Below are 53,222 nucleotides of genomic sequence, written 5' to 3' on the forward strand. Positions count from 1 at the left end.
GGGCAGCGGCAGGCGAGCACCCGCCGCTCCTCCCCCCCGACAGGCAGGTTGACCAGATAGCGGCGCACCCCGCAAAAGCGGAGGAACTCCTCTGCCTGGGGCCACTGCCCGGCGTCCGCCAGACAGACCGTCGCCTGTTCCCCCAGGGTGCAGAGGGCCCCCCCGCCCGAAAAACGGTAAAATCGCGCCCCCAGGGCCGGTTCCCACACCCGGTAGAGGGCGGCCAGCTTGACGGCGGTCAACGCGCCCTCCCGCCCCTTTAGGGGGAGGGTGCCGCCGGGGGTTAGGGGGTCAATCGACGGCATCGATGAGCCCCTTGGCCAGTTCGTAGACGGCGTGGATGTCGGCGGCGCTGGCCACGCAGCTGGCGGTGTGCAGGTTGCGGCAGGGGACCGAGAGGGCCAGGGTCTTGACCCCGCCCCGGCTGCGGTGGATCTGCCCGGCGTCGTTGCCGCCGAACACCCCCTGCTTTTGCTGGATCGGGATCGCGCGCTCCTCTGCGATCCGGCGGGCCAGCTGCAGGAGTTCCCGGTCGTAGATGGTCCCCCGGTCCATGGGGCCCACCACCGCGCCCCCGCCCAGGGCGCAGACCCGCTGCCCCTCGGGCAGGCCCAGGTTGTCGGCCGCAGTAGTGGCCTCCAGCACCAGGGCCAGGTCGGGGGCCACGGTGTAGGCCGCCGCCTGGGCGCCCCGACAGCCCACCTCCTCCTGGGTGGTAAAGACAAAGGTGCAGTCGTTTTGCAGGGGCTGTTTGAGCAGCGCCAGCAGGATGGCGACCCCCGCCCGGTCGTCAATGGCCTTGGCGGCGATCCGCCCCTCGCCCAGGGGGGTAAAGGGGGTGTCGAAATAGGCGATGTCCCCCAGCTGCACCCGCTGGGCCGCCTCCTCGCGGCTGGCGGCGCCGATGTCGATGCGCAGCTGGCGCAGGGGGATCTCCCCCTCCCGCTCCTCCGCCTTTTGCAGGTGGATGGGCACCGCGCCGATGACCCCGGCGAGGCCGTTCACCCGCACCGCCTTGCCGGGCAGCACCTTCTCGTCGATCCCGCCGACGCAGTCAAAGCGGAGATAGCCCTCCTCGTCGACGTCGGTGACGATCAGCGCCACCTCGTCCATGTGGGCGCAGACCATCCGCTTTTGCGCGGGGGTACGGGCCCCCTTCTTCTCGACGATCACACTGCCCAGGGCGTCCACCTGGTAGGAAAGCCCCATCTCGCTCAAGCGGTCGGTGACGAAATAGCGCACCTGCTCTTCACTGCCGGACGCGCCGTCCAGGGCGCAGAGCTGTTTGAGGGTGTTCAGCACGACCACTCGCCCCCTTTCACATAGGCCGCCAGCAGGGCGGCGGTGTTCTCAATGTCCGCCAGGTCGCAGACCTCGGCCGGGGTGTGCATGTACCGCTGGGGGATGGAGAGGGTGACGCAGCGCACCCCGCCCCCGGCAACCGACACCCCGTCGGCATTGGTGCCGGTGCGCCCGGCCATGATCTCCCGCTGGAAGGGGATGCCCTCCCCCTCCGCCGTGCGGCAGAGGGCCCGGTACATCCCCCTGTCCAGGGTGGGGGCATAGCCGATCATCGGCCCCGCCCCCAGCTCGCCGCAGTCGGCGGCGTCACAGCCGGGGGAGAGGGCGAAGGAGACATCCACTGCCACGCAGTGGGTGGGGGCGGCGAGGAAGGCCGCCGTGGCCGCCCCCTGGCCGCCCACCTCCTCCCGGGTGGAGAGGAGGGCGGTGACCCCGCAGCCGGCAAAGCCCGCCTCCTTGATGGCCTTGGCCGCCAGGCAGACGGCGGCGCAACCAGCCCGGTCGTCCAGCGCCTTGCCGGTGACCCGGCCGCCCAGCAGCCGCCGCAGGGGGGCCCGGTAGCAGACCCGGTCGCCGGGGGCGACCAGCCGCTCCAGCTCCTCCTTCCCAAAGCCGGTGTCCAGGTAGAGCTTGTCCACAGGGGGGGCCTTTTTGAACCCCTCCATCGCGGAGAGGTGGGGCGCCAGGCAGCTGACCACCGCCGGCACCTCCTCCCGTCCCAGGATGCTCAGCCGCGCCGAGAGGAGGAGCCGGTGGTCGATCCCCCCCACCGGCGCGATCTTGACAAAGCCGTCCTCGTCGATGTGGGTGACGATGAAGCCCACCTCGTCGAGATGGGCGTCCAGCAGCAGGTGGGGCCTGCCCTCCTGCGGGGGCACGACAGTGCAGCATACGCTGCCCAGGGGGCTGCGCTCCACCGGGCCGCAGCAGTCGGCCAGCCAGCCCGCCGCCCAGTCGGCCGCCCGCACCTCGTCCCCGGCGGGGCCGTCGGCGTCGCAGAGGGCCTTTAGCAGTTCAAACGTGTCCATCTTCTCTCTCCCTTCCGGTGCCCTAGAGGGCGTTGACGATGTCCTTGTAGTGGTTGCCCCGCACCTCGAAATTCTTGTAGAGGTCAAAGCTGGCCGAGGCCGGGCTGAGGCTGACGATGTCCCCCGGCTGGGCGGCTGCCCGCGCCTTGGCCACCGCCTCCGCCATGTCGGCGGCGTGCAGGATCTGCAGTTTTTGGGGGTCGTATGCGGAGCAGCCGGTGACCGCCGCCTCGATTTTTTCGGCGGTGGCGCCCATCAGCACCAGCACCTTGACCCGCTCGGCCACCACCGGCCCCAGGGGCTCGTAGGGGATCTTCTTGTCGTACCCCCCGGCGATCATGATGATCCGCCGATCAAAGGAGCGCAGCCCGGCGATGGAGCGGGTGGGGCTGCTGGCGATAGAGTCGTTGTAGTAGCGGACCCCGTCCAGCTCCCGCACAAATTCGATGCGGTGCTCCACCCCGCCGAAGGCCGCGGCCACCTTCCGCATCGCCTCGGGGGAGACAAGGCCCCAGGCGGCGGCGATGGCCCCCAGGTAGTTTTCCACGTTGTGCTCCCCGGGGATGCGGATCTCCGACTTGTGGAAGAGGGGGTGCACCCCCGCCCCGTCGGCCATGCAGAGCACGCCCTCTTCGTTTAAAAAGGCCCCCCGCGCCACCGGGGCAAAGCGGTCAAACCAGTAGAGGTCCCCCCGCACCCCCTCGGCGAAGGAGCGGGTGATGTCGTTGTGAAAATTGAGCACCGTCTTGGAGAAGGCCCCCTGGTGGAGGTAGAGGTTGCGCTTGGCGTCCACGTACTCGGCCATGTCCTTGTGCATATCCAGGTGGTTGGGAGCCACATTGGTAATGAGGGCGATGTCCGGGCTCTGGCGCATGGAGATCAGCTGGAAGCTGGAGAGCTCCACCACCGCGAAGTCCTCGGGGGCGATCTCCTCGACGATGGGCAGCAGGGCCCGGCCGATGTTCCCCCCCAGGTGGACGGTCTTCCCCTCGGCCTTCAAAAACTCCGAGAGGATGGTGGTGCTGGTGGTCTTGCCGTCGCTGCCGGTGACCCCGATGATCGTGCAGGGGCAGAGGGCGAAGAACACCTCCATCTCAGAGGTGACCGCCACCCCGCGGGCCCGGGCCTCGGTGAGTTCGGGGGTGTAAAACTTCATGCCGGGGGTGCGAAAGAGAACGTCCTCGCGGATGTCTTTCAGATAGTCCTCCCCCAAAATCAGGGAGACCCCCATGGCCTCGAGCCGGTCGGCGGTCTCCCCCATCTTTTCGCGGTCGGCGCGGTCGCGCACCAGCACCCGGATCCCCTTCTCGCGAAACAGGCGGATGCAGTCAAAATGGCTGACCCCGGCCCCCACGAAGGAGACGGTCTTCCCCTTCATCTCTTCAAAAAAAAGCGCTGCTTTGCTCTTCATCGGCAAATCCCCCCTGCATTATTCTGGCCCGTCCGGGCGCACGGCAATCGCCGGGGCGGGCGATCCGCCCCGGCTCCCGGCCCCTTTGCGCGCGATTTTCGGCAGCCGGCGGGGCCAGACCCGCGGCGCGCTGCCCACAGATATTTTCATTATACGTTTTCCCCCTGCCAAAGGCAACCAAATCCCCCGAAAAAGGGCAAAAGAGAGCCGGTTGCGGTTGAAATCGACGGGTGGGGATGGTATGATGATTTCATCCATAAATGTCACAAATATCAAGGGCTGTTCCTGTGCAACTTGTTTGCCGGATAGCCGCCCTCTGTCCCTATAAAAAGGAGAATGCCCATGTCTGTACAAGCCCTCATCTTTCCCGAGGGGTACCGCGCCCCCCTCTCGGTGATGGAGACCCAGGTGGCCATCAAGCTGATCAAAGACACTTTCGAGCGGGAGCTGGCGCAAAATCTCAACCTGACCCGGGTCTCGGCCCCCCTCTTCGTCACCCAGGACAGCGGCCTCAACGACAACCTGAACGGGGTGGAGCGCCCCGTCTCCTTTGACATCCGCGACACCGGGTCGGACGTGGAGATCGTCCACTCCCTGGCCAAGTGGAAGCGGGTGGCCCTCAAAAAATACGGCTTTGGGCCGGACGCCGGCCTCTACACCGACATGAACGCCATCCGCCGGGACGAGGTGCTGGACAACCTGCACTCGGTCTACGTCGACCAGTGGGACTGGGAGAAGGTCATCACCCGCCAGACCCGCAACGAGTACACCCTCCGGGAGACGGTCAACCAAATCGTGGACGCCCTCTACACCACCCAGCAAAAACTCTGCGAGGCCTTTCCCCAGGTGGAGCCGGTGATCGCCAGTGAAATCGCCTTTGTCACCACCCAGGAGCTGGAGGACCGCTGGCCCGATCGCACCCCCAAGGAGCGGGAGGACCTGATCTGCCGGGAGAAGAAGCTGGTCTTTTTGCAGCAGATCGGCGGCAAGCTGCGGGGGGGCGAGCCCCACGACGGCCGCGCCCCCGACTACGACGACTGGTCCCTCAACGGGGACATCCTGGTCTGGTACCCGCTGTTGGAGCGGGCGCTGGAGATCTCCTCCATGGGCATTCGGGTGGACAGGGAGGCCCTCCTCTACCAGCTGGCCGAGCGAAAGGCCACCGACCGGGTGAAGTTCCCCTTCCACCGGATGCTCATCGACGAGACCCTGCCCCTGACCATCGGCGGGGGGATCGGCCAGTCCCGCATCTGCATGCTGCTTCTGCAAAAGGCCCACATCGGCGAGGTGCAGGCCAGCGTCTGGCCTGAGGAGGACGTGACCGCCTGCGCGCGCCACGGCATCCACCTGCTGTGAGGGCGCTCAAAAAGGGGCTGCAGCGGTGGACGGCCATCCTGCTGGCCGCCGCCCTCTGTCTGTCGCTGACAGCCTGCGGCAACCGGGGCGGGGGGAAAAAGATCGTCTACGACCTGGAGCAAAACCCCGAAAATCTCGACCCCCAGCTGGCCAGCGACAGCGCCTCCCTCACGGTGGTGGGGAACATCTTCGAGGGGCTGTTGGTCAAGACCTCCAGCGGGGAGATCGTGCCCGGGGTGGCCGAGTCCTACACCACCGAAAACAGCGAAAAGCGCTACCGGTTCACCCTGCGCGCCGACGCCACCTGGTCCGACGGCACCCCGGTGACCGCCTACGACTTCGCCTTTGCCTTCCAGCGCCTCTTCGACAAGGCCACCCGCTCGCCCTACGCGGGGGATTTTTTCTCCATCTCCGGCAGCCGCGCCTACTACGAGGGCACCGGTCCGCTGGAGGGGCTGGGGGTCAAGGCGGTGGACGAGCGCACCCTGGTCATCGACCTCTGGCACAGCGACCCCTTTTTCACCGACCTGCTCACCACCCCGGCGGCCTTCCCCTGCAACCAGGCCTTTTTCGAGGGGACCAAGGGCGGCTACGGCCTCAGCAGCAAAGATCTGCTCTCCAACGGGCCCTTCCTGCTGGACACCTGGATCGACAACGAGGACGCCAACTACCTCTTCCTAAAGGCCAACAGCACCTACAAGTCCGACTCGCCGGTGGTGGCGGGGAGCGTGCTGCTCTCGGTGGAGGGGGGCTACAGCGAGCGCAAGGCCCGCTTTGAGAGCGGCAAGAGCGACTGCTTCCTGTACCGGGAACACCCGGGCGGCAAGCTGGCCGAGCGGGCCCTCACCTACGACAACACCACCTGGTGTCTGGTGCTCAACACCCAGCGGGGGATGCTGCAAAACCAGTCCGTCCGCCGCGGGCTGATGCTGGCCACCGACACCAGCGCCATCAAGGACCTGCTGCCCGACTACCTGAAGATCGCCGGCGGCCTGGTGCCCCCCAGTGTCACCATGATGGGCCAGTCCTTCCGGGAGTACGCCGGGGCCACCGTCATCGAGGCCCCCAACGCGGCGACGGCCAAGCAGCTCTTCTCCCAGGGGCTGGCGGCCCTGGGGAAAGACCGCCCCGAGTCCCTCACCGTCCTCTGCCCCGAGGGGAGCGAGGGCTATCTCAGCGAGCTGATGCAGCTCTGGCAGCGGGATTTGAACTTCTTCCCCGTCCAGGCCGCAGCCCAGCCCCTGTCGGAGGTGGAGGCCCTGGTGGACGCCGGCAACTTCGACATCGCCCTGATGCCGGTGACCTCCACCCAGAACAGCGTCGAGGCCTACCTGGGCGACTTTGCCACCGGCAGCGAGTGGAACCTGCCCCGCCTCTCCGACCCAGCGGTGGACAATCTGCTGGAGCAGATCAACAACGCCACCTCCACCGCCGAGAAGGAGGCCCTCTGCAAGCAGCTGGAGGAGTTCGTCCTCCACACCGGCTGCATCATCCCCCTCTACTACCAGGCGCAGTTCTTTGTGCAGGGGGAAAAGGCCGAACACATCGAGTACAACCCCTTCTTCGGCTACGTCAAATTCAAAGAGGCCCGCAAGGGCTGATTTTCCAAGACCGCCCGCACCTGCTGGGCGGTTTTTTTGCGCCGATCGGTCCGCTCCCCTCATAAATTGCCCCCCGGCGGCCTATCCTGGAATGGGGGGATGTCTGTCTCTCCCCTCTTTTTTGCAAAACCCCTTGCATTTCTTGGATAAACATAGTATAGTTAATACCAGAAACAGGAATGATTCCTATTATTAAAAATACGGAGGCGCAGGTATGGACTTAAAAGCATTTTACAAACTCACCTATGGGCTCTACATCCTCTCCAGCGAGTTTGAGGGAAAGGCGGCCGGCTGCGTCGTCAACACCCTCACCCAGGTGACGGCCGAGCCCGTCAAGGTGGCGGTGGCGGTGAGCAAGGACAACTTCACCACCCAGATCATCGCCAAGTCAGGGCGGTTTGCCGCCACCTCGCTGTTGCAGGAGGCCAGCATGGACCTCATCGGGCGCTTTGGCTTTCGCTCCAGCGCCGACGAGGACAAGTTTGCCGCCACCCCCCACGCCCGGGACAGGGCGGGCATCCCCTACGTGACCGAGAGCGCCGCCGCCTTTGTCAGCTGCAAGGTCATCGACCAGCTGGACCTGGGCACCCACATCCTCTTCATCGGCGAGGCGGAGGAGGCCGAGACCCTGAGCCAGGACGAGGTGCTCACCTATACCTATTACCAGACCGTCAAAAAGGGCGGCACCCCCAAAAACGCCCCCTCCTACAAGGGAGAGGCAGCCGCCCAGCCCGCCGTCAAGGGCTGGCGCTGCACCGTATGCGGCTACATCCTCGAGTCGGAGACCCTTCCCCCCGACTTTGTCTGCCCCATCTGCCACCAGGGGGCCGACAAGTTCGTCAAGCTGTGACCCCTTTCGCCCCCTCTCCCCCGCCCTTCCGGGCGGGGGATTTTTTTGTCTGCCACCCCCCGACCAAAATTTCAGGAAGAAAACGGTTGACAAAGGGAGCGCAAAGTTATATAGTTAGTTATACAAGTAATGAACCAAATAACGAGAGGGAGGGATCGCCGTGCACCTGGACTTTGGCAGCGACCTGCCCATCTATCAGCAGATCACCCGCTCCATCGAGGACGACATCGTCCTGGGGGTGTTGCCGGAAGAGGGACAGATCCCCTCCACCACCGAGATCTCGGTGGGCTACAAGGTCAATCCCGCCACCGTGGCCAAGGGGTATAACCTCCTTGTGGAACAGGGAATTTTGTACAAGAGAAGAGGCGTGGGAATGTTTGTCAAAGAGGGGGCCAGGGAGATCCTCCTGGCCAAGAGGAGAGAGGACTTTTACGGCACCTATGTGAGCGCCCTGCTCAAGGAGGCCGAAAAGCTGCAAATCAGCGTGGACGACGTCATCGCCCTGTTGCAGCGCGCCAAAGCCGACCGCGGCTGAAAGAGAGAGGAGAGAGTCTGATTATGGCAACCATTGCAATTCGCAGCCTCTGCAAGAGCTACGGCAAGACCGAGGTGCTCAGAGACATCGATCTGACCTTTGAGGAGGGCCGCATCTACGGCCTGCTGGGGCGCAACGGGGTGGGCAAATCCACCCTGCTCAACCTGATCACCCGGCGCATCTTCCCCGACCGGGGGGAGATCGCGGTGGACGGGGTCCCCGTGGGCGGACCCGGGGACCCCCTGCGCAAAATCTACTGCATGAGCGAGGCCGTCCTCTACCCCGAGAACATGCGGGTGGCCGAGCTCTACCGCTGGACGGCCGACTTCTACCCCCACTTCGACCGGGCCCGGGCCGACCGGCTCACCGCCGCCTTCGGCCTCGACCCCAAAAAGCGGATCAAGTCCCTCTCCACCGGCTACGCCTCCATCGTCAAGCTGATCGTCACCCTCTCCTCCGGCGCCGAGGTGCTCATCTTCGACGAGCCGGTGCTGGGGCTGGACGCGGGACACCGCAGCCTGTTTTACAAAGAGGTGCTCTCCCTCTACGGGGAGAAGGGCTGCACGGTGGTCCTCTCCACCCACATCATCGAGGAGATCTCCGACCTGCTGGAGTCGGTGATCATTCTGGAGGACTGCCGGGTGCTGGCAAGCGAGAGCGTGGACGGACTGCTGGAGCGCTACCACTGCGTCTCCGGCGCCGAGGGCGAGGTGCTGGGCTACCTCTCCGGGCGAGAAGTCGTCCACACCGAGCGGATGGGCCCCTACCTCTCGGCCACGGTGGCCGGCCCGGCCGACCGGGAACAGGCCGACCGGCTGAACCTGACCCTGATGCGGCCCAAACTGCAAGATCTCTTCATCCACCTGACCCAGGGCAAAGGAGGTACACTGTAATGAAACACACCCTCACCGTCATGCGGTACAATCTGTCCGACTCCCTGCGGCCCACGGCCATCTTTTTCTCCATCTATACCGCCTTCGTCCTCCTCAACGCCCTGCTCTCCTACCTGATCCCCGGGGGGAACACTGTCGGCAGCGACCTGGCCATCCTCATCTTCCTCTTTGTCTGCGGGGTGGTGGGCTTTCGCTACAACTTCTTCTTCGCCATGGCCAACAACATCTCCCGCCGGGATTTCTTCCTGGGCACCGCCCTCAGCGGGCTGCTGCCGTCCATCGGTTCGGCGGCGGTGATGATCGTCATCAACCGCCTCATCAGCCTCTTCTACCCCATGCCCACCCTGTACACCCTCTGCTTTGAGCGGGAGCGGCTGGTGTTTGGCCCGGATGGCGTCGCCATCGTTGCCCAGAGCGCGGGCAAAGAGGCCCTCACCCTGTTGATGAGTTTCCTCTTCCTGGCGGTGCTGGGCTTCTCCATCTACCTGGTCGGCTTTTTCATCAGCACCCTCTTCTACCGGATGAACAAACTCCTGCGGATGACCCTCTGGATCATCCCCTGGCTGCTGGTGGTCCTCATCACCCTTCTGTGGCCGACCCTGCCCCAGTCCTTTACTGGCGGCCTGACCCGCTTCTTTGCTGCCATTCTGGGGATCACCTCCCACAGCGCCTGGCCCCCCATGGGCACCGCCATGGCGGTGGCGCTGCTCCTCACCCTCTGCGGCTGGCTGTTGACCCGGCGGGCCGTCCTCAAGAAATAGCCGCCTGGGCGGCAGAAAGGGGGGATCGTCATGGGACACCTGGGCTTTTCCTACATCGGCCTGCTCTGGCTGGCAATGCTCTTTGTCCCCAACTTGTACTGGGTCAAACGCCAGCCCACCGGCTACACCTCCGCCGAGGAGAGCCGGCTGCTGGCTGCCCTGGAGCGGATAGGGGAGGTCGGCGTCACCTGCTGCGCCCTGGTCTTTTCCGACTTCAACCTGCGCCCCCTCTCCCCCCGCAGCCTCTGGCTGGTCCTCTCCCTCGCCCTGATGATGGCCTACGAGTGCTGGTGGGTGCGCTACTTTCGCAGCGGGCGCACCCTGCGGGACTTCTACCGCCCGCTGCTGGGCGTCCCGGTGGCCGGGGCGACCCTGCCGGTGCTGGCCTTCCTCACCCTGGGCATCTACGGCCGGGTGATCTGGATGGTGCTGGCCGCCCTGGTCTTGGGGGTGGGGCACATCGGCATCCACCTGCAACACCGCCGGGAGATCGAGGGGTGAATCCCCCTCCCCGACTTTTCAAAAGGCCGTCTCTAAAAAGGGGCGGCTTTTTTCTGTCCTTCCTTTGGGCGCCCATTGCCGTTAAAGTGCTGCCAGCAAGGGCGCCCCCCTTGGCAGTCCGGCTGCCGCCCCCTCTGCAGGTGACTTCCCGCCAAGGGGCAGCCCATCCTTCCCCCTGCCAAAAGAGGGGGGCCCTCCCCTTCCCCCCTTTGATTCCCCGCGCAGATGGGGTATACTGAAATGGCGGGACCTCCTCCTAAAAAACCGCGCCGCCATGCGGTTGCAACCAGCGGTTGTCAAAATTGTCTCCCCCAGTTGGTGGAAGGAGAGGGGGTTTTCCCCTATGGTGGAGACAGCCGCGGCGGCAGCGCCCGGCAAAACAATGAACAAGGTGGATGAAATCGATGGACATATCTGAAAAGCTGTACTCCCTGCGCAGGGCCCGCCAGCTCTCCCAGGAGGAGCCGGCCGAGATCCTGGGGGTCTCCCGCCAGGCGGTGCAGAAGTGGGAATCCGGCGCTTCCACTCCCGACGTGGGCAATCTGGTCGCCTTAAGCGACTACTTCGGCGTCAGCCTGGACGAACTGGTCAAGGGGGGAAAACAGCCCCAGCCGTCGCCCCCTCCGGCCGACGATGTGGGCCCCTTCCCCCGCCGCTTCCAGTGGGAGTACAAGAGCAAGCGGACCCTCTTCGGGTTGCCCCTAGTGCACATCCACCTGGGGTGGGGGCTCTGTCGGGCCAAGGGGATACTGGCCATCGGCAATCTGGCCACCGGCCTCTTCACCTTAGGTGCCCTCTCGGCGGGTCTCTTCTCCCTCGGCGGGCTCTCCCTGGGGCTGTTGGCCCTCGGTGGGCTCGCTCTGGGCGGGGTGGCCCTGGGCGGCGTCGCGATAGGGCTGCTGGCCATCGGCGGACTGGCGATGGGGGTGGTCTCCCTGGGCGGCCTCTCCATCGGCGTCTACGCGGTGGGAGGCGCAGCCCTGGCCGACCGGGTGGCCATCGGCGGGTTTGCCTCCGGCCACATCGCCCTCGGTGAACGGGCGCGGGGAAGCTTGGCGTACTGCCGCGCGACCTGTACCCCTGATTTGCTGCGCCGAATGATTATAGACGAGTACCCTCACACCTGGAAGCCCCTCGTCGACTTTCTCGCCCTCTTTTTGGAATAGCGTCTATTGAGAAAAGCAGCGCCCCGACGGAAAACGATCCGCCGGGGCGCTGCCCCTTTTTGTACTATTTCCCTCGCGCCCTGAAAAATTGCCAGACCAGCGCCCCCGCACCGACGATGGCCAGGGTGCCGCCGGCCCCCTCCCAAAAGCCCTTGGCAAAACTCCCGGGCGATGCCAGAAGCGACCCGCCGATCAGGCAGCAGAGCCCGGCCGCTACGGCGGCCAGAGCCATCACTCTTTCTCCTTTTTTCACGCTGTTTCTCTCCCTTCTCTCTGTGTGCAAATCCGCTCGCCGCAGGCGGAAGACCCCCGCTGCTAAACAGAGGAGGGGGGATGACAGGCAAAGGGCATACAGCCTGTGCCCCCATTTCTCGCTGGGCAGATGTGCATTTATCACAGGCCCCTTTTCTCCCGCCGCATAGGAGGGCGACGCGCCCTTAAAAATGGGATTTTGTGCCGGGGAGAAGTGGGCTCGCCTCTTCTCGCACCAACAAGACAGATGAGCGAGCAGCCCCGCAAATAGGCCCCGGCGGTGTCCTCTACCTCGGCTTGGGGACTTTCCCCTCTCTTGGAGCTTTTCATCCTCTGAGGCCCTCTATCTACACTGCAAGAGGAGGACGGCACGCCCTCAAAAGGGGATTTTGCACCAGAAGAAATAGGCCCGCCTCTTCTCGCACCAGCAAGACAGATGGGTGGGCAGTCGTACCCGAACCGAGCAGCCCCGCAAATAGGCCCCAGCGGTGGCCTCCACCCCCGCTCAGGACTTTCCCCTCTCTTGGAGCTTCTCATTCTCTGAGGCCCTCCATCTACACTGCAAGAGGAGGACGGTCGCGCCCTCAAAAGAGAATTTTGCACCAGAAGAAATAGGCCCGCCTCTTCTCGCACCAGCAAGACAGATGAGCGAGCAGCCCCGCAAATAGGCCCCGGCGGTGGCCTCTACCTCGGCTTGGGGACTTTCCTCTCTCTTGGAACTTCTCACCCCTCTAGGGTCCTCCATCTCCACTGCAAGAGGAGGACGGCACGCCCTCAAAAGGGAATTTTGCTCCAGAAGAAATAGGCCCGCATCTTCTCGCACCAGCAAGACAGATGGGTGGGCAGTCGTACCCGAACCGAGCAGCCCCGCAAATAGGCCCCAGCGGTGGCCTCCACCCCCGCTCAGGACTTTCCCCTCTCTTGGAGCTTTTCATCCTCTGAGGCCCTCCATCTACACTGCAAGAGGAGGACGGGCGCGCCCTCAAAAGGGGATTTTGCACCAGAAGAAATAGGCCCGCCTCTTCTCACATCAGCAAGACAGATAGGCGTGCAGCCCCGCAAAAGCCTCCGGCAGCTGTCTTCGTCCCTAATGGGAGTCTTCTCTCTCTCTGGGATTCTTCCGCTCCCGCTGCATGGGAAGGCAGTGTGCCCACAAAAGGGATATCCTGTGCTGGGAAGAAGCAGACCCGCCCCCTCTCACCTCAACAGGGCAGATAGGCGGGCAATCGCACGCGAACCGAGCAGCCCCGCAAAAGGTCCCGGCGGCTGTTGCCCCCACTTAAGGACTTCTCTCTCTGGGACTCCTTCATCTCCATCACAAGAAGAGGACAGCGCGCCCCCAAAGGAGATTTCTCGTCAAGAGAGACAGGCCTCCCCCCTCTCGTCCCGACGGGGCAGATGAGCGGGCAGCCAGCCCCACAAAAGGCCCCGGCGACTGTCTTCCCCCGGCTCGGGACTTTCCCCCCAGAGACTCCTCCACCCCCGCAAAGGGCCCTGACGGCGACCTTTTTTATGCGCCGAGAGCCCTCGCCCCATTTGGGGAAAGGGCTCTCAGCAACGCTTTAACGGGGGCAATCCCCTACAGAATGCCCAGGGCGATCTCCATCATATTGGTGAGGGCCAGCTCCCGGTCAGCCGAGGAGATGGACTGTTTCTCCCCCTTCAGGGTGTCGGAGATGGTCAGCAGGGTCGCTGCCCTCTTGCCGTTGAGGGCGGCGTTGTGAAAGAGGGCAAAGCTCTCCATATCGATGCAGATGCAGCCGTGCTCTCGGTTGAGTTTTTCAATGTAGGCGGCCTTGTCGACGCCATGGTAGTAGAAGACGTCGCTGGAGTGAACGACCCCCTCCACCAGCTCCTTCCCCAGGCGCTGGGCGCTCTCTTTGAGCTGGGCGTTGAGCTGGGTGCTGGGATAGGTGAGGTCCTTGTCGTACCCGCTCTGCGCCAGGGCATAGGTGGAGGCGCTCCAGGCGGCGGTGGCCATCACCACGTCGAAGAGGTTGAGCCCCTCCACATAGGAGCCGGAAGAGCCCAGGCGGATGATATTGTCCACCCCGTAGTGGTGAAACAGCTCGTAGGAGTAGATGCCGATGGAGGGGATCCCCATCCCGCTGCCCATCACCGAGACCGGCTTGCCCTGGTAGGTGCCGGTAAAGCCCAGCATCCCCCGCACGTGGTTGAACTCGCTCACATTGTCCAGGTAGGTCTCCGCAATGTACTTGGCGCGCAGGGGGTCCCCCGGCATGAGAACAGTGCTGGCGATCTGCCCCTTTTCAGCTGTGTTGTGTGGCGTTGACATGATTCATATCCTCCTCTGTTCTGCCGCCGGCACAGCGGGCTGCTGCCCGATCGGCGTGACCATATTGAAAACAAATGATATTTTATATATAACATTTGTTATTTACAACATAACATGGTAAAATACAATCGTCAACAAAAGGGAAACGGTTTGACAAAGAGTTGTGAAAGCCACACAAAAAGCTGACCCACTTTCTATTTACATAGCGCGGCAGACATGATAAATTGAGAGAAGATCGGAAACAAATGGGGTGTTTTTATGACAAAAAAGGAACAGCGGCAGAGCCTTCTGCTGCAGATGATATCCGCCCAGGGGATGCTGCCCATCCGCACCCTGGCCTCCCGGTTGGCGGTATCGGAGATGACAGTGCGCCGAGATTTGGCCGAGCTGGAGCTGGGCCACCCCTCCGACGGGGAGGAAGGGGGCTACTCCCTGCTGCAGGAACTGGAAAAGGCCAACGCCCAGAAGGAGCAGATCGGCCGGGCCGCCGCCGCCCTCATTGAGCCGCGGGACGTCATCGCCATCGACACCGGCAGCACCACCGCCAAGATCCTGCCCCACATCCCCACCAACTACGACCTGACCGTCCTCTGCTACAACGCCAACGTCCTCTTCGCCCTGCGCAACCGGCCGGGCATCCGCCTGTTGATGTGCGGCGGGGTTTACCATCCCAACACCGAGATGCTGGAGTCCGCCGAAGGGGTTTCCTTCATCCGCCGCATCCGGGTCAACAAGGCCTTTCTCTCAGCTGCCGGGATCCACCAGACCCTGGGGGTCACCTGCGCCAACCCCTACGAGGTGGCGGTGAAGGAGGCGGTCCTCCAGTCCTCCTCCCAAAAAATCCTGGTGGCGGACTCGGGCAAGTTCGGCCAGGTGCGCTCCTCCCACTTCTGCGACCTCTCCCAGCTGGACACCATCGTCACCGACACCCAGCTCTCCCCCCAGTGGCAAGCCGACTTGGTGGAGGCGGGGGTCTCCCTCCGTCTGGCCTGACACCCTCTTTTTGCTCCCACCACAAGAAAATCGCTCCCAGCCGAACTTCCGGCTGGGAGCGATTTTTTGCCTTTTCAGGGCCTCATTTTTCAAACCGCCCCGGGAACCTTGCGGTTGAAGATACAGCGGGCCTGACCGGGCTTACTGCCCTTGCTGCTGCACTGGCCACAGCTGACGCAGGCGGCCCCCTCCCCTGCCTGCAGGCGGGGGATCAGGTCGGCCTGGCGGATAAAGGGGCGGCAGAGGGAGACCATCTCAATGCCCCGGTCGAGTACCGCCGCCATGTCCTCCAGGGTGCGCACGCCCCCCACCAGCATCACCGGCTGATCGGCGACCTTTCGCAGCTGGGCGGCCCGCTCCAGGTAGTAGTTGTGCTGCCCCTTGCGCTGGTAGAAATCACAGCCGCTGAACTCCACCGCCTCCACCTTCCAGGCGGCAAACCGCTCCATCATGTAGGGCAGGTCGGCGGCGTACTCCTCGTCCCCCTCGGGGGCATTGCTGTTGATCTTGACAAAGATCGGGTAGTCCTCTCCGCAGCGGGCCCGCACGGCAGCCAATACCTCCTCCACGATGCGAAAGCGGTTCTCCGGGCTGCCGCCGTACTCGTCGCTGCGGTGGTTGCAGCAGGGGGTGATGAACTGGCTGAGCAGGTAGAGATGGGCGCAGTGGATCTGTACCCCGTCGCAGCCGGCCGCCTGGGCCCGCCCTGCGGCAGCGGCAAAGGCCGCGACCGCCTGGTCGATCTCCTCTTTGGTCATGGCGCGGGCCGGCGCCCCCGGCTCCAGGGTGAGGGCGGAGGGGGCCAGCGGCACCTCCGGCGTGGCCTTGGCCCCGGCATGGCTGAGCTGGGCCACCACTTTACAGCCGTGGCGCTGCACCCGTTTGACCGCGCTCGCCAGCGCTGGGATGTAGCGGTCGTGGTCCAGGGCGTTCTGGCTGGCTGACGCCTGGCCCAGAACATCCACATAGAGGTGGCCGGTGATGAAGAGGCCCAGGTCGTTCTGGGCCAGCTCCTCCCAGATGTCGGCCTGCAAGTCGCTCACATAGCCGGTCTCGTTGCCGACATAGTCGTGGGTGGCGGAACGGACGATCCGGTTTTTCACCGTCATGGTCCGCAGGGTCACCGGGGTAAAAACGGGGTGCATGGTCACAGCTCCTTTTTCTCGTACTCTCTGACCAGTATAGCACAGTTTCTTCCCCGCAGATGCCCAATTGGTCAAAAATTCATCCACTCTTTGGGCCATATCCCGCAGTGTGAATAGGGGGAATCGTATTTTTCATTTTTCTGTGTCTGCGAGGGGGCCCGGCTGATCTCGCCGACCAACTCAGAGGTCTGCACCTCTAAATTTCCAATTGTCTTTCCCCGGTAGTCAGGGCAGTCCAGCCCCAACTCTGATGCGCGATGGCGGATATAGGCCAACCTGGCGTAGGACAGGATCTTGGTCTGGTCTTTTGCCGAAAGGGACAATTGGGTGTAGACCCAGTCCCGATCCAGTGTTGCCCGTTCCCAAAATGCTGGTGTATTATCCCCTAGGTTCGATTGCTGAAGGAGGGATCGGACATCTGCCTCTACACTCTCCCAGCCCAATTCTTGAATTTCTTTTTGATAGTATTCGCCCTGTTCCTGATAGCCCTCCTCCACCATCTCCCTGCAGAAACGCTGTCGGTACATCCAGTGGTAGCTTGCAACCGTATAATCTGCATAGGGTTGCTTTTCCAAAATACTGGGCGCTCCGACACACAGCACCTGACGATTCTGTTCCAGCAGACTTTCCGCCTCTTGCTGCGGAGCAAATCGCTGCCACATCTGGTCAAAATAGTAGAAGCAGAGATAGGAATCTGCCGATCCGGCTTCGGCGGAGCTCTCAACAGAATCGTCCTTCTCCATCATAGGAGCAAGTCCCGCGGCGCACCGTTCGGCAAAATAAAGATAGGGCGTCGTTCCCGCGGGAATTTCAGCCTGAAAATGTTTTAGCAGGGAGGCAACCAACGCTTCGCCCTCATAGACTTTGTGCCCCGTTTTATCGGGCTTGAATGTCTGGTAAACTAACACCCCCCCGCCAACTGCCAGCACTGCCATCCCAGCGAAAAAGAACGCTTTGTACTTTCCATATCTCAACTTTTTTACCTGTGGGGCAACTGTTCGATCCAAGGTTTTCCTGTTTTGGTCAAGCTGCGCAACGCCAATGCCCACCGCCAACGACAGGAAAAAAAGCGGCAGATATTTGGTGAGCAGGATTTTGCTGTCCAAAGGTTGATTTCCGAGAAACAAAAGATTTTCTTCTCCTCCAATGGAAGTCAGCAGATGGAAAATGACTGGAACCACCGCCGCCAACAGGACTGAGCGAAAAAACGTCATAATGGCAAAAAATGCCGTGCAGTAGACAAACATGATCGTCGCATATTGCAGCGAATAGAGCAACAGATCCGTAAAGTGCAGCCATATCTTTAAAAGAAGGGTAAAGGGGAGCAGCAAAAAGACCGCATGCCCCCAGATCAACAGCACGTCAAATGACTTGGCATAGGGTATTCGACGGTAGGCCAGCAACAATTCTGCCGCCCCCGGCTCAAACTGCCCCCTAAAGTAAAATGTCAAATACCAGATGGGGATCAGGGAAATGTAGGCAGAAAATGAGTGCAGCATGTCTTTTGAAATGAGCGGAATAAATTTGTCGCTGAATTGCGCCACCGCCACCGGTTGATAGGCAATATAGGGGAGAAAAAGAAACAGCAGCAAATACGGGGCCCAGTACACCTTTCCCATATTGCGAAACCCCGAATAGAGAATCCGCAGCCGGTCTCTCATTTTCTCTCCCCTCCGATCCCCTTGATACAGCAAAAGTATCCGTCCTCCACATGGGGTTGCGCCGGCTCACTTTCAACCAATTTTTCGTCGGACAACACCCGCATCCACTCCTGTCCGTCTTGCTCGTAAACGTTGATCAGGTGCCAGTGTCCGTCTTCGTTTTTCCCCCTGGCCTCCGCCGGCACCACCCACACCTTTCCACGGGCGATCTCTTCAATCTCTTTTCTGGTGCCTGCGGCCACCAGCCGGCCGCTATTGAGGATGAGGATGTGATCGCAGATTCCCTCCACATCGGATACAATGTGCGTGGAGATCAACACCGTCGCTCGCTTTTTGATCTCCGCAATGCACATTTTAAAGTTCATTCTCTCCTCTGGGTCCAGACCGGCAGTGGGCTCGTCAAAAAAGACAACGGATGGGTTGCCCAGAAGAGCCTGGGCAATCCCAATGCGCCGAATCATTCCCCCCGAAAGGGCGCCCATCTTCTTTTTTGCCTCCCCCGTCAGCCTCACGAGCTTTAGACAGCGGGCAATCTCGTCGTCCCGCTCCAATTTGGGGATTTTTTTCAGGGTGGCAAAATAGGCGAGCGTCTCCTGTACCGTGAGCTCTTCAAAGGACATGAATTGCTGCGGCAGGTAGCCGAAAGAAAAGCCACTGCCGCGAGCATCTGCCTCGTCCCACTGCACCTGGCCTCCGTCCGGCTTGTAGAGGCCCAGAATCGTCCGCATCAGGGTCGTTTTCCCCGCCCCGTTGGGGCCCAACAGGCCGTATACCCCCTGTTCCAATGTCAGGGTGATGTCCTGTACGGCAACTTTTTTGCCAAAGCGCTTCTCCAGGTGATCTACCCGAATCATCCCTGCACCTCCAACACCTCTTGCAGAGGCCGCATATCTTCTTCGTCCATTAAATATGGATAGAGCTTTTGCAGGACGGCTGCCTCGCCGTCCTCCACGATCGACCGGCCAATTTGATAGGCGATCCCGTCGCTCTCCCGTCCCAATCTCTCCACAACCGCCCGCTTTCCGTAGAGCGAGAAGCTTAAAAACGCCTCCAACACCTCTCTCTTTTCATCGACCATCGGATTGCCGGCCTCCCCCTTGAGCACCTCCAGCGCCGAATAGGACTTCTTGGCGGAGTAATCTGGCAGGCTGCTTTCCAGGGCAAGTTGGTTCAGGCCGCGCATATTTAGGGATGTGTAGATGTGGTCCGGCAATTGGATAAAGGGGCTGACGGGCAGGTTTCCGCCGCCAACAATGATTTTGGGGCTGTGCAGCTGTTCAGCGGATAGGCCGAGTTTTTGGCAAAGCTGCTCCCTCTCTTCTTCGGAAAGGCGGAACGCCTCTTCCGCATTCATCCAACTCTGACTTTCGTCCTCGTTCATAAGGGGCATATAGATTTCCGTTTCACCAAGGCGCACAGCTTTCCCCAATCCGCCGACCAGGGTGAGCCCTCTGGCCCGCCCCTCATAGTGGCCGTTTTCCCCCGGCAGATTGCAAAAGAGGGAGTGGACATCGCTCTCAATGTCAACTTGAAACTCCTTTTCCGCCGTCAGAAAAGAGGTGTCTCCCAATCCGTTCGCCCTTTTTTGAAATTGAGCCATCGGCAGATAACCGGCCATGGGGTAGTACGGAAAGTTGGCCAACAGCAGGATTCCCTGGGAATTGCTGTAATACCCCGCGCCGTTCCCCTCGTAGAGAAAGGTCAGCGCCGATGGATCGGCGGCGGCAACAGAGACCAAAACGTAATCTCCATCCCGCTCAAAGGGGACCTCTTCCCCGCGATTGTCCTTGATGGATCGCAGTCGATAGCCGTGGTAAAGGGTAAAGGGCAGCTCTGTCTCCCGCACGTCCGCCAGCTCTACCGTGACAGCGGCTTTCAGCTCTCGCTTGATGGACAGTTCCATGTCGTATGCTGCAATCGAAACATTTCCCGGCCGCTCTTTGTCCGACCGCCTTTGAAAGTAGTCCTGATCTGCTAGCCATATATCTTTGCTCGAGTCGTATCCCCAGTAGTGCTGACTTCCACCGAGAAAAAAACCGGCCAACTGCCCAACCGCAACAACAGTGCACAGAGCCGTAACCGCCCACCCGGTCTTTCTTTTTCCCTTTAATAACCAGCACAGCACGGCAATGAAGAAAAACACCCAAAACAAAATCCGGTTCCAACGAACTGCCTCATTGGGGTAGCCATAAAAATTGTCAATAACAAAACTGCTGCCTGCTCGGTAGGGAAAGAGATCCAGAACAGACCCGTACTGCACAACGCTGTTTTGATAGCCGACCTGAACAAGAAACTGCTGAAACAAGGGGCTGAAGAGCAAAAATGCGCCAATCAGCACTCCATACGACACGATCCCCCTGCCAAAGGCCACGGCAATTGCCCCGCCCAGGGCAATCCCCATCATCGACAAAAGCCACACATCGAGGAGATAGACCTTGAAGAAATGAAAAAATACCGCAATACTGCCATCCCCCTGTCGCGCCATGATGACGCAGGCGTACAAAAACAGGTTGACAAATAAAATGAGGGAGATCGCGCCCAGCACCAACCCCTGCGAAAACAGCTGTTTTCCTCTCCCCCCGTGAATCACTCCCAGGGCCTCCCACAGCCGTTTGTCTTTGGCGCTGCCGATAAAAATCTGGCCGAGAATGCCAAAGCCAATGAACCAGATGAGCTGGCAGCGAAGCAAACAGCTCGTAAACACCAGGACGTGGTCAAACTGCAAAGCGAGGTAGATTCCAATGCCGTTGCACACGACAAACAGGGCAATGGCGGCCACCATGGTAATGGGATTTCTCCAGAAAACTTTCCAACTGCTCTTAAAAAGGTTCACTGTACACCCCGCCTGTCCGATAGAGAAGAAAAGGGAAAGCAAACGCTCTCCCCTTTCTTTTCCCGTATTCTGAAAAAGCCTAGATGGTCACATGCATGGCAGCGGTTACCGGGTGGCCGTAAGTCGATCCACCTTGCGCCCGCCCGCCAATAGCGACTAGTGCCATCGGCACGGCCACTGCCCTCACGGACATCGCCACCGCCACATTGAAGCGAGATAGCAACGTAATAGGTACCGTTCTGATAAGCTCCTTCGCCTTTAACTGTACCGGTGTTGTAATAGGTCTCGAGCTTCCCAGATGCAGAGGTCGCCGTAGAAGATGTTCTGCTGGAATAACACTTCCCCGTACCTGTGATATTTGCCGTCACCGTTTGCGCGCCCACTGGTAAAGCTACAGCAAGCAGACAACAAACCGCGGCAATACCTGCCAACACTTTTTTCGCCATCATACCCTCTCGTTTATTTTTGGGGGAAGGCCTTTCTTTAGTTATAAAATAGCATATTTTTTATTTTTTGTAAATATGTGCATTATTTTTCTCCATTTCGCCTCGTTTCTTTAAATTTTATCATATAAAGCGTAGATTTTTCGACAATGACCTTCTATATTCGATAAAATTTAAATTTGGCGAAAAGGCGTCCATGCTTGTCGAAATGAGCCTCTTTCAATAGCAGAGAGCGCTCCAGTCTCTCCGCTGATTCCATTTGTATCTTATAGTTTGACAGTGTGCCCTTCCCTGTCGTTGATATAGACACAAAAAAAGAGGGACCGGCATCTCTGCCTGTCCCTCTTTTAAAGCCCTGCTCACAGGACTGCGCATCTGTAAAAAGCTCGCTTCTTAGACCAGCTCGATGATGGCCATCTCGGCGGCGTCGCCGCGGCGGGGGCCGATCTTGACGATGCGGGTGTAGCCGCCCTTGGTCTCGGCGTACTTGGGGGCGATCTCGTCGAACACCTTCTTGGCAACGCCCTCTTTGGTCACGTAAGAGTAGACCTGGCGCTTGGCGTGAAGGGTGTTCTCCTTGCCGGTGGTGATGATCTTCTCAGCAGCCGAGCGGACCTCTTTGGCGCGGGTGACGGTGGTCTCGATCTTGCCGTTTTCCAGCAGATAGGTGACCATGGCACGCAGCATCGCCTTTCTGTGGTCGCTTGCCCTGCCCAATTTTCTAGGCATAGAAATTCACTCCTTTTGCGGGATTTGAAAGGAGGAGGGAGGTTTACTCCTCGCTCTCCTTCAGGCTGACTCCCAGCGAGTCCAGCTTGTTGATAACTTCTTCAAAGGACTTGCGGCCCAGGTTGCGGACCTTCAGCAGCTCATCCTCGGTCTTGTTGATGAGGTCCTCTACGGTGTTGATCCCCGCGCGGCGCAGGCAGTTGGACGAGCGGACGGACAGATCCAGTTCCTCGATGGTCATCTCCAGGACCTTCTCTTTGCCCTTGTCGTCCTTCTCCACCATGATCTCCGCGCTGTAGGCCTCGCCCGACAGGTCGACGAACAGGTTCAGGTGCTCAATGATCACCTTGGCGCCCAGAGAGACGGCCTCCTTGGCGGAGATGGTGCCGTCGGTCCAGACCTCGAGGGTCAGCTTGTCGTAGTCGGTGATCTGGCCTACGCGGGTGTTCTCCACCTTGTAGTTGACCTTCAACACCGGGGTGTAGATGCTGTCCACCGGGATGACGCCGATGGTCACATGCTGGCTCTGCTTGTTCTTGTCAGCCGGCACATAACCGCGGCCCTTCTCCAGCACCAGTTCCATGCTCAGGGTGGCGCCTGCGCCCAGCCATGCAATGTGCATGTCAGGGTCCAGGATCTCCACTTCGCTGTCGGCCTGGATGCTGCCGGCAGTCACCTCGCACTCGCCGCTGGCCTCAATGTAGACCACTTTCGGCTCGTCGCAGTGCAGTTTGGCAGTGAGGCCTTTGATGTTCAGGATGATTTCGGTGACATCTTCCTTCACACCGGGAATGGTTGAGAACTCGTGCTGAATGCCGTCGATCTTGACAGAGGTGACGGCAACTCCGGGCAGCGAGGAGAGCAGGACCCGCCGCAGGCTGTTGCCCAGGGTGATCCCATAGCCGCGCTCGAGGGGTTCTACCACAAATCTTCCATAAGAACCGTCAGAAGCCAGTTCTTCCGTCTCGATTCTCGGCTTTTCGATCTCAATCATTTATGACCCTCCTTCAGACAGATTGTGTCGATGTGCCCATGGGCCATCGCCGTTTCTCGCCGAACCCTCACTTATTTGGAGTAGTACTCGACGATCAGCTGCTCGTCGACTTCAAAGTCGATGTCCTCGCGGGCGGGCAGCTTTGTGACGGTGGCTTTCAGGTTCTCTCTGTCCACATCCAGCCAGATGGGGGTCGGGCGGGAGGCGTTGGCCTCCGCCAGCTCTTTGACTTTGACGCTGTCCTTGCTGGAATCTCTCACAGCGATGACGTCGCCGGCCTTCACCCGGTAAGAGGGGATATTGACCTTCTTGCCGTTGATGGTGAAGTGGTTGTGCAGCACCAGCTGACGGGCCTCTTTGCGGGAAGAGGCGAAGCCGCAGCGGTAGGCCACGTTGTCCAGACGGCTCTCGAGGATCTGCAGCAGGATGCTGCCGGTCACGCCCTCTTTGCGGGCGGCCTCCTCGTAGTAGCCGGCGAACTGCTTCTCCAGAACGCCGTAGTAGCGGCGGGCCTTCTGCTTCTCGCGCATCTGCAGGCCGTACTCGGACACCTTTCTTCTGCTGTTCTGGCCGTGCTCGCCCGGGGCGTAAGCCCGACGGGAGATGGCGCATTTATCGGAATAGCAGCGTTCCCCTTTCAGGAACAGCTTCTGACCTTCACGGCGGCACTGACGGCACACCGCACCAGTATATCTAGCCATTATGACACCTCCTGATGTTTGATTAGACCCGACGGCGTTTGGGCGGGCGGCAGCCGTTGTGGGGGATGGGGGTCACGTCTTTGATCATGTTGACCTCCAGCCCGGCGGACTGCAGGGCCCGGATCGCGGCTTCACGGCCGGAGCCGGGGCCTTTGACGAAGACCTCAACGGTCTTCAGGCCATGCTCCATAGCGGCTTTGGCAGCGGTTTCAGCGGCCATCTGCGCGGCGAAGGGGGTGGACTTACGAGAGCCCTTAAAGCCCAGTCCGCCGGCGGAAGCCCAGGAGATCGCGTTGCCCTGAACGTCGGTGATGGTGATAATGGTGTTGTTGAAGGTGGACTGGATATGTGCAGCGCCGCGCTCGATGTTCTTGCGCTCACGGCGCTTGCGAATGACGGGTTTCTTCTGTGCCATCTGTTACACCCCTCCCTTATTTCTTCTTGTTGGCGATCGTCTTCTTGGGGCCCTTGCAGGTCCGGGCGTTCGTCTTGGTTCTCTGCCCTCTGCAGGGCAGCCCTTTTCTGTGGCGGACGCCGCGGTAGCAGCCGATCTCCACCAGTCTCTTGACGTTGAGCGCCACGTCGCGGCGCAGATCGCCCTCCACGTCAAAGTTCTTGTCGATGTATTCGCGCAGCTTGATCTCGTCGTCCTCGGTCAAGTCCTTGACACGGGTGTCCGGGCTGATGCCCGTGGCGGCGAGAATCTTCTCTGCGGATTTACGGCCGATGCCGTAGATATAGGTCAGACCAATTTCGACTCGCTTCTCTTTCGGCAAGTCAACACCAGCTATACGCGCCATGTGTTCGTTGCACCTCCATTATCTCGGTATGCCAAGCACTTAGCCCTGACGCTGTTTGTGCTTCGGGTTCTTGCAGATTACCATTACGCGGCCCTTGCGTTTAATGACTTTGCATTTCTCGCAAATGGGTTTTACGGAAGGTCTTACTTTCACGATTATTACCTCCTAGTACCCTAGACGTTTCGGTTGCTTATTTCGAGCGCCAGGTAATGCGCCCTTTGGTGAGGTCGTACGGAGACATCTCCACCGTCACCTTGTCCCCAGGCAGGATGCGGATAAAGTTCATCCGCAGCTTTCCGGAGATGTGAGCCAGTATCTTATGCCCGTTTTCCAGTTCCACCTGAAAGGTGGCGTTGGGCAGTGCGTCCACGACAATGCCTTCGACTTCAATGACGTCTTCCTTGGACAAGCGAATACCTCCCTAATCTTCGTGACAGATGGATGTTCCATCGTTGTACCCGGACAAAATGGTCCGGATCTGCCGGTTGGTCGTCTCCGGGCCGAGGGGGATGACCTCCTCTGTCGGCCAGACGTGTCGTATATTCTTCTTCTTTGGGTGTTCGAGCTTTCGCACTTTTCCGTCGGCTATAAAAACGTATCCGTTCGCAGGGGACACGACCACGTAGTACCGCTCTTTGTCGCGGCCGGCAATGCTCTTGACCACACTTCCCTCTCGGATCGTCACCATCTGGTGCACCTCCTAAGGGCGGGTCAGAATCACCGGACCGCTCTCGGTGATCGCAATCGTGTTTTCAAAGTGGGCAGACAGCCCGCCGTCTTTGGTGACGGTGGTCCATCCGTCCCCCAGAACTTCCACCTGATAGCCCTTCTGGTTGACCATGGGCTCGATGGCGATGGTCATGCCGGGAACCAGCCGGGCCCCGTGGCCCGGACGGCCGTAGTTGGGCACCTCCGGTTCCTCGTGCAGGTCCCGGCCGACGCCGTGACCCACAAATTCCCGCACCACCGAAAAGCCCTGACTCTCGATATACGACTGCACCGCAAAGCCGATGTCGCCGATCCGGTTGCCCGGCACGGCGGCCTCGATGCCCAGTTCCAGCGAACGCCGGGTGGCGTCCATCAGGCGCTGGGCCTCTGGGGAGACCTCCCCCGCGGCAAAGGTGGCGGCGTTGTCGCCGTGAAAGCCCCCAATGAAGGCCCCCACATCCACGCTGACGATGTCGCCCGCCTGGATGACCCGCCCGCCGGGAATGCCGTGAATGACTTGGTCGTTGATCGAGATGCAAGCGCTGCCGGGGAACCCGCCGTACCCCAAAAAGGACGGCTTGGCCCCGTGGGAGAGGATGAATTTCTTCACCGCCCGGTCGATTTCACCGGTGCTCACACCGGGTTCGACCATCTCGCCGGCCAGCTTCAGCACCTGCGCCGAGAGGCGGCAGGCCTTCTGCATGGCGGTGAGTTCCCGGGAGTTCTTGAGAATGATCATTCCCTAGACCCCCAGGGCGCGGCGGACCAGCTCGCTGGTATCCTCTACGCGCTCCTGACCGATGACTGTTTTCAAAACACCCTTCTTCTCGTAGTAGGCGATGAGGGGCTCGGTCAAATCGTGATAGACCTGCAGGCGGTCCTTCACGATGCTTTCCTGGTCATCCTTCCGGATCACCAATTTTCCGCCACACTTGTCACAGACGCCGTCGATTTTGGACGGCTTGTAGTCGGTGTGGTAGGACGCGCCGCAGTCGCTGCAGACGCGCCGGCCGGACATCCGCCGGACGATGGCGTCATCCTCGACCTGGATGTTGACCACCCGGTCGATTCTCACGCCCGCCTCGTCCAGGGCCTCGGCCTGCGCCACTGTGCGGGGGACGCCGTCTAGAACGAATCCGTTTTCACAATCGCTCTGTGCGAGCCGCTCCTTCACGATGCCGATGATCACGTCGTCGGGGACCAGGTTGCCCGCGTCCATGTAGGACTTGGCCTTCTGGCCCATCTCGGTGCCGTTCTTCACAGCCTCGCGGAGGATGTTGCCGGTGCTGATGGCGGGGATCTTCAGCAGGTCACAGACCTTTTCGGCCTGGGTGCCTTTGCCCGCGCCGGGAGCGCCCAAAAAGATGAGATTCATAGCTGCCTCCTCTACTCTTGCCCGTTTACTCTAAAAAGCCCTTGTGATGGCGCATCATCATCTGCGCCTCCAGCGACCGGACCACTTCCAGCGAAACGCCCACCACGATGAGGATCGAGGTGCCGCCCAGGGCGATGTTCATTCCGGTGGCCGCGCTGATGCCAATGGGGCAGACAGCGATGACCGCCAGGAAGAGGGCGCCGATGAGGGTCACCTTGGACAGGATCCGGGTGATGAAATCCACAGTCGGTTTGCCCGCGCGAATGCCGGGGATGGTGCCGTTGTTCTTTCTGAGATTGTTGGCGATCTCGAGGGGATTGTACTGGACCGCCACGTAGAAGTAGTTAAATGCCATGATGAGCAAGAAATAGATGATGGCATACGCCAGGGAGTTGTAGTCGAAGATCGACAGGAACTTGCCCCACCAGGTGGAGGCGTCGGTGTCGAAAAACGCCTTGATGGTGCCAGGGATCGAGATGATCGAGCTGGCGAAGATGATGGGCAGCACGCCAGACATGTTCACCTTGATGGGGATGAACGAGCTCTGCCCGCCGTACATCTTCCGCCCGACCACGCGCTTGGCGTACTGGACGGGGACCCTCCGCTCCGCCTCGGTCATCATGACCACAAAGCCGATGATGACGACGGCCAGCACCAGGATCAGGGGGATGTAGATGTAGAACTTCCACTCGCCCTGTGCCGCCAGCTTGAAGTAGGCGATGATGGCGGAGACCAGCTGCTTGCCGCGGGAGACGATGCCGGCGAAGATGATGAGGGAGATGCCGTTGCCGATGCCCTTTTTGTCGATCTGCTCACCCAGCCAGATGATCAGCATGGCGCCAGCCGTAAAGGCGGTGATGATGACGATGGCCGAGAAGATGCCGGCGAAGCCGCCGGTGTAGAGCAGAGCGCCCTGCCGCTTGAGGAGGAAGTAGTAGGCCACAGAGAGGGCCACCGCCAACCCCAGGGCAGTGTAGCGGGTGATCCTGTTGAGCTTGCGTCTCCCCTCTTCCCCCTCCTTGGACAACCGCTCCAGCGGCGGGATCGCCACGGTGAGCAGGTTGATGATGATGGAGGCGTTGATGTAGGGGGTGATGGAGAGGGCAAAGATGGTGGCGTTGGCAAAGGCGCCGCCGGTCAGGATGTCGATGTAGCCCAGCATGCTGCCGGTCTGGCTGACCATCGACTGCAGGGAGGAGGGGTCCAGGAAGGGCACGGGCAGAGCCACAGAGCCCAGACGGACCACGGCGATGATCATGATGGTGTAAAGGATTTTCTTCCTTAAATCCGCGATCTTCCACGCATTCTTAAAGGTTTCAAACACCTTACATCACCTCAGCCTTCCCGCCTGCCTTTTCAATTTTTTCCTTCGCGGAGGAGGAGAATTTGGCCGCTTTCACGGTCAGTTTCTTGGTGAGTTCGCCGTCGCCCAGGACCTTGATGCCGTCCAGTTCTTTCTTGACCAGGCCGGCAGCCAGGATGGCTTCGGTGTCGACGACCGCGCCGTCTTCAAACTTCTTTTCCAGGTCGGCAACGTTCACGTTGGCGTAAACGGTGGCGAAGTGGTTGTGGAAGCCGCGCTTGGGCAGTCGGCGCTGCAGGGGCATCTGGCCGCCTTCAAACCCGGGGCGGACACCGCCGCCGGAGCGGGCCTTCTGGCCCTTGTGGCCCTTGCCTGCGGTCTTGCCGTTGCCGGAACCGGCGCCTCTGCCCTTGCGCTTGGGCTCTTTGGTGCTGCCGGGAGCCGGAGACAGTTCATGCAGTTTCATTTTGCTTGCACCTCCTTTTTACGCTTCGGTAACCTCGATCAGATGTGCGATCTTGGCGATTTTTCCCTTGGTGGCCTCGTTGTCGGGCTGGATGGTGACGTCGCCGATCTTGCGCAGGCCCAGCGAGTGAGCGGTGGCAATCTGGTCGTCTTTCCGGCCCTGGAAGCCTTTGATCAACTTGATTCTGTAATCAGCCATGGAGCGTGACCCTCCTTAATCCAATACTTCCCGGACGCTCTTGCCGCGGATGGCGGCGACCTGCTTGGCATCCCGCAGGGACTTCAGCCCGTTGATGGTGGCGGTCACCACGTTGCACGGGTTGTTCGAGCGCAGGCATTTGGTGCGGATGTCTTTGATGCCAGCCGCTTCCACGACTGCGCGGACAGCGCCGCCGGCGATAACGCCGGTACCTTTTCCAGCGGGCTTGAGCAGCACTCTGCCGGCGCCGAACTCGCCCACGACCTCGTGGGGGATGGTGGTGCCGTACAGGGAGACCTTGATCATGTTTTTCTTGGCCTCTTCGATGCCCTTGCGGATGGCGTCGGGAACCTCAGAAGCTTTGCCCAGCCCGTAGCCGACGGAACCTTTGCCGTCGCCCACGACGACCAGAGCGGAGAACTTGAAGATCCGGCCGCCCTTTACGGTCTTGGACACGCGGTTGATGGAAACAACTTTCTCCTGCAAATCAAGAGCTGTTGCGTCGATTTTAGCCAAAAGTATACCCCCTCACTAAAATTTCAGGCCGCCCTCGCGGGCACCTTCGGCCAGCGCCTGGACGCGGCCGTGGTAGATGTAACCACCGCGGTCGAACACCACTTCGGTGATGCCCTTTTCGATGGCCTTCTTAGCGATGGCAGCGCCGACCTTCTGTGCGGCTTCTCTGTTGCCACCCTGGCCCTCGAAGTCCTTGTCCATGGAAGAGGCAGCGGCTAACGTCACGCCGTTCTTGTCGTCAATGATCTGCGCGTAAATGTGCTTTGCGGAGCGAAACACATTCAGGCGGGGACGCTCGGGAGTGCCGGCAATCTGGCCGCGCACCCGGCGATGTCTTCTAAGCCGAGCTTTGTTGCTGTCTGGCTTCTTCACCATTATTTGGTCACTCCTTTCCTCTATTTGCCCTTACCGGCCTTGCCCTCTTTGCGGATGATCACTTCGTCCACATACTTGATGCCTTTGCCTTTGTAGGGCTCGGGCGGGCGTTTCTCCCGCACTTCGGCGGCGAACTGGCCGACCTTCTGCTTGTCGGGGCCGGAGATCACGATCTTGTTGGGGGCGGGGACGTCGATCTTGATGTCCTCGGTCTCCTCGATGATGACCGGGTGGGAAAAGCCCAGGGTCAGGTTGGCACTGGTGCCCTGTTTGGCGGCGCGGTAACCGACGCCGTTGATTTCCAGCTCTTTCTGGAAGCCCTCGGTGACGCCCACGACCATGTTGCTGACCAGCGTGCGGGTCAGGCCGTGGAGGGAGCGGTGCTCCTTGTTGTCAGAGGGGCGGGTCACGGTGATCTCACCGTTCTCCATGGCAATCTTCATGTCGGGGTGGAAGGACTTGGTCAGGGTGCCCTTGGGGCCCTTCACCGTCACGGTGTTGCCCTCGATCTTGACCTCCACGCCGGCGGGGACTGCGATGGGTTTTCTACCAATACGAGACATCTCTACTGCACCCCCTTACCAGACAAATGCCAGGACTTCGCCGCCCACGTTTGCCTTCCGGGCGGCCTTGTCGGTCATGATGCCCTTGGAAGTGGAGACGATGGCAATGCCCAGGCCACCCATGACCTTCGGCATCTCCTCGCAGTTGGCGTAGATGCGCAGGCCGGGTTTCGAGACTCTGCGCAGCCCTGTGATGACTTGCGATTTGTTCTCACCGTACTTCAGGGTGATGCGGATGACCCCCTGCTTGTTGTCATCGATGACGGTGAATTTCTTGATATATCCCTCGTCCACCAAAATCTGGGCCATGGCCTTTTTGATGTTGGAAGCGGGGATGTCGACCGTGTCGTGTTTTGCAGAGTTCGCGTTCCGGATCCGGGTCAGGAAATCTGCAATCGCGTCGGTGATTTGCATACCGTGAACCTCCTTTGGCTGTTTTTTACCAGCTGGCCTTCTTCACACCGGGGATCTCGCCTTTGTAGGCCAGCTCCCGGAAGCAGATGCGGCAGATGCCGAATTTGCGAAGATATGAATGAGGTCTGCCGCAGATCTTGCACCGGTTGTATTCTCTGCTGGAATACTTCTGGGGCCCTTGCTGTTTATTGATCATCGATTTCTTTGCCACAACAGATTCCTCCTTTACTTCGCATAGGGAGCGCCCAGTGCGCTCAACAGCTCGCGGGCCTCCTCATCGGTCTTCGCAGTGGTCACGAACGCAATGTCCATGCCGCGGATCGCGTCGATCTTGTCGTAGTCGATCTCCGGGAAAATCAGCTGCTCGGTGATGCCCAGGGAGTAGTTGCCGTGGCCGTCAAAGGAGTTGGGGTTGATTCCGCGGAAGTCGCGCACGCGGGGCAGCGCCACATTGAAGAGGCGGTCGACGAACTCGTACATCCGGTCGCCCCGCAGGGTCACCTTCACGCCGATGTTCATCCCCTCGCGCAGTTTGAAGTTGGCCACCGATTTCTTGGCCTTGCAGACGATGGGCCGCTGGCCGGTGATCTGCATCAAATCGCTGATGATGGAGTCGATGACCTTCGGGTTGTCGCGCGCTTCCCCGCAGCCCACGTTGATGACGACTTTGTCCAGCTTGGGGATCTGCATGACGCTCTTGTAGGAGAATTTGTTCATCAGAGCCGGCGCGACTTCTTTTTCGTAAAGGTCTTTAATTCTAGCCATGTTGTTTCCTCCTTACTCTAGAAAGTCTCGCCGCAGTGTTTGCACAGCCGCATTTTGCCGTCTTCCAGCACCTTGTGGGCCAGCCGGGTGGGCTTGCCGCACTTGGGGCAGACCAGCATCACCTTGCTGGCGTACAGGGCGCCCTCGGCCTTCACAATGCCGCCGGCCTCGCCCATCTGGCGGGGTTTGACGTGCTTGGTGACCATGTTGCAGCCTTCCACGATGACTTTGCCCTCTTTGGGGCTGACCTGCAGGACTTTGCCCTGCTTGCCCTTGTCCTTGCCGGAGAGGATCACCACGGTATCGCCGGTCTTGACATGCAATTTTTCCATGAGATTTCCTCCTCCTTACAGAACTTCGGGTGCGAGGCTGAGTATTTTCAGGTAGTTCTTCTCGCGCAGCTCTCTGGCCACGGGCCCAAAAATACGGGTGCCTCTGGGGTTCTGGTCTTCCTTTATCAGAACTGCCGCGTTCTCATCGAACCGGATGTAGGTGCCGTCCTCGCGGCGAACACCCTTGGCAGAACGAACAATCACAGCTTTGACAACGTCGCCTTTTTTCACGGCGCTGCCGGGGGCGGCCTTCTTCACAGAAGCGACGATCACATCGCCGATGTTGGCATATCTTCTGCGGGAACCGCCCAGCACGCGGATACACATAATCTCTTTGGCGCCGGTGTTGTCGGCCACCTTGAGGTAAGTTTGCATCTGTACCACAGTGCGTTCCTCCTTTCGGTTTTAACAGGTTCTATTTCGCCTTGTTGATGATTCTGACGAGCCTCCACCGTTTGTCCTTCGAGAGGGGGCGTGTTTCCATAATCTCAACAGTGTCGCCAATGCCGCACTCGTTCTTCTCGTCGTGGGCCTTGAACTTGCTGGTGCGCTTGATGATCTTTTTGTACAGGGGGTGCTGGACATTGTCCTCGATGGCGACGACGATGGTCTTATCCATCTTGTCGCTGACGACCTTGCCGACCCTCGATTTTCTCAGGTTTCTTTCGCTCACAGCTCTTGCCTCCCTTTCTCGTTAGTTCGCGCTGTCTTTCAGTTCCCGCTCGCGCAGCAGGGTGTTGACGCGGGCGATGTCCTTTTTCACAGCCTTGATCCGCATGGGATTCTCAAGCTGGTTCACAGCGTGCTGGAAGCGCAGGTTGAAGAGCTCGGCTTTGAGGTCAATCAACTTCGCGTTCAGTTCGTCGGCGCTCATCTCACGGATCTCAGACGCTTTCATTACTCTTCACCCTCCAATTCTTCTTTTTTGACAAACTTGCACTTGATGGGCAGTTTGTGGCTGGCAAGGCGAAGGGCCTCGCGGGCGATCTCCTCGGAAACACCGGCGATCTCAAACATGACCCGGCCGGGTTTCACGACGGCAGCCCAGTACTCGGGGGACCCTTTACCGGAGCCCATGCGGGTCTCGGCGGGTTTCTCGGTGATGGGCTTGTCGGGGAAAATCTTGATCCAGACCTGACCACCGCGCTTGGTGTAACGGGTCATGGCGATACGAGCGGCCTCGATCTGGTTGGCAGTGATCCAGGCGGGCTCCAGGGCAACCAGGCCATACTCGCCGTAGGTCACCTTGTTTCCGCGGTACGCTTTACCGGTCAGACGACCTCTGTGCACGCGGCGATACTTGACTCTCTTTGGCAAAAGCATTACCGTTTGCCTCCTTCCCTCCGGGTGGTTCTCTTGGCGTCGTGCAGCACTTCGCCTCTGTAAATCCAGGTCTTGACGCCAATCTTGCCGTAGGTGGTGTCCGCCTCGGCAAAGCCGTAGTCGATGTCGGCGCGCAGGGTCTGCAGGGGGATGGTCCCCTCGTGGTACTGCTCGGTGCGGGCGATGTCCGCGCCGCCCAGACGGCCGGAGACCTGGATCTTGATGCCCTTGGCGCCCAGGCGCATGGCCCGGCCGATGGCCATCTTCATGGCCCGGCGGAACGAGGTGCGCTTCTCCAGCTGTTTGGCGACACTCTCGGCCACCAGCTGGGCGTTGACGTCGGGCTGCTTGACCTCAACGATATTGATGTTCACCGGTTTGCCGATGAATTTCTCGATGTTCTTGCGCAGCTTGTCGATCTCGCTGCCGCCCTTGCCGATGACCATGCCCGGCTTGGCGCAGTGGATGTGGATGCGGATCTTGTTGGCAGTTCTCTCGATCTCGATGCGGGGGACGCCGGCGCCGTAAATCTCTTTTTTGATGAATTTACGGAGTTTGTAGTCCTCTACCAGGATATCGCCGAAAGCGTTATCCTTAGCAAACCAGCGGGAGTCCCAGTCTTTGATAATGCCCACCCGAAGACCGTGGGGATTTACTTTCTGGCCCATAGTTTACCTCCTCTTTCAGCTTATTCCTTTTCCTTGAGAACCATCGTCACGTGCGAGGTCCTCTTCAGGACGTGGAATGCTCTGCCCTGTGCTCTCGGGCGAATGCGCTTGAGCGTGGGGCCAGGACAAACGAAGCACTCTGCGACGTAGAGGCTGTTTTTGTCCATGTTGTGGTTGTTCTCAGCGTTAGCCATGGCCGATTTGAGGAGCTTTTGTAAGGGCTCGCTGGCAGACTTCGGGGTGTGCTTCAGAATGGCCATCGCCTTGTCGGCGGGCTGGTTCCGAATCAGGTCCAAAACGATCTGCACTTTTCTCGGCGCAATGCGCAAATGGCGAAGATAAGCTCTTGCTTCCATTTGGAATCCTCCTTTCGACCTTAACCTCTGTTGGATGTTTTGGAACCGGCGTGGCCTTTGTAGGTCCGGGTGGGGGCAAACTCACCGAGTTTGTGCCCAACCATGTCCTCAGTCACATAGACCGGTACGTGCTTGCGGCCGTCGTAGACGGCGAAGGTATGTCCAACGAAATCAGGGAAGATGGTGGAGGATCTGCTCCAGGTCTTCAGGACTTTCTTCTCGCCGGCCTCGTTCATGGCCAAAACCTTCTTCAGCAGGGAAGCCTGTACGAAAGGTCCTTTTTTAACGCTTCTGCCCATTTTCTATTTGCCTCCTTTCGATTACAGACGCCTACTTGGAGTTGGCGCGCTTGACGATGAACTTGTCGGACTGCTTGTGCTTCTTGCGGGTCTTGTGGCCCATGGTGGGTTTGCCCCAAGGAGTCACAGGAGAAGGACGGCCGATGGGGGATTTGCCCTCGCCGCCGCCGTGGGGGTGGTCGCAGGGGTTCATGACCGAGCCGCGGACAGCGGGGCGGATGCCCATGTGGCGCTTGCGGCCGGCCTTGCCCAGGTTCACGTTCTCGTGATCCACGTTGCCGACCTGGCCGATGGTGGCCATGCAGCTGGCGGGCACGTTGCGCAGCTCTCCGGAGGGGAGGCGGATCAGGGCGTATTTGCCCTCTTTGGCCATCAGCTGGGCGGAGTTGCCGGCGGAGCGCACCAGCTGGGCGCCCTTGCCGGGGTAGAGCTCGATGTTGTGGATGACGGTGCCGTCGGGGATGTTCTGCAGGGGCAGAGCATTGCCCGGCTTGATGTCGGCGTCGGGGCCGGCGATCACCTTGTCGCCGACTTTCAGACCGACCGGGGCCAGAATGTAGCGCTTGTCGCCGTCGACAAACTCGACAAGGGCGATGTGGGCGGAGCGGTTGGGGTCGTACTCCAGGGTCTTGACGGTCCCCTCCACGCCGAAGTTGTTGCGCTTAAAGTCGATGATGCGGTACTTTCTTCTCTGCTTCCCGCCGCGGTGGCGGACGGTGATGCGGCCGTAGCTGTTGCGGCCCGAATGGTTTTTCAGAGGGGCCAGCAGGCTCTTCTCCGGCTCTACTTTGGACAGCTCGGAATAATCGGTGACGGTCATTCCGCGGCGGCCCGGCGTAGTCGGTTTGTATTTCTTAATCGCCATTGGGTTTCACTCTCCTATTATCAGGCTTAGCGGAAGGGGGTTGCCCTCCCATACGTTGCCCCCGGCCTCGGCGGGCCGGGCGGGCGGTTACATCATGTTGTCGAAGAACTCGATCCCCTTGGAATCCTCGGCCAGGGTGACGATGGCCTTTTTCCAGGAAGGGGTGTAACCGGAGTTGCGGCCCATTCTCTTTTCGCGGCCGCGCACGCTGATGGTGTTGACCTTCGCAACCTTCACGCCGAAGAGCTCTTCCACCGCTCTGGCGATCTCCACCTTCTCGGCGTCTTTGGCAACTTTGAAGGTGTATTTCTTCAGCTGCATATTGGCCATGCTGGCCTCGGTGATGACGGGTTTGATGACGATGTCCTGTGCCAGGCGCATTATGCGTACACCTCCTCGAGTTTGGAGACGGCGTCCTGCGCGATGATGAAGGTATCGCAGTTCAGGATGTCGTAGGTATTCAGGGTGTTGATGAGGGCGGTCTTCACGCCGGGGATGTTGGCGGCGCTCTTGACGAGCTTGTCGCACTTCTCGGGCATGACGATCATGGCCTTCTTGCCGGCGCCCAGAGCGCCCAGCATCTCGCTGACGGCCTTGGTCTTAAAGCCCTCCAGCTCGATCTTGTCAACGACCACGACGCTCTCGCTGGCGGCCTTGGCCGACAGGGCGGACTTGAGGGCCAGTCTCTTGACCTTCTTGTTCAGGGAGTAGCTGTAGTCGCGGGGCTTGGGCCCAAAGACGATGCCGCCGTGGGTCCACTGGGGAGCCCGGGTAGAGCCCTGGCGGGCCCGGCCGGTGCCCTTCTGTCTCCAGGGCTTGCGGCCGCCGCCGCTGACCTCGGTGCGAGTCAGGGTGGAGTGGGTGCCCTGGCGCTGATTGGCCAGGTAGTTGACCACAGCCGCGTGCATGACCGCTTCGTTGGGGGTAATACCAAATACGGCGTCGCTCAGAGTGATCTCGGAGACCTCTTTGCCGGCCATATTCAAAACTTTGACTTTAGGCATGTGCTTCTCCTCCTTCCACTAGGCTTTGACGCTGTCGGTGATGGCGACCAGGCCGCCGCGGGGGCCGGGGATCGCACCTTTGAGCGCAATGAGGTTATTCTCTGTATCGATCTTGACAATCTCCAGGTTCTGCACAGTGACCGTCTCGGCGCCCATGTGCCCGGGCAGCTTTTTGCCCTTGAACACCCGCGAGGGGGTGGAGGTGGAACCGTTGGAACCGGCGTGGCGGACCACAGGGCCGGAGCCGTGGGACTCCTTCAGGCGGTGGTGGCCGTAGCGCTTGATGGTGCCGGCGTACCCTTTGCCCTTGCTTGTCCCCTTTACGTCTACGTGGTCGCCCACCTGGAAGACGTCGGCCTTGATGATGGCGCCGACCTCCAGATCGCTGCCCTCCAGGGCAAACTCTCTCAGGTGCTTTTTGGGAGCCACGTCAGTTTTGTCAAAATGGCCCTTCATCGGCTTGTTCGTGCTCTTGACAGAGGCGTCGCCAAACCCGATCTGCAGGGCGCAGTAGCCGTCGTTTTCGGCGGTCTTCTTCTGCACGACCACACAGGGGCCCGCCTCGACAACAGTCACCGGGATGACCTTTCCCGCTTCGTCGAAAAGCTGTGTCATGCCAACTTTTTTTCCGAGAATCGCTTTGTTCATGTTTTTCCCTCCTTCGGTTATTGGTCGGCTTGCGCCGACATGACCTGCTTGCTGGGCAGGAAATCGCGCTTACAGCTTGATCTCGATGTCCACACCAGCAGGGAGCTGCAGGTTCATCAGGCTGTCGACGGTCTTGTTGGAAGGCCGCAGGATGTCGATGAGCCGCTTGTGGGTCCTCCGCTCAAACTGCTCGCGGCTGTCCTTGTACTTGTGGACGGCCCGCAGGATGGTCACGACCTCTTTTTTGGTGGGCAGGGGGATGGGACCGGAGACCCGAGCGCCGGTGCGCTTTGCGGTCTCGATGATCTTCTCCGCCGATTTGTCGACCAAATTGTGATCGTACCCCTTGAGTCTGATGCGAATTTTCTCCTTGACTGCCACTTTAAATCGCCTCCTATTAGAATACATGTTTTTGGGGCGGTTTCAAAAACTAAACACTGACCCGGGTGTTTCATGTTGGGCCATAAAAAAACGAATACACTTGACGTGTGCAAGCATATCCGGGAATGGGCATGAAACGCCCTTTCAGCGACGGGGAATGGGCATAGCTGTCCCCTTCTCGCTGTGTTCAGTATTTACTGTCGCCCGGTTTAAAATCGGACATACTCCACGGAAAAACCCACACGGATGTGTGGCAACCTCCCGCTTCAACGCATATCTTGTGCAGTCACGCTTTATTATAATACACCAGCGCCGGGCCCATTGCAAGGCTTTTTTCAAAGTTTTTTGGGCAAAAAAGAGATTTTTCACCCTTCCTTTTGCCCCGGTTGGAGAATTTTCTCCAACCTTCGTCCGGCGTGTCCTCTTTGGCGCCCCTCAGCCGCCGTGGCGGCGCTTCCAGCGGATGTCGATGAAGACCACCGCCCAAAACAGGCCAAAGAGGGCCAGGATGTGCCAGGCCTTCATCACCGTGCGCCAAAAGCCCCCCGGCTGCACCCCGCCGGCCAGCACCCGCTGCCGATCCCGCTTGGCCCGGCGGATGAACTCGCCCACATAGCGATAGCTGGCCCGGGCCCCGCTCAGCTCCGCGGCGATGGCCTGTCCCTGCTCGCCGGCGCCCCGCACCTCGCCCTCGGCCCCGATCCCGCAGAGAAAGTTGCTTCCTATATATAAGAAGGTCGTTTTCTCCCAGCCGGCGGCGGCCTCCATCCCGGCGGACTCCTCCCCCAGCAGGTGGACGTTCCCGGCGCTGTCCACCGCCACCGTGTTCTTCATCCCGGTGGCCACGTAGATGATCTGGCGCAGGGAGCCCACCTCGCACTGGCCGAAGGTGTTGTCCCCGGCGCTGACCAGGGTGCCGTCTCTGCGCAGGGCGATGGAGTGGTTGTAGGCCGCCGAGACAGCCACCACCCCCGTCTCCCCGCTGATGCTGCGCTGGCCGAACTCGTTGGCTCCGGCCGCCAGCACCTTGCCGCCGCCGGTGACCGCCAGCAGGTGGCCCCGCCCAGCCGAGAGGGTCTCCACCCCCTGCCACTGCTCCGCCCGCAGGAGCTGGTCCTCGTAGAGCCCCTCGCTCACCTGCAGCAGCTGCACCGTCCCGTCCTTGAGGAGGGCCGCCACAAAGGTGCCCCCCACGGCGATCTGCTCCACCCTTCCCCGGGGGGTGAAGGCGGTCTCCCCGCCAGGGGTGAAAAGGGCCACCGAGCCGTCGGCGTAGAGGAGGCCCACCCGGTCGCGGAACTGGTCGAACTGGGTGACATTTTTCTGTCGTTTGAGGGCGGCGGCCAGCTCCTCCGGACAGCCGGAGGAGACCGCGAGGGTGTTGTCGCTCCCCAACACCACCAGGTAGTCCCGCCCGCCGTTGACGGGGGAGGTGTAGGGGGTGACCTGCACTTTGTCCGCCGCCCGGGCCGGAGCGGGGAGGCAGAGAGAGAGGGAGAGGGCCATGAGAAGGGAGAGGGCCCGCTGCCAGAGCGCCCTCTTTTTGCCGGTTCGCACCATTGCCATCTCCCTCGCCCCCTTCTCTGCCGGGCCCCGCGGTCCGGCTGCCCTTTTTCGCTGTCCCCATTATAGTGTGCCGCGGCCCTGCCGTCAAATCGGGGGCAGCCCGCCGCTTGAAAAAAGCAGGGGGGCGCCCGCCGCATCCCCGCGGCAGGCGCCCCCCCTGTTTCTGGCGAGTCCTTAGATGTGGGACTCGATGTATTTCACGATGTCGCCGACTTCCTTGATGTTCTCCACCTCTTCGTCGGGGATCTCGATGTCAAATTCCTCTTCCAGGCTCATCACCAGGTCGACCACGTCCAGGGAGTCAGCCTCCAAATCCTCCATGATGTTGGCCTCCATGGTGACCTTCTCTTCCTCCACGTCCAGCTGATCGCACAGGATCTCTTTGACTTTCTCGAATACCATATCATTTTCCTCCTATAAGAAAATACCAGTCTGCAAGATTGCAAAACATCGCCGCCAAAGCGGGTGGCGATTGCCTACATACTTGTATACACGTTTTGGCAGCGGCTGTCAATGGGTATTTGGAAAAAGGATGAAAAATCATTGCTTTTCTCCACCCCGCCGGCCGACAACTCCCCGGGCCGTCCCCTTTGGCCCAGAATTCAAAAAAATTTCACCTTTCCCCGCCCTCCTCGCCGCTCAATTTGTGGTATAATGGCCGCAATGCGGCCATTGTGTCGAGACGGCGGTCAGGGGGCACTGGGTCCCCCCGCTGCCCGCCCGACCCCCGCCGCACACGACTGACATTGGGAGGAGCTTATGAAACAGGGCAAGACCTTCGGCCTGATCGGGGAGAAGCTGGGCCACTCCCTCTCCGGCCAGATCCACAGCCGTCTCTTCGCTGCGCTGGGCGCAGAGGCCCGCTACGACCTCATCGAGATCCCCCGGGAGGTGTTTGCCGACACCTTTCCCCGGCTGCTGGTCGAGTACGACGGCCTCAACGTCACCATCCCCTACAAGCGGGCGGTCCTCCCCTACCTGGAGGCCCTCTCCCCCGAGGCGGCCGACTACGGCGCGGTCAACACCGTCGACTGCGCCGCCCGCACCGGGCACAACACAGACGTGACCGGCTTCCTCCGCTCCCTGGGGGCGCGGATCGAGGCCCTCTCCGGCGACGTGCTGCTGCTGGGGGCCGGCGGCGCGGCGCGAATGATGGCCAAAGAGGCCCTGCGGCGCTGCCGCTCCCTGACGGTGGCGGTGCGCGACCCCGGCAGCGAAAACGCCGTCTCCCTGCGCCAGGAGCTGGCGGGGGCGGCGGTGCGGTTTGTCCCCCTGGGACAGATCGAGGGGCCATACGACGCCCTGCTCAACGCCACCCCGGTGGGGATGTGGCCCCAGGTGGAGGGCTGCCCGGTGGACGAGTCGGTCATCGCCCGCTGCGGCTTTGTCTTTGACGCCATCTACAACCCCGCCGAGACCCGGCTGCTGCAGGCCGCCCGCGCCCTGGGCGTCCCTGCCCTGGGGGGGATGGGGATGCTGGTGCTCCAGGCCGCCGCCGCCCAGGAAATCTGGCTGGGTCGGCCGGTGGACGGCAACCTGACCGACGAGCTGATCCGATCGCTGGAGGGGACGAACCATGCGGGATAACTACGCCCTGGTGGGCTTTATGGGCTGCGGCAAGACCACCGTGGGGCGGGAGCTGGCCAAGCGGCTGCAGTGCCCCTTCTGGGACCTGGACGCCGCCATCGCCCAGGGGGAGCGCCGGACCATCCCCGAGATCTTCGCCCAGCAGGGGGAGGCCGGTTTTCGGGAGCTGGAACACGCCTACCTAAAACAGGCCGCCGGGCGGCGGGGGGTCCTCTCCTGTGGCGGGGGGCTGGCCCTCTTCCCCCGCAACCGGGAGGTGCTCAGCCGCCACTTCACCACCGTCTTTCTGGACTGCGATTTTGAGACCTGCTACCAGCGCATCCGCGCCTCCTCCCGCCCCCTGGTGCAAGACAAGAGCGAGGCCGAGGTACGGGCCCTCTTTGAGAGCCGCTACCCCATCTACCAGGCCTGCTGCGACCTGCAGGTAAACGCGGCCCACTCCCCCTTCATGGTGGTGCAGGAGATCCTCAAGCAGCGCCGCCGCCACCGCTAGGACAGCCGAGAGAGGAGGCACTTCAAGACGTGATCGACTTTTCCATCTGGCAGGACCCCGAGACGGGGGACCCCCTCTCCTTCAACCGCGCCCGCCGCGGCTTTGAAAACCCCCGCACCGGCCGGCTCTACCCCGCCGACAGCCGGGGCATCCTCCACTTCTGCGGGGCGGAGGATGCCGTCGGCCCCGATGCCGCCAGCACCCGCTTTTACGATCGGTTCGCCCCCTTTTACGAGGGGGGGCAGAAGCTCTATTACAGCCTCTACGGCGGCGAGCGGAAGGCCCGAAACGACTACCTGCAATACCTGCACATCCGCCCCGGCGACCGGGTGCTGGAGGTTTCGGTGGGCACCGGGGCCAACATCCGCTGCCTTCCCCCGGAGGCCGACTACTACGGCATCGACCTGTCGGCGGGGCAGCTCGAACAGTGCTTTCTGCAAAAGCGGAGGCGCCGGCTCCCCCTTCACCTCTGCCAGGCGAACGCCGAGGCCCTCCCCTTTCGGGACGAGAGCTTCGACGCGGTCTTTCACGTGGGGGGCATCAACCTCTTCTCCGACCGGGAGGCCGCCATCCGGGAGATGGTGCGGGTCGCCCGGCCCGGCGCCCCCCTCCTCATCGCCGACGAGACCGAGCGGGTGGCCCGCCGCTACCAGCGCCTGCCCTTCTTCGGCACCCCCTTCCGGGGGCGGGAGGAGATCGTCCCCCCGGTGGACCTCCTTCCCCCCAACGTCACCGATGTGGCCCTGGCCGACGTCCGCCGGGGCAGCCTCTACTGTCTGACCTTCTGCAAAGCCCTCTAAGGGGCCGCAGAGAAGGGAGTGCCGCCGATGAGCAAGCACCTGTCCGCCGCCTTTTTCTCCCCCGTCCGTCTCCTGGCCCTCGTCTCTTCCCTCTCCCTCGCCGGTTGCCAAAAGACCCTCAAAGGGACCGACGCGCTGGTTGAAAAGGCGCGGGCGGAAATCCCCATTGCCGATGCGGAACACACCGAGATCCGGTACGCCGGGCAGTGCGCGCAGGGGGATGACGCCCTCCTCTGGTTCATCTCGGGCAACGAGTACCAGGCGCACAGCTACCTGCCCATGGAGTGCACCGTGGTCGGGGAGGAGGAGTATGTCTTTGTGCAGACCTACCGCCCCCTCCCCCGCGGCGGCAGGGACATTGTCGCCCTGCAGTGGAAGCGGGGGCTCGCCCTTTTGATCAACGACCCGCGCTGCACCGCGGTCCGCCTCTCCGACGGGGAGGGGACCCGCCTCTTTTCCATCGGGGAGGGGGAGTACCCCTACATCCTGTACAGCGAGACGCTGCCGTCGCGATACCAGTTTTTCGACGCCGCGGGAAACGAGCTCCTGTAAAGGGGCGAACATCAGGCGCCCCCTCCCAACACAAAAGAGCAGCCCGACCGATCTGCCGCTGGTCGGGCTGCTCTCTTTTTTTGTTCGATCAGTCGGGGGAAGGGCTACTTGGCTAGGGCTTCCAACACGGCCATCACCATCTCAAAGGTCCGCTGGAAGGAGGCCAGGTCCAGGCACTCGTCGGGGGTGTGGGCCCCGTCGGCGGTAGGGCCGAAGGCGATGATGTCCAGCGCGGGCAGTTTGTCCTTCAAAATGCCGCACTCCAGGCCGCCGTGAACGGCCTTCATCTCCATCTCCTCGCCGGTCTGCTCCTTATAGATCTTCATGCAGAGTTCCCGCAGGGGGGAGTTGGCCTCGTACTTCCAGCCGGCCATGGGCTCGTTGATGTCGGCCTTCACCCGGCACATCTCGGCCAGGGTCGCCATCTCGTCGGCCATGTGGTCGCGGACGGTGGGGTCGCTGGAGCGGATGAACTCGGTCATCTTCACGGTGTTCCCCTCGCTCACCGCCACCCCCAGGTTGCCGGAGGTGACCACCAGGCCGGGGATCTCCATGCTCATGGTGTAGACGGCGTTGGGGAGCAGGTAGACAAAGCGGATCAGCTCGTCGCTGGAGGCGCTGTCCATCATCTGGGCGGCGGGCTCGGCGGCGGCTGCCTGCAGCGCAAAGCCGGGGTCGCTGGCCGCCAGCTCGGAGGAGATCTCCGCCGCCACCCGCTGGGCGATGGCAATGGCCTCGTCGGCCCTGCCGGCGGGCACGGCGATCAGGGCGTCGGACTCCCGGGGGATGGCGTTCATCTTCGAGCCGCCCGAGAGGCTCACCAGGTTCACCGGCATCGCCTTTTTGATGTTGTGCAGCACCCGCCCCATCAGCTTGATGGAGTTGCCCATCTCCTGGTCGATCATCATGGCCGAGTGGCCGCCCAGCAGCCCCCGCACCGCCAGGGAGACGGCCTCTCCGGCAAAGGGCACCAGCTCGGCCGACTTCTCAAAGTCGATGAGCAGCCCGCCGGCGGAGGAGACGATCATCGTCCCCTCGGGGCCGCAGTCCATGTTCAGCAGGTACTTGGCCTCCAAGTCGGAGCAGTCCAGGGCAATGGCCCCCAGCAGGCCGATCTCCTCCATCGAGGTGAAGACGCACTCCAGCGCCGGGTGGCGGTAGTCGTCCCGGGCGAGGGCGGCCATCATGTAGGCCACCGCCACCCCGTTGTCGGCCCCCAAGGTGGTGCCCGAGGCGCGGAGGATGCCGTCTTTTACCTGCAGCTTCAGGGGGTCTTTTTCAAAGTCGTGTTCGGTGGCCTGGTTTTTCTCGCAGACCATGTCCAGGTGGCCCTGCAGCATGACGGTGGGCAGCCCCTCGCAGCCGGGGGAGGCGGGCTTCTTCACCACCACGTTGTAGGCGTCGTCCATCCGGCACCAGAGACCCAGATCCTTGGCAAATTGCATCACAAACTCGGCGGCAGCTTTTTCGTTGCGGCTGCCCCGGGGAATGGCAGAAAGCTCTTCAAAATAGCGCAGCGCGTCGGCCGGCTCGTATCCTTTGGTCACATACTCCATGGGGATTCGCCTCTTTCTCTCTGAAATTGCGCCACCGCGCCGGGGGGAAGACCGCCCGGCCTGTCCGATGGCATTTGCCAACAGTATACTCTTTCCCCCGCCATTTTTCCAGTGGAAAGCGGCAAATCGCCGGGAGAAATTTCGCCCCGCCCCGCCGCCGCATCTGTCTACTTTGCCCCTTTTTCCCCCACGGGCAATTTCCCCTTGACAGGGAGGGCGGCCTGCCTTACACTCTATTTATACGATTATCGTATAATACGAAAGAAGGTTATAAATATGGCAAACCCCGATCCCCTCCAGGTGGCGCAGCTCTGGCACGAGGTGCTCATGTACAGCTCCACCCCCGAAGAGGTGGCCCGCTACCCCGAGCTGATGGGCCGCTCCCCCCTCGAAATGCGCCTGCTGCTGATGGCCGGCGCGGCCCCCCACCTGCTGCTGCGGGACTACCTGGCGGCCCTCCACGTCCCCAAGAGCACCCTCACCAGCGCCCTCAACCGGCTCGAGGGGCAGGGCTACCTCCGCCGGGTCATCAGCCCCCGGGACCGGCGCTCCTTTCAACTGGAACTGGGGGAGCGGGGGCAGGCCTTTCTGCGCAGCTACCTGGACTACCAGCGGGGGATGGGGGAGCGGATCCTCGGCGGCCTCGCCCCGGAGGAGCAGCGGCAGTTGGCGGCGCTGCTGCAAAAGGTCGCCTCCTACATGCTCCCCCGCCAGGAGGGGGCGAGATGATGCGGGGCGGCGAGCGGTTTGCCGGCCAGATGGCGGGGAAGGTCGTCCTCCTCACCGGGGGCGGCGGGGGGATCGGCGTCGAGGCCGGCCTGGCCTTTGTCGAGATGGGGGCCACCGTCCTCCTCGCCGAGTGCGACCGGGAGCGGGGCCTTGCCGCCCAGCGGCGGCTGTGCGACCGGCGGCCGGGCAGCGGCGTCTTTCTGCCCGTCGATCTGGCCGACAAGGGGGATGTGGAGGTCCTCTGCGGGGAGGTGGCGGCCCGTTTCGGCTGCCCCGACGTCCTCTTTCACAACGCCACCCTGGCGCAGATGGGGGCGGTGGAGGAACTGCCCCTCGACGCCTGGAACCGAAGTTACGCCGTCAACCTCCTCGCCCCGGTGCAATTGACCCGGGCCTTCCTCCCCGCCATGCGGGAGCGGGACAGCGGGGTGATCGCCTTTGTCTCCTCCTCCGGGGCGGCCCCCCACATGGGGGCCTACGAGGTCTTTAAGACCGCCCAGGCGGAGCTGGGTTCCACCCTCGCAATGGAGCTGGAGGAGACCGGCATCCACGCCTACACCATCGGCCCCGGGCTGGTGCGCACCGCCACCGCCGAGGCGGCCATCGAAATCGTGGCCGGGCGGATGGGGATGAGCCTGCCCGCCTTCTACCGCCAAAACGAAAGCCACCTCCTCAGCGCCGAGGCGGCGGGCTGGGGCTTTGCCCTCTCAGCCCTCTTCGCCCAGCGCTACCGGGGGCAGGAGATCGCCTCCATCCAGGTGCTGGGGGACTGCGGCCTCTCCCCCGAGGGGGCGCCGGAGCCGCCCGCCAAAGCCCCGGTGGACGGGCAGGCGGCCGCCCTGGCCTTACAGCGGGTGGCCGACACCTTCTTTGCCCAGTATCGGGGCTGGAAGGGGATGAACGTCTTTGAGCGCCAGTGGGTGCTGCGGGACTTTAAAAAGTCGGTGGGGCTGCCCGCCGACGGGGCGGCCGAAACCCTGCGGGAGCTGCTGCGGGCGGGGCCGGCCGCCCTGGGCGCCCAGCGGGCGTTTCTCCAGCGGCTGCAGGGCTACTGGGAGCGGCAGTACACCCTTTTGCAGGGCTACGAGCGCGACCCCGTTCGCCGGGCGGAAAACAGCCGCATCGTGCAGGGCTGGGTGGAGGAGGTGGCCGCCCTCCTCGCCCTGCTGTCCTAGGAAGGGTGGCGGACAGACCATGTCCCCCCAAAAAAGCATCTCGGCACAGACAAGAGCGCGCCGGCTGTGACAGCCGGCGCGCTCTGATTTTGCCCTCTTATTTGCCCTCGTAAAAGCGGAACATCTCCTCCATCACCCGCTTGAAGCCCTCGCGGGAGACCTCCATCGAGACCCGGCAGCTGCGAAAGCCGCTGGGCCGGGGGGAGAAGTCCACCAGGGTGCGGCCCCGGCTGGGGCCGTCCTCGGTCTCGATGTCCACGTGGCACCGCTTCCAGGTGACGATGGAGGGGTCGGCCACGCAGGCCACCGTCATGCAGTCGCAGAGGAAGGGGGACGGATCGTCGGACTTGGCGGTGATCAGGTCCTGCATCCCCTCGCCCCGCTCGGTCTTATAGCGCATGATTTCCCCGGTGAGCCGGGCGATGCGGTGGTCACAGGCCAGCAGGTCGCCCCAGTCGCCGCTGGTGAGCTTGGCGCGGAAGATGGTCTCCAGCTCCACCATGTCCACCGGCACCCCACTGCGAAAGACGATGTCCGCCGCCGTGGGGTCGGCCCAGAGGTTGTACTCTCCATAGGCATTCTGGTTGCCGTAGATGCGCGAGCCCCCCATGATGGTCAGGTTGGCGATCAGCCGGGCGGCGTCAGGGTACTTGGTCAGCAGGATGCCCAGGTTGGTCAGGGGCCCCAGGGCGATGATCTCCAGCCGGCCGCCGGCCTTGACCGCCTCGTCGTAGATCACATCCCAGGCGTGGCGGGGATCCTCCTGCTGGGGGGAGGCGGGGAGGGTCACCGTCCCCAGCCCCCGCACCCCGTGGGCAAAGGAGGCGTCCGACGCGGGGTAGAGCATCGGCGCCGCCGCCCCCCGGGCGACGATGGTGGACAGCCCCGCCTCCCGGCAGAGGTCGAGGGCGTTCTGGGTGGTCAGGTCGATGTTCACATTCCCCGCCACCGAGGTGACGGCGCGAATGTCGAACTCCTCCCGGCTGGCGGCCAGAAACAGGGCGACGGCGTCGTCGATCCCCGGGTCGCAGTCAATGATAAATGGGCGCTTTTCCATCTCTTGTCCCCTCCTCTAACCCAATTTGGCAATGCAGTCGATGAACAGCCGGGCAAATCCGTCCCGGTCGCCGCCCACCACCACGTCGATGTTGGCCTCTTTGCAGCCCACCCCAAAGGGGCGGATGTAGGTGGCGGTGCAGCCCCGGCTCAAGGACTTGCCGGTGTCCACCTCCACGTAAAACCGGCGGGTGTCGAAGAGCCCCTCTTTGATCAGCCAGGCGCTAGCCACCGCGTCGTGAACCACCAGGTCGCGGCCGTTGCCGCCAAAGGTGTCCTGGCAGTAGTCAAAGAGCTGGGCACAGAGAGCCCCTACCCGCCCGCTGTGGCGGACCTCTTCGATCTCCTCGGGGCGCAGGGCCATCTTCTCGGTCACGTCCAGCCCGCACATGGTGATGGGCAGCCCGCTGCCAAAGACGATGGCCGCCGCCTCCGGGTCGTGCCAGATGTTGAACTCCGCCGCCGGGGTGATGTTCCCGCCCGAGGTGGAGCCCCCCATCAGGCACAGCCGCTTGATTTTCCCCTTCAACTCGGGGTAGGAGAGGAGCAGGGCGGCGATGTTGGTCAGGGGGCCCAGGGCGGCGATCACCATCTCCCCCTCGGCCTCCCTGATCTTGGCCGCCATGAAGTCAACGGCGTTTTCCCCCAGGGGCCCCCGCTCCGACAGGGGCAGGATCACCCCGTCCAGCGCCGTGGCGCCGTGGTAGGAGAGGGCCGGCCGGCACTCCCCCGCCAGGGGTTTGACACAGCCGGGGACCACCGGGATCTCCTCCCCCAGAAAGGCCACCAGCCGCAGGGCGTTTTCGGTGACATTTGGCAGCAGCCCGTTGCCGGGGACGGTGGTGATCCCCTGCAGGTCAAACACCCCGCTGCCCAGCGCCATGAAGAGGGCGGCCGCGTCGTCGTGCCCGGGGTCGCAGTCCATCAAAAGCGGAATTCGGTTCATCTTTCATCCTCCCTTTGCCTAACCTTTTTTCGTACTGTTTCATTGTATCAGCAAAGGGGCCGCACAGACAATACGGCCCCTTTTTTTCAGCGTTCCTACGGGAATCGCCCTCTTTTTTTGGCTAGTTTGCCCTCACTTCGCCCCGCCGGCAAAGGGTACCCTTTCGGCCCGACAGATGCGGCGCACCGCCTGGCTGCCGCAGATGAGGGCGATGGGCAGCCCGCCGGTGGTCTGGCACCACTGGCTGGCGAGCAGGGCGTTTTTCAGCCCCTTGACCCGGCCGTCGGCCGCCATCTGCCCCGCGCCCGGCGTCAGCACAAAGGACATCCAGGCCCCCTGATAGGCGCTGCACCACCGGTGGTAGGTCACCGGGGTCGCCAGGTCAAGGGGCAAAAGCTTCCCCGCCAATTCCGGGAATTGCCCCTCGACGCGGCGGCGCACCCCCTCCAGCAGCCGCGCCTTCTCGGCCCGATAGGCCGTCCGGTCCCGGGCAAGGGACTGCCAGTAGGGGTAGTCCTCGGCCGCCGACTGGTCCAGGTTGCAGACCATCACCGTCTGCCCCGCGGGGGCGAAGGTCGGCTCGTCGCTGTACTGGGTGATGCCCAGGTGCTCTACCCGCTGGGTCCCCACCGAAAGGGGCTCCACCAAAAAGCCCAGGGTGCGGGGCCAGCCCCGCAGGTCCGCCGCCACCCCAAACGCCGCCCGCACCGAGGTGGGGCGGGGGTTCTTCCCCTCGGCGGCAAACCGCCTGTCCCAGGCAGGGGCCGGGTGCCTGCCCCCCAGCAGCCGGTGCAGGGCAAAGTGAGCGTCGCAGGCCGCCACCGTCCAGTCCGCCGCCAGCCGCTCGCCGCCGGCGAGCACCAGCCCCCGGGCCCGGCCGCCCTCCTCCCAGACCTCTTCCACCGGGCAGGAAAGGCGCAGTTCGCCCCCCAGCGCCCGGTAGCGCTCCGCCATCCGCAGGGCCAGGGCCCGCGAGCCCCCGGCGGGCACGTCCCCATTGCCGCCGGTGAAGGTCGCCAGGGAGAAGAGCAGGGCGCTGGCGGCGTATCCGGGCGGCAGAAAGTGCCCCATCATCGCCCGCAGGGCCGGGTTTTGAAACCGCCCGGCAAACGCCGCCACCGACAGCTTGCCGTATTTCTGCATCGGCGCCGCCGACCTCGCCATCGAGGCCATCAGCCGGCAGAGTTCCAGGGGGTTCATCATGTCCATGGGCTTGCCGGAGGGGATCTCCATCCCCTTCAGGGTGCGGATGGCCGCGCACATCTCGCGGACGCGGGCTTCGTCCTCGGGGGCGGCGCGGCAGAGCTCTTCCTCGGTCCGCTCCAAATCCCGCCAGAAGGTCAGGTCGCCGTCCGGGTGATAAAACCGCCAGAAGGAATCGGGCTGGTGAACCGCCACCCCGTCCAGGGCCCCCACCTCCTCCCACATCCGCCGCAGAGGGGTGCCCTCCCGGGTGCCGGTCAGCCAGTGGATACAGCCGTCGATGTGGTAGCCCTGCCGGTCCCAGCCGGTGCACTCGCCCCCCGGCAGGGGATTTTTCTCGCAGACGATCGTCTGAAACCCGCTCTTTTGGGCGTAGATGCCGGCGGCCATTCCGGCCACCCCCGCCCCGACGATGGCGATCTTTTTCACCGCTTGCGCTCCTCTCCCGGCGGCCGTCCGGCCGCCCACAGGCCCGCCAAAGGCGGGACGCCCCTCTCTTCCCCGCTACCGCCGCAGGATGTCCACCAGCCACCCCGGTTCGGGGCAGGGCTCCTCTGGGCAGCGGGCCAGCTCCTCCGCCGCCCCCTGCACCGCCGTCCAGAAGGCCAGCGACAGGGCCAGGGGGTCCCCCTCTTTAAACACCCCCATGGCCTGCCCCGCCGCCACCAGCGGCACCGAACGGCGGATGTTGTCCACCCCCTGGGCCCGCTCCCGCACAGCGGGGGGAAACTCCTCACTATACTGGGCGCGGCCCATCAGCACAAAGACCTTGGCCACCGCCGGGTTTTGGGCGATGGCCCCGAAGATGCCCTCCGCCGCCCGCAGGAAAAACTGCTCCGGGTCGGCCTGGGGCAGCTCCATCATCTGCGCCGGGCCCCGCCGCCCCAGGTCGATGAGCTCCTCGAGCACCGCCTCTTTGGAGGGGAAGTAGTGAAAGAGGAGCCCCGCGCTCATCCCCGCGGCGGCGGCAATGTCTCCCACCTTGGTGGCCGCATATCCCCGGCGGACAAAGAGGTCCAAACTCACCTCCAAAATCTCCCGGCGGCGGCGCGCCCGCTGTTCCTCCCGCTTGTTCATTTTATTGAATCTCCATTCATTGAATATTTATTTAATAAATTTAGTATACCCCTTCGCCCCCGCCCTGTCAACTCCCTTTTTGCGCCGGGGCAAAGTGGGCGCAAAAAGGCGGCCCGCCCTCCCTGGGGCGGGCCGCTCTCGGCGTTTGGGTCTCTACCGGGCCAGCTTGGTGTACAGGTCGCCGATGATGCGGTCGCGGCGGATGCTGTAGACGTAGAGGATGGGGTGGTTGCAGGGGCAGATGCTGTAATACCCGTCGTAGGAGGGGATGGGGGCGGGTTCCAGCCGGGTCTCGGTGCAGTCCATCTCCAGCAGCCAGGCCACCGGGGCCACGTCCCAGATGGTGCGGCTCCAGAAGGGGCCCTGGCGGTTTCGCTCCGCCTCCTCCCTGGTGATGTCGCAGAGATAGTCGCAGAGCTGGTTTTTCCCCCGCAGCCAGTGCTCGATTTCGGGGCCGGTGGTGGTCAGGGCCGAGACCACCCCGTTGCAGGGGAAGAGCACCACCGGCACCCCGCACCCCAGAAGGACGCGGGCGGCGGCCACGTCCTGCAGCATGTTGAACTCCTTGGTGTTGAACCACTCCAGCGCGTGGCCCCCCAGCCAGAGCACCACCACCTTGCGGGCGATGGCCGGCTCCATTAGCAGGGCCGAGGCCACGTTGGTGATGGCGCCGATGGCGATGACGTAGAGGGGGTCGCCGTCGGGGCGGGCCATGGCCCGGGCCACCAGGTCGCGGGCGGCCGGCGAGTCCACCGGGGTCTCCTCGTCGGCCAAAAAGCGGTCGGAACCGCGGTAGACCGTCTGTCCACAGTCCCCTTCCCGCCCCATCAGCTCCAGGATGCGGTGGGTCTCCTGATAGCTGCGCTCCATCCCCTCGGCGGCGCTGGCCACCTTCTCGTTGTGAAAGGGGGCCGCGTAGATGGCCTGCAGGTCGATCCGCTCGGGAGAGCGGAGGATGTAGGCCAGGGCGAACTGGTCGTCCACCTCGTTGAAGGGGTCGGTGTCCAGCACCGCGCTCACCCGCCCGGCGGGCTTTTTGAGCCGGCTCACGATGAATTCCGGCGGGATGTCGTGGGCCGGGGCCGGGTGGTCGTAGTGGATGTCCATAAACTCTTCCAGCAAACTGTGATAGCGCATGAAAAGCCTTCCTTTCTCCGGCAGGGCTCGCCTGCCCCAGTGGGATCCCTCACTGCCCTCACTCTACCACATCCGCCGCCGGCTGTCTGCACCCGGCAGAAAAAAATTCCTTTCGGGCCAAAAAGGCGACCCGCCCCCGCAGGGGGCAGATCGCCTTTTCTCTCTCTTTTTTACCCCACCAGGTCGATGGGCAGGCTGGCCACCGCGTTCCAGCCCAGTCCGGCCAGGTTGCCGGCGCAGTACTCGCAGTACCCCTGGGAGGCAATCATCGCCCCGTTGTCCCCGCAGAGGGAGAGGGGCGGCAGGTAGAGGGCCAACCCCTTCTCCCGACAGCGCTCGCTCAACTTCCCCCGCAGCCCCGAGTTGGCGCTGACCCCCCCGGCCACCGCCAGGGTCTTGTAGCCCAGGTCCCGGGCCGCCGCCAGCAGGTTGTGGCTCCTGCATCCGGCCAAAAAGGCGACCCGCCCCCGCAGGGGGCAGACCGCCTTTTCTCTCTCTTTTTTACCCCACCAGGTCGATGGGCAGGCTGGCCACCGCGTTCCAGCCCAGCCCGGCCAGGTTGCCGGCGCAGTACTCGTAGTACCCCTGGGAGGCGATCATCGCCCCGTTGTCCCCGCAGAGGGAGAGGGGCGGCAGGTAGAGGGCCAACCCCTCCTCCCGGCAGCGCTCGCTCAACTTCCCCCGCAGCCCCGAGTTGGCGCTGACCCCCCCGGCCACCGCCAGGGTCTTGTAGCCCAGGTCCCGGGCCGCCGCCAGCAGGTTGTGGCAGAGGATGTCGGCCACCTTTTCCTGAAAGCTGGCGCAGATGTCGTCCACCGGCAGTTCGGCGCCCCGCTGGGCAGCGTTGTGGGCGGTGTTGATGACCGCTGTCTTGAGGCCGGAAAAGCTGAAGTCGTACTTCCCCGCCACCTTGGGGGTGGGGAAGGAGAAGGCCCCCTTGTCCCCCCGCTGGGCGGCCCTGTCCAGGGCGATCCCCCCCGGGTAGGGGAAGCCCAGGGTGCGGGCGGCCTTGTCAAAGGCCTCGCCCGCGGCGTCGTCCAGGGTGCGGCCCACCACCCGAAATGCGGTGTAGGAGAGCACCTCGATGATGTGGCTGTGCCCCCCCGACACCACCAGGCAGAGAAAGGGCGGCTGCAAGTCGGGGTGGGCGATGTAGTTGGCGGCGATGTGCCCCCGCAGGTGGTGTACCGGCACCAGGGGTTTCCCCGCCGCGTAGGCCAGCCCCTTGGCGAAGTTGAGCCCCACCAGCAGGCAGCCGATCAGCCCTGGGGCGTAGGTCACTGCCACCGCGCCAATCTCCTCCAGGGGGACCCCCGCCTCTTCCAGGGCCTGGCGGTAAATCTGCGAGATGGCCTCGGCGTGCCGGCGGGAGGCGATTTCCGGCACCACCCCGCCGTAGAGGCGGTGCTCCTCGATCTGCGAGGCCACCACATTGGAGAGCACCTCTCTCCCGTCTCTCACCACCGCGCAGGCGGTCTCGTCGCAGGACGACTCAATTCCCAGTACCAGCATCCTCTGCCGCGCTCCTTCCGTCACTCTCTAGTCGCAGGTTCAAAATCAGGGCGTCCTCGTCCGGCGCCCGGTAAAACCGGGGCCGCCGCCCCGCCGCCGCAAACCCCAGCTTGCGGTAGAGGGCCACCGCCCCCCGGTTGGAGGCCCGCACCTCCAGCGAGCAGAGGGCGGCCCCCGCCGCCCGGCCCCTCTCCAGCAGGGCGAGCGCCAGGGCCTCGGCCACCCCGCGGCGGCGGCAGTCGGGCCGTACCGCCAGGGTGTTGATGTGCAGGTCGTCGGCCACCAGGGTGGCAAAGAGGTAGCCCGCCACCCGCTGCCCCCGGTCCAGGACGCAGAGGCAGAGGGCCCCCGGCGCCCCCGGCGCGGCCAGCACGTCGCCCCGGCCCCAGGCGCTGGGGCCGAAGGTCGCCGCCTCGATGGCCGCCACCTCTTCCAGCAGCGCTCCCTCGGCGGGGAGCACCGTCCAGCTAGCGGCCATCGGCGCCCAGCTCCTGCAAGATGCCGTTGACCGCCGCCGAGATCTGCGACAGACAGGCCCGGTAGGCCTCGATCCCCTGGCCGTAGGGGTCGGAGACGCCGCCCCCCAGCAGGTGCACCTTCTTCATGCTGCCGCTGTCGAGCACCGCCTCCAAGATCTCCCGGTGCTGCTCGGTCATCACGTAGATCTCGTCGGCGTCCTCCACCGCCCGCATGGTCAGGGTGCTCGAGCGAAAGTCCCCGCTGTCGATCCCGATCTCCGCCAGGGCGGCGGCCGCTTCGGAGGTGATGGTGTCCCCCGGAAAGGCGGAGAACCCGCAGCTTGCGCAGGTGATGCTCTCATCCCTGCACCGGGCGCGAAACACCAGCTCCGCCATGGGGCTGCGGCAGGTGTTGCCGGTACAGGCGAACAGGATTTTCATTTCGCACTTCCCTCCGTCACTCTCGTTGTCTCTGTCATCCCTTGGCCAGGTACCAGTTGACGCCGGTGTGGGCGTCCACCACCAGGGGCACCGCCAGCGCGGCCGCGCCCTGCATCTCCTCGGT

70 protein-coding genes (2 of these 70 cut by a window edge) are annotated in these 53,222 nt (G+C 62.4%); 15 read left to right on the plus strand and 55 right to left on the minus strand.

The features are described 5' to 3' along the window. The 4 genes in view from ACTNAU_RS01005 to murD are tightly spaced (at most 22 nt apart) and all read right to left on the minus strand, a layout consistent with a single transcriptional unit that may run on beyond the window. Positions 1–305, minus strand: partial view of a GNAT family N-acetyltransferase gene (locus ACTNAU_RS01005; RefSeq protein ID WP_441097268.1) — the beginning only. 403 nt of this gene lie to the left of the window's left edge; 305 of the gene's 708 nt are visible here — the first part of the coding sequence; its start codon is at positions 303–305; its stop codon lies beyond the left edge, outside the window. Further along, complete coding sequence (locus tag ACTNAU_RS01010) at positions 292–1,302, minus strand: M42 family metallopeptidase (RefSeq protein ID WP_256136002.1); 1,011 nt, start codon at positions 1,300–1,302, stop codon at positions 292–294. The genes ACTNAU_RS01005 and ACTNAU_RS01010 overlap by 14 nt, the downstream gene beginning before the upstream one ends. Further along, positions 1,296–2,330 carry a M42 family metallopeptidase gene (locus ACTNAU_RS01015; protein WP_441097269.1) on the minus strand — a complete coding sequence of 345 codons (1,035 nt, stop codon included), beginning with the start codon at positions 2,328–2,330 and terminating at the stop codon, positions 1,296–1,298. The genes ACTNAU_RS01010 and ACTNAU_RS01015 overlap by 7 nt, the downstream gene beginning before the upstream one ends. A gap of 22 nt (positions 2,331–2,352) precedes the next feature. Then, the gene (gene murD, locus ACTNAU_RS01020; protein ID WP_441097270.1) at positions 2,353–3,741 is read right to left on the minus strand and encodes a UDP-N-acetylmuramoyl-L-alanine--D-glutamate ligase; all 1,389 of its coding nucleotides are present in this window, start codon (positions 3,739–3,741) and stop codon (positions 2,353–2,355) included. Between the two features lie 342 nt (positions 3,742–4,083). On the opposite strand from murD, the gene asnA reads away from it, so the two are divergent. From asnA to ACTNAU_RS01060, 8 genes are all read left to right on the plus strand, one after another. Continuing rightward, positions 4,084–5,097: an aspartate--ammonia ligase gene (gene asnA, locus ACTNAU_RS01025; RefSeq protein ID WP_441097271.1), complete on the plus strand. Its 1,014-nt coding sequence runs from the start codon at positions 4,084–4,086 to the stop codon at positions 5,095–5,097. After that, positions 5,094–6,698 (plus strand): peptide ABC transporter substrate-binding protein, encoded by a 1,605-nt coding sequence (locus ACTNAU_RS01030; protein WP_441097272.1) that lies wholly within the window; start codon positions 5,094–5,096, stop codon positions 6,696–6,698. The genes asnA and ACTNAU_RS01030 overlap by 4 nt, the downstream gene beginning before the upstream one ends. 214 nt (positions 6,699–6,912) lie before the next feature. Next, on the plus strand, positions 6,913–7,548 hold the full coding sequence (locus ACTNAU_RS01035; RefSeq protein WP_216401113.1) for a flavin reductase: 636 nt from the start codon (positions 6,913–6,915) through the stop codon (positions 7,546–7,548). A gap of 160 nt (positions 7,549–7,708) precedes the next feature. Continuing rightward, a complete protein-coding gene (locus tag ACTNAU_RS01040; RefSeq protein ID WP_021658427.1) occupies positions 7,709–8,083 on the plus strand; it encodes a GntR family transcriptional regulator in 375 nt (124 codons plus the stop codon). Between the two features lie 23 nt (positions 8,084–8,106). Continuing rightward, entirely contained in the window at positions 8,107–8,976 is an 870-nt protein-coding gene (locus ACTNAU_RS01045; RefSeq protein WP_441097273.1) for an ABC transporter ATP-binding protein, read from the plus strand. Next, positions 8,976–9,737 carry a hypothetical protein gene (locus ACTNAU_RS01050; RefSeq protein ID WP_441097274.1) on the plus strand — a complete coding sequence of 254 codons (762 nt, stop codon included), beginning with the start codon at positions 8,976–8,978 and terminating at the stop codon, positions 9,735–9,737. Before ACTNAU_RS01045 ends, ACTNAU_RS01050 begins: the two co-directional genes overlap by 1 nt. 30 nt (positions 9,738–9,767) lie before the next feature. Beyond that, positions 9,768–10,238 (plus strand): hypothetical protein, encoded by a 471-nt coding sequence (locus ACTNAU_RS01055; RefSeq protein ID WP_441097275.1) that lies wholly within the window; start codon positions 9,768–9,770, stop codon positions 10,236–10,238. Positions 10,239–10,642: 404 nt separating this feature from the next. Beyond that, on the plus strand, positions 10,643–11,404 hold the full coding sequence (locus ACTNAU_RS01060; RefSeq protein WP_441097276.1) for a helix-turn-helix domain-containing protein: 762 nt from the start codon (positions 10,643–10,645) through the stop codon (positions 11,402–11,404). A gap of 64 nt (positions 11,405–11,468) precedes the next feature. Here the strand turns inward: ACTNAU_RS01060 and ACTNAU_RS01065 are convergent, their stop codons facing one another. Further along, positions 11,469–11,657: a hypothetical protein gene (locus ACTNAU_RS01065; RefSeq protein ID WP_185915765.1), complete on the minus strand. Its 189-nt coding sequence runs from the start codon at positions 11,655–11,657 to the stop codon at positions 11,469–11,471. A gap of 1,578 nt (positions 11,658–13,235) precedes the next feature. After that, complete coding sequence (gene deoD / locus ACTNAU_RS01070; RefSeq protein ID WP_044992692.1) at positions 13,236–13,952, minus strand: purine-nucleoside phosphorylase; 717 nt, start codon at positions 13,950–13,952, stop codon at positions 13,236–13,238. Between the two features lie 258 nt (positions 13,953–14,210). On the opposite strand from deoD, the gene ACTNAU_RS01075 reads away from it, so the two are divergent. Further along, entirely contained in the window at positions 14,211–14,945 is a 735-nt protein-coding gene (locus tag ACTNAU_RS01075) for a DeoR/GlpR family DNA-binding transcription regulator (RefSeq protein WP_216401106.1), read from the plus strand. Positions 14,946–15,034: 89 nt separating this feature from the next. Here ACTNAU_RS01075 and ACTNAU_RS01080 read toward each other — a convergent pair whose 3' ends face one another. The 38 genes from ACTNAU_RS01080 to acpP form a co-directional block, all read right to left on the minus strand. Next, entirely contained in the window at positions 15,035–16,090 is a 1,056-nt protein-coding gene (locus ACTNAU_RS01080) for an NADH:flavin oxidoreductase (RefSeq protein WP_441097278.1), read from the minus strand. 71 nt (positions 16,091–16,161) lie between these two features. Next, a complete protein-coding gene (locus ACTNAU_RS01085) occupies positions 16,162–17,709 on the minus strand; it encodes a hypothetical protein (protein WP_441097279.1) in 1,548 nt (515 codons plus the stop codon). 38 nt (positions 17,710–17,747) lie between these two features. Beyond that, positions 17,748–18,605 (minus strand): ABC transporter ATP-binding protein, encoded by an 858-nt coding sequence (locus tag ACTNAU_RS01090; RefSeq protein ID WP_441097280.1) that lies wholly within the window; start codon positions 18,603–18,605, stop codon positions 17,748–17,750. Further along, complete coding sequence (locus ACTNAU_RS01095; RefSeq protein WP_441097281.1) at positions 18,602–20,584, minus strand: hypothetical protein; 1,983 nt, start codon at positions 20,582–20,584, stop codon at positions 18,602–18,604. The genes ACTNAU_RS01090 and ACTNAU_RS01095 overlap by 4 nt, the downstream gene beginning before the upstream one ends. A gap of 836 nt (positions 20,585–21,420) precedes the next feature. Next, positions 21,421–21,756: a 50S ribosomal protein L17 gene (gene rplQ, locus ACTNAU_RS01100; protein ID WP_185915768.1), complete on the minus strand. Its 336-nt coding sequence runs from the start codon at positions 21,754–21,756 to the stop codon at positions 21,421–21,423. Between the two features lie 43 nt (positions 21,757–21,799). After that, positions 21,800–22,750, minus strand: a complete 951-nt coding sequence (locus ACTNAU_RS01105; protein ID WP_441097282.1) for a DNA-directed RNA polymerase subunit alpha — start codon at positions 22,748–22,750, stop codon at positions 21,800–21,802. Between the two features lie 71 nt (positions 22,751–22,821). Further along, positions 22,822–23,451: a 30S ribosomal protein S4 gene (gene rpsD / locus ACTNAU_RS01110; protein ID WP_021659703.1), complete on the minus strand. Its 630-nt coding sequence runs from the start codon at positions 23,449–23,451 to the stop codon at positions 22,822–22,824. Positions 23,452–23,473: 22 nt separating this feature from the next. Beyond that, entirely contained in the window at positions 23,474–23,866 is a 393-nt protein-coding gene (gene rpsK, locus ACTNAU_RS01115; RefSeq protein WP_021659702.1) for a 30S ribosomal protein S11, read from the minus strand. Positions 23,867–23,882: 16 nt separating this feature from the next. Beyond that, complete coding sequence (gene rpsM, locus ACTNAU_RS01120; protein ID WP_021659701.1) at positions 23,883–24,251, minus strand: 30S ribosomal protein S13; 369 nt, start codon at positions 24,249–24,251, stop codon at positions 23,883–23,885. 39 nt (positions 24,252–24,290) lie between these two features. Next, positions 24,291–24,404: a 50S ribosomal protein L36 gene (gene rpmJ, locus ACTNAU_RS01125; protein ID WP_073261210.1), complete on the minus strand. Its 114-nt coding sequence runs from the start codon at positions 24,402–24,404 to the stop codon at positions 24,291–24,293. A 37-nt stretch (positions 24,405–24,441) separates the two neighbouring features. Then, on the minus strand, positions 24,442–24,660 hold the full coding sequence (gene infA / locus ACTNAU_RS01130; RefSeq protein WP_021659699.1) for a translation initiation factor IF-1: 219 nt from the start codon (positions 24,658–24,660) through the stop codon (positions 24,442–24,444). 12 nt (positions 24,661–24,672) lie between these two features. Continuing rightward, complete coding sequence (locus tag ACTNAU_RS01135; RefSeq protein WP_441097283.1) at positions 24,673–24,939, minus strand: KOW domain-containing RNA-binding protein; 267 nt, start codon at positions 24,937–24,939, stop codon at positions 24,673–24,675. Between the two features lie 12 nt (positions 24,940–24,951). Further along, positions 24,952–25,698, minus strand: a complete 747-nt coding sequence (map, locus tag ACTNAU_RS01140; RefSeq protein WP_185915770.1) for a type I methionyl aminopeptidase — start codon at positions 25,696–25,698, stop codon at positions 24,952–24,954. Positions 25,699–25,701: 3 nt separating this feature from the next. Next, positions 25,702–26,334, minus strand: coding sequence for an adenylate kinase (locus ACTNAU_RS01145; RefSeq protein ID WP_021659696.1), 633 nt, complete (start codon positions 26,332–26,334; stop codon positions 25,702–25,704). 25 nt (positions 26,335–26,359) lie between these two features. Further along, positions 26,360–27,658 (minus strand): preprotein translocase subunit SecY, encoded by a 1,299-nt coding sequence (secY, locus tag ACTNAU_RS01150; RefSeq protein WP_185915771.1) that lies wholly within the window; start codon positions 27,656–27,658, stop codon positions 26,360–26,362. A gap of 1 nt (position 27,659) precedes the next feature. Then, positions 27,660–28,103 (minus strand): 50S ribosomal protein L15, encoded by a 444-nt coding sequence (gene rplO / locus ACTNAU_RS01155; protein WP_021659694.1) that lies wholly within the window; start codon positions 28,101–28,103, stop codon positions 27,660–27,662. 18 nt (positions 28,104–28,121) lie between these two features. Next, positions 28,122–28,301 carry a 50S ribosomal protein L30 gene (rpmD, locus tag ACTNAU_RS01160; RefSeq protein WP_021659693.1) on the minus strand — a complete coding sequence of 60 codons (180 nt, stop codon included), beginning with the start codon at positions 28,299–28,301 and terminating at the stop codon, positions 28,122–28,124. Positions 28,302–28,316: 15 nt separating this feature from the next. Beyond that, a complete protein-coding gene (gene rpsE, locus ACTNAU_RS01165; protein ID WP_021659692.1) occupies positions 28,317–28,817 on the minus strand; it encodes a 30S ribosomal protein S5 in 501 nt (166 codons plus the stop codon). Between the two features lie 15 nt (positions 28,818–28,832). Beyond that, the gene (rplR, locus tag ACTNAU_RS01170) at positions 28,833–29,192 is read right to left on the minus strand and encodes a 50S ribosomal protein L18 (protein WP_021659691.1); all 360 of its coding nucleotides are present in this window, start codon (positions 29,190–29,192) and stop codon (positions 28,833–28,835) included. Positions 29,193–29,212: 20 nt separating this feature from the next. Beyond that, a complete protein-coding gene (gene rplF / locus ACTNAU_RS01175; RefSeq protein WP_021659690.1) occupies positions 29,213–29,755 on the minus strand; it encodes a 50S ribosomal protein L6 in 543 nt (180 codons plus the stop codon). Between the two features lie 15 nt (positions 29,756–29,770). After that, a complete protein-coding gene (rpsH, locus tag ACTNAU_RS01180; RefSeq protein WP_021659689.1) occupies positions 29,771–30,169 on the minus strand; it encodes a 30S ribosomal protein S8 in 399 nt (132 codons plus the stop codon). A gap of 25 nt (positions 30,170–30,194) precedes the next feature. Further along, on the minus strand, positions 30,195–30,380 hold the full coding sequence (locus ACTNAU_RS01185) for a type Z 30S ribosomal protein S14 (protein ID WP_044992686.1): 186 nt from the start codon (positions 30,378–30,380) through the stop codon (positions 30,195–30,197). 14 nt (positions 30,381–30,394) lie between these two features. Then, positions 30,395–30,934 (minus strand): 50S ribosomal protein L5, encoded by a 540-nt coding sequence (gene rplE / locus ACTNAU_RS01190; RefSeq protein WP_185915772.1) that lies wholly within the window; start codon positions 30,932–30,934, stop codon positions 30,395–30,397. A gap of 17 nt (positions 30,935–30,951) precedes the next feature. Further along, entirely contained in the window at positions 30,952–31,266 is a 315-nt protein-coding gene (gene rplX, locus ACTNAU_RS01195) for a 50S ribosomal protein L24 (RefSeq protein WP_021659686.1), read from the minus strand. Between the two features lie 15 nt (positions 31,267–31,281). Next, positions 31,282–31,641, minus strand: coding sequence for a 50S ribosomal protein L14 (gene rplN / locus ACTNAU_RS01200; protein ID WP_021659685.1), 360 nt, complete (start codon positions 31,639–31,641; stop codon positions 31,282–31,284). A gap of 40 nt (positions 31,642–31,681) precedes the next feature. After that, entirely contained in the window at positions 31,682–31,939 is a 258-nt protein-coding gene (gene rpsQ, locus ACTNAU_RS01205) for a 30S ribosomal protein S17 (RefSeq protein WP_059004310.1), read from the minus strand. A 21-nt stretch (positions 31,940–31,960) separates the two neighbouring features. Further along, the gene (gene rpmC / locus ACTNAU_RS01210; protein ID WP_021659683.1) at positions 31,961–32,164 is read right to left on the minus strand and encodes a 50S ribosomal protein L29; all 204 of its coding nucleotides are present in this window, start codon (positions 32,162–32,164) and stop codon (positions 31,961–31,963) included. Continuing rightward, positions 32,164–32,589, minus strand: coding sequence for a 50S ribosomal protein L16 (gene rplP, locus ACTNAU_RS01215; protein ID WP_021659682.1), 426 nt, complete (start codon positions 32,587–32,589; stop codon positions 32,164–32,166). Before rplP ends, rpmC begins: the two co-directional genes overlap by 1 nt. Further along, positions 32,589–33,257, minus strand: coding sequence for a 30S ribosomal protein S3 (gene rpsC, locus ACTNAU_RS01220; protein ID WP_021659681.1), 669 nt, complete (start codon positions 33,255–33,257; stop codon positions 32,589–32,591). The genes rplP and rpsC overlap by 1 nt, the downstream gene beginning before the upstream one ends. A 20-nt stretch (positions 33,258–33,277) precedes the next feature. Next, positions 33,278–33,613, minus strand: coding sequence for a 50S ribosomal protein L22 (gene rplV, locus ACTNAU_RS01225; protein ID WP_021659680.1), 336 nt, complete (start codon positions 33,611–33,613; stop codon positions 33,278–33,280). A gap of 20 nt (positions 33,614–33,633) precedes the next feature. Then, on the minus strand, positions 33,634–33,912 hold the full coding sequence (gene rpsS / locus ACTNAU_RS01230) for a 30S ribosomal protein S19 (protein WP_021659679.1): 279 nt from the start codon (positions 33,910–33,912) through the stop codon (positions 33,634–33,636). Positions 33,913–33,943: 31 nt separating this feature from the next. Then, positions 33,944–34,777 (minus strand): 50S ribosomal protein L2, encoded by an 834-nt coding sequence (gene rplB, locus ACTNAU_RS01235; RefSeq protein WP_185915773.1) that lies wholly within the window; start codon positions 34,775–34,777, stop codon positions 33,944–33,946. Between the two features lie 87 nt (positions 34,778–34,864). After that, complete coding sequence (rplW, locus tag ACTNAU_RS01240) at positions 34,865–35,158, minus strand: 50S ribosomal protein L23 (RefSeq protein WP_021659677.1); 294 nt, start codon at positions 35,156–35,158, stop codon at positions 34,865–34,867. Then, the gene (rplD, locus tag ACTNAU_RS01245) at positions 35,158–35,781 is read right to left on the minus strand and encodes a 50S ribosomal protein L4 (protein ID WP_185915774.1); all 624 of its coding nucleotides are present in this window, start codon (positions 35,779–35,781) and stop codon (positions 35,158–35,160) included. The genes rplW and rplD overlap by 1 nt, the downstream gene beginning before the upstream one ends. An 18-nt stretch (positions 35,782–35,799) precedes the next feature. Beyond that, positions 35,800–36,429 carry a 50S ribosomal protein L3 gene (rplC, locus tag ACTNAU_RS01250; RefSeq protein WP_021659675.1) on the minus strand — a complete coding sequence of 210 codons (630 nt, stop codon included), beginning with the start codon at positions 36,427–36,429 and terminating at the stop codon, positions 35,800–35,802. A 69-nt stretch (positions 36,430–36,498) separates the two neighbouring features. Further along, positions 36,499–36,810: a 30S ribosomal protein S10 gene (rpsJ, locus tag ACTNAU_RS01255; RefSeq protein ID WP_044992681.1), complete on the minus strand. Its 312-nt coding sequence runs from the start codon at positions 36,808–36,810 to the stop codon at positions 36,499–36,501. Positions 36,811–37,245: 435 nt separating this feature from the next. Further along, complete coding sequence (locus ACTNAU_RS01260; protein ID WP_441097284.1) at positions 37,246–38,376, minus strand: hypothetical protein; 1,131 nt, start codon at positions 38,374–38,376, stop codon at positions 37,246–37,248. Positions 38,377–38,550: 174 nt separating this feature from the next. Further along, positions 38,551–38,778 (minus strand): acyl carrier protein, encoded by a 228-nt coding sequence (gene acpP / locus ACTNAU_RS01265; protein ID WP_021659671.1) that lies wholly within the window; start codon positions 38,776–38,778, stop codon positions 38,551–38,553. Positions 38,779–39,135: 357 nt separating this feature from the next. Between acpP and ACTNAU_RS01270 the strand changes: the two genes are divergently transcribed. From ACTNAU_RS01270 to ACTNAU_RS01285, 4 genes are read left to right on the plus strand one after another with little or no spacing between them, the layout of a single operon-like run. Then, on the plus strand, positions 39,136–39,963 hold the full coding sequence (locus tag ACTNAU_RS01270) for a shikimate dehydrogenase family protein (RefSeq protein WP_441097285.1): 828 nt from the start codon (positions 39,136–39,138) through the stop codon (positions 39,961–39,963). Continuing rightward, entirely contained in the window at positions 39,953–40,456 is a 504-nt protein-coding gene (locus tag ACTNAU_RS01275; protein WP_256136018.1) for a shikimate kinase, read from the plus strand. The genes ACTNAU_RS01270 and ACTNAU_RS01275 overlap by 11 nt, the downstream gene beginning before the upstream one ends. A 29-nt stretch (positions 40,457–40,485) precedes the next feature. Beyond that, complete coding sequence (locus ACTNAU_RS01280; protein WP_185915778.1) at positions 40,486–41,256, plus strand: class I SAM-dependent methyltransferase; 771 nt, start codon at positions 40,486–40,488, stop codon at positions 41,254–41,256. A 27-nt stretch (positions 41,257–41,283) separates the two neighbouring features. Next, complete coding sequence (locus ACTNAU_RS01285; protein WP_441097286.1) at positions 41,284–41,808, plus strand: hypothetical protein; 525 nt, start codon at positions 41,284–41,286, stop codon at positions 41,806–41,808. A gap of 104 nt (positions 41,809–41,912) precedes the next feature. Here the strand turns inward: ACTNAU_RS01285 and pepD are convergent, their stop codons facing one another. After that, the gene (gene pepD, locus ACTNAU_RS01290; RefSeq protein WP_441097287.1) at positions 41,913–43,364 is read right to left on the minus strand and encodes a beta-Ala-His dipeptidase; all 1,452 of its coding nucleotides are present in this window, start codon (positions 43,362–43,364) and stop codon (positions 41,913–41,915) included. Positions 43,365–43,640: 276 nt separating this feature from the next. On the opposite strand from pepD, the gene ACTNAU_RS01295 reads away from it, so the two are divergent. Both ACTNAU_RS01295 and ACTNAU_RS01300 read left to right on the plus strand, forming a co-directional pair. Further along, positions 43,641–44,093, plus strand: coding sequence for a MarR family winged helix-turn-helix transcriptional regulator (locus tag ACTNAU_RS01295; RefSeq protein ID WP_441097288.1), 453 nt, complete (start codon positions 43,641–43,643; stop codon positions 44,091–44,093). Beyond that, complete coding sequence (locus ACTNAU_RS01300; protein ID WP_441097289.1) at positions 44,090–45,268, plus strand: SDR family NAD(P)-dependent oxidoreductase; 1,179 nt, start codon at positions 44,090–44,092, stop codon at positions 45,266–45,268. Before ACTNAU_RS01295 ends, ACTNAU_RS01300 begins: the two co-directional genes overlap by 4 nt. A 97-nt stretch (positions 45,269–45,365) precedes the next feature. Here ACTNAU_RS01300 and ACTNAU_RS01305 read toward each other — a convergent pair whose 3' ends face one another. The 10 genes from ACTNAU_RS01305 to polA all read right to left on the minus strand — a co-directional run. Next, positions 45,366–46,325, minus strand: a complete 960-nt coding sequence (locus ACTNAU_RS01305) for a nucleoside hydrolase (protein ID WP_185915782.1) — start codon at positions 46,323–46,325, stop codon at positions 45,366–45,368. A gap of 15 nt (positions 46,326–46,340) precedes the next feature. Further along, the gene (locus tag ACTNAU_RS01310; protein WP_441097290.1) at positions 46,341–47,270 is read right to left on the minus strand and encodes a nucleoside hydrolase; all 930 of its coding nucleotides are present in this window, start codon (positions 47,268–47,270) and stop codon (positions 46,341–46,343) included. Between the two features lie 132 nt (positions 47,271–47,402). Further along, positions 47,403–48,902, minus strand: coding sequence for a phytoene desaturase family protein (locus ACTNAU_RS01315; protein WP_441097291.1), 1,500 nt, complete (start codon positions 48,900–48,902; stop codon positions 47,403–47,405). 75 nt (positions 48,903–48,977) lie between these two features. Beyond that, complete coding sequence (locus ACTNAU_RS01320; RefSeq protein ID WP_441097292.1) at positions 48,978–49,550, minus strand: TetR/AcrR family transcriptional regulator; 573 nt, start codon at positions 49,548–49,550, stop codon at positions 48,978–48,980. A 153-nt stretch (positions 49,551–49,703) separates the two neighbouring features. Beyond that, complete coding sequence (locus tag ACTNAU_RS01325) at positions 49,704–50,687, minus strand: nucleoside hydrolase (protein WP_441097293.1); 984 nt, start codon at positions 50,685–50,687, stop codon at positions 49,704–49,706. A 170-nt stretch (positions 50,688–50,857) separates the two neighbouring features. Next, positions 50,858–51,139 carry a hypothetical protein gene (locus tag ACTNAU_RS01330; protein WP_441097294.1) on the minus strand — a complete coding sequence of 94 codons (282 nt, stop codon included), beginning with the start codon at positions 51,137–51,139 and terminating at the stop codon, positions 50,858–50,860. A gap of 49 nt (positions 51,140–51,188) precedes the next feature. Continuing rightward, entirely contained in the window at positions 51,189–52,199 is a 1,011-nt protein-coding gene (gene tsaD / locus ACTNAU_RS01335) for a tRNA (adenosine(37)-N6)-threonylcarbamoyltransferase complex transferase subunit TsaD (RefSeq protein ID WP_441097295.1), read from the minus strand. Continuing rightward, entirely contained in the window at positions 52,180–52,677 is a 498-nt protein-coding gene (gene rimI / locus ACTNAU_RS01340) for a ribosomal protein S18-alanine N-acetyltransferase (RefSeq protein ID WP_021659655.1), read from the minus strand. Before rimI ends, tsaD begins: the two co-directional genes overlap by 20 nt. Then, entirely contained in the window at positions 52,667–53,098 is a 432-nt protein-coding gene (locus tag ACTNAU_RS01345; protein ID WP_441097296.1) for an arsenate reductase/protein-tyrosine-phosphatase family protein, read from the minus strand. The genes rimI and ACTNAU_RS01345 overlap by 11 nt, the downstream gene beginning before the upstream one ends. A gap of 34 nt (positions 53,099–53,132) precedes the next feature. Beyond that, positions 53,133–53,222, minus strand: partial view of a DNA polymerase I gene (gene polA / locus ACTNAU_RS01350; protein ID WP_441097297.1) — the 3' end only. Its footprint extends 2,442 nt past the window's final position; 90 of the gene's 2,532 nt are visible here — the last part of the coding sequence; its start codon lies beyond the right edge, outside the window — the gene reads right to left on this strand; it ends in the stop codon at positions 53,133–53,135.

It is taken from the genome of Bittarella sp. HCP28S3_D9 (assembly GCF_052065655.1).
Taxonomy (GTDB): domain Bacteria; phylum Bacillota; class Clostridia; order Oscillospirales; family Ruminococcaceae; genus Bittarella; species Bittarella massiliensis.

Bases quoted from the DNA above. Each gene is read 5' to 3' on its own strand.
- rplW (WP_021659677.1), bottom strand. From the start codon at position 35,158: ATGCGCCTGGCACAGGACATCGTCATCAAACCCGTCATCACCGAGGCC.
- rpmC (WP_021659683.1), bottom strand. From the start codon at position 32,164: ATGAAAGCGTCTGAGATCCGTGAGATGAGCGCCGACGAACTGAACGCG.
- ACTNAU_RS01090 (WP_441097280.1), bottom strand. From the start codon at position 18,605: ATGATTCGGGTAGATCACCTGGAGAAGCGCTTTGGCAAAAAAGTTGCC.
- pepD (WP_441097287.1), bottom strand. From the start codon at position 43,364: ATGGAGTATGTGACCAAAGGATACGAGCCGGCCGACGCGCTGCGCTAT.
- ACTNAU_RS01035 (WP_216401113.1), top strand. From the start codon at position 6,913: ATGGACTTAAAAGCATTTTACAAACTCACCTATGGGCTCTACATCCTC.
- murD (WP_441097270.1), bottom strand. From the start codon at position 3,741: ATGAAGAGCAAAGCAGCGCTTTTTTTTGAAGAGATGAAGGGGAAGACC.
- ACTNAU_RS01055 (WP_441097275.1), top strand. From the start codon at position 9,768: ATGGGACACCTGGGCTTTTCCTACATCGGCCTGCTCTGGCTGGCAATG.
- ACTNAU_RS01050 (WP_441097274.1), top strand. From the start codon at position 8,976: ATGAAACACACCCTCACCGTCATGCGGTACAATCTGTCCGACTCCCTG.
- ACTNAU_RS01310 (WP_441097290.1), bottom strand. From the start codon at position 47,270: ATGAACCGAATTCCGCTTTTGATGGACTGCGACCCCGGGCACGACGAC.
- rplN (WP_021659685.1), bottom strand. From the start codon at position 31,641: ATGCAAACTTACCTCAAGGTGGCCGACAACACCGGCGCCAAAGAGATT.
- ACTNAU_RS01015 (WP_441097269.1), bottom strand. From the start codon at position 2,330: ATGGACACGTTTGAACTGCTAAAGGCCCTCTGCGACGCCGACGGCCCC.
- ACTNAU_RS01285 (WP_441097286.1), top strand. From the start codon at position 41,284: ATGAGCAAGCACCTGTCCGCCGCCTTTTTCTCCCCCGTCCGTCTCCTG.
- rplF (WP_021659690.1), bottom strand. From the start codon at position 29,755: ATGTCTCGTATTGGTAGAAAACCCATCGCAGTCCCCGCCGGCGTGGAG.
- rpsM (WP_021659701.1), bottom strand. From the start codon at position 24,251: ATGGCGCGTATAGCTGGTGTTGACTTGCCGAAAGAGAAGCGAGTCGAA.
- ACTNAU_RS01060 (WP_441097276.1), top strand. From the start codon at position 10,643: ATGGACATATCTGAAAAGCTGTACTCCCTGCGCAGGGCCCGCCAGCTC.
- rplR (WP_021659691.1), bottom strand. From the start codon at position 29,192: ATGGTGAAGAAGCCAGACAGCAACAAAGCTCGGCTTAGAAGACATCGC.
- rplC (WP_021659675.1), bottom strand. From the start codon at position 36,429: ATGAACAAAGCGATTCTCGGAAAAAAAGTTGGCATGACACAGCTTTTC.
- acpP (WP_021659671.1), bottom strand. From the start codon at position 38,778: ATGGTATTCGAGAAAGTCAAAGAGATCCTGTGCGATCAGCTGGACGTG.
- ACTNAU_RS01295 (WP_441097288.1), top strand. From the start codon at position 43,641: ATGGCAAACCCCGATCCCCTCCAGGTGGCGCAGCTCTGGCACGAGGTG.
- ACTNAU_RS01320 (WP_441097292.1), bottom strand. From the start codon at position 49,550: ATGAACAAGCGGGAGGAACAGCGGGCGCGCCGCCGCCGGGAGATTTTG.
- ACTNAU_RS01325 (WP_441097293.1), bottom strand. From the start codon at position 50,687: ATGCGCTATCACAGTTTGCTGGAAGAGTTTATGGACATCCACTACGAC.
- ACTNAU_RS01300 (WP_441097289.1), top strand. From the start codon at position 44,090: ATGATGCGGGGCGGCGAGCGGTTTGCCGGCCAGATGGCGGGGAAGGTC.
- rplX (WP_021659686.1), bottom strand. From the start codon at position 31,266: ATGGAAAAATTGCATGTCAAGACCGGCGATACCGTGGTGATCCTCTCC.
- ACTNAU_RS01275 (WP_256136018.1), top strand. From the start codon at position 39,953: ATGCGGGATAACTACGCCCTGGTGGGCTTTATGGGCTGCGGCAAGACC.
- deoD (WP_044992692.1), bottom strand. From the start codon at position 13,952: ATGTCAACGCCACACAACACAGCTGAAAAGGGGCAGATCGCCAGCACT.
- ACTNAU_RS01305 (WP_185915782.1), bottom strand. From the start codon at position 46,325: ATGGAAAAGCGCCCATTTATCATTGACTGCGACCCGGGGATCGACGAC.
- rpsS (WP_021659679.1), bottom strand. From the start codon at position 33,912: ATGGGCAGAAGCGTTAAAAAAGGACCTTTCGTACAGGCTTCCCTGCTG.
- rplD (WP_185915774.1), bottom strand. From the start codon at position 35,781: ATGCCTAAAGTCAAAGTTTTGAATATGGCCGGCAAAGAGGTCTCCGAG.
- rimI (WP_021659655.1), bottom strand. From the start codon at position 52,677: ATGGCCGCTAGCTGGACGGTGCTCCCCGCCGAGGGAGCGCTGCTGGAA.
- rplQ (WP_185915768.1), bottom strand. From the start codon at position 21,756: ATGCCTAGAAAATTGGGCAGGGCAAGCGACCACAGAAAGGCGATGCTG.
- ACTNAU_RS01145 (WP_021659696.1), bottom strand. From the start codon at position 26,334: ATGAATCTCATCTTTTTGGGCGCTCCCGGCGCGGGCAAAGGCACCCAG.
- ACTNAU_RS01080 (WP_441097278.1), bottom strand. From the start codon at position 16,090: ATGCACCCCGTTTTTACCCCGGTGACCCTGCGGACCATGACGGTGAAA.
- ACTNAU_RS01270 (WP_441097285.1), top strand. From the start codon at position 39,136: ATGAAACAGGGCAAGACCTTCGGCCTGATCGGGGAGAAGCTGGGCCAC.
- ACTNAU_RS01105 (WP_441097282.1), bottom strand. From the start codon at position 22,750: ATGATTGAGATCGAAAAGCCGAGAATCGAGACGGAAGAACTGGCTTCT.
- map (WP_185915770.1), bottom strand. From the start codon at position 25,698: ATGATCATTCTCAAGAACTCCCGGGAACTCACCGCCATGCAGAAGGCC.
- rpsK (WP_021659702.1), bottom strand. From the start codon at position 23,866: ATGGCACAGAAGAAACCCGTCATTCGCAAGCGCCGTGAGCGCAAGAAC.
- ACTNAU_RS01345 (WP_441097296.1), bottom strand. From the start codon at position 53,098: ATGAAAATCCTGTTCGCCTGTACCGGCAACACCTGCCGCAGCCCCATG.
- rplE (WP_185915772.1), bottom strand. From the start codon at position 30,934: ATGGCTAGAATTAAAGACCTTTACGAAAAAGAAGTCGCGCCGGCTCTG.
- ACTNAU_RS01045 (WP_441097273.1), top strand. From the start codon at position 8,107: ATGGCAACCATTGCAATTCGCAGCCTCTGCAAGAGCTACGGCAAGACC.
- ACTNAU_RS01260 (WP_441097284.1), bottom strand. From the start codon at position 38,376: ATGGCAATGGTGCGAACCGGCAAAAAGAGGGCGCTCTGGCAGCGGGCC.
- ACTNAU_RS01075 (WP_216401106.1), top strand. From the start codon at position 14,211: ATGACAAAAAAGGAACAGCGGCAGAGCCTTCTGCTGCAGATGATATCC.
- rplP (WP_021659682.1), bottom strand. From the start codon at position 32,589: ATGCTTTTGCCAAAGAGAGTCAAGTATCGCCGCGTGCACAGAGGTCGT.
- tsaD (WP_441097295.1), bottom strand. From the start codon at position 52,199: ATGCTGGTACTGGGAATTGAGTCGTCCTGCGACGAGACCGCCTGCGCG.
- ACTNAU_RS01135 (WP_441097283.1), bottom strand. From the start codon at position 24,939: ATGGTGACGATCCGAGAGGGAAGTGTGGTCAAGAGCATTGCCGGCCGC.
- rpsD (WP_021659703.1), bottom strand. From the start codon at position 23,451: ATGGCTAGATATACTGGTGCGGTGTGCCGTCAGTGCCGCCGTGAAGGT.
- rplO (WP_021659694.1), bottom strand. From the start codon at position 28,103: ATGAAACTGCATGAACTGTCTCCGGCTCCCGGCAGCACCAAAGAGCCC.
- rpmD (WP_021659693.1), bottom strand. From the start codon at position 28,301: ATGGCTGATTACAGAATCAAGTTGATCAAAGGCTTCCAGGGCCGGAAA.
- rplB (WP_185915773.1), bottom strand. From the start codon at position 34,777: ATGGCGATTAAGAAATACAAACCGACTACGCCGGGCCGCCGCGGAATG.
- rpsC (WP_021659681.1), bottom strand. From the start codon at position 33,257: ATGGGCCAGAAAGTAAATCCCCACGGTCTTCGGGTGGGCATTATCAAA.
- rpsH (WP_021659689.1), bottom strand. From the start codon at position 30,169: ATGCAAATCACCGACGCGATTGCAGATTTCCTGACCCGGATCCGGAAC.
- rplV (WP_021659680.1), bottom strand. From the start codon at position 33,613: ATGGAAGCAAGAGCTTATCTTCGCCATTTGCGCATTGCGCCGAGAAAA.
- ACTNAU_RS01085 (WP_441097279.1), bottom strand. From the start codon at position 17,709: ATGGGAAAGGTGTACTGGGCCCCGTATTTGCTGCTGTTTCTTTTTCTC.
- asnA (WP_441097271.1), top strand. From the start codon at position 4,084: ATGTCTGTACAAGCCCTCATCTTTCCCGAGGGGTACCGCGCCCCCCTC.